General features: G+C 64.1%; 58 protein-coding genes and 1 pseudogene. 27 read left to right on the plus strand and 32 right to left on the minus strand.

What is annotated here, in order from left to right; genetic code table 11:
• The 7 genes from ACFC3J_RS08015 to ACFC3J_RS08045 all read right to left on the minus strand — a co-directional run.
• Positions 1-667: SDR family NAD(P)-dependent oxidoreductase (locus ACFC3J_RS08015; RefSeq protein ID WP_375195660.1), on the minus strand; the 667-nt coding region annotated here is incomplete at its 3' end.
• A gap of 5 nt (positions 668-672) precedes the next feature.
• The gene (locus ACFC3J_RS08020; RefSeq protein WP_375195661.1) at positions 673-1464 is read right to left on the minus strand and encodes an SDR family NAD(P)-dependent oxidoreductase; all 792 of its coding nucleotides are present in this window, start codon (positions 1462-1464) and stop codon (positions 673-675) included.
• Between the two features lie 32 nt (positions 1465-1496).
• The gene (locus tag ACFC3J_RS08025) at positions 1497-2570 is read right to left on the minus strand and encodes an alkene reductase (RefSeq protein WP_375195662.1); all 1074 of its coding nucleotides are present in this window, start codon (positions 2568-2570) and stop codon (positions 1497-1499) included.
• Complete coding sequence (locus ACFC3J_RS08030) at positions 2567-3067, minus strand: nuclear transport factor 2 family protein (protein ID WP_375195663.1); 501 nt, start codon at positions 3065-3067, stop codon at positions 2567-2569. Before ACFC3J_RS08030 ends, ACFC3J_RS08025 begins: the two co-directional genes overlap by 4 nt.
• Positions 3068-3072: 5 nt before the next feature.
• A complete protein-coding gene (locus tag ACFC3J_RS08035) occupies positions 3073-3702 on the minus strand; it encodes a nuclear transport factor 2 family protein (RefSeq protein WP_375195664.1) in 630 nt (209 codons plus the stop codon).
• 149 nt (positions 3703-3851) lie between these two features.
• Positions 3852-4622, minus strand: a complete 771-nt coding sequence (locus ACFC3J_RS08040; RefSeq protein ID WP_375195665.1) for an SDR family NAD(P)-dependent oxidoreductase — start codon at positions 4620-4622, stop codon at positions 3852-3854.
• A 29-nt stretch (positions 4623-4651) separates the two neighbouring features.
• Positions 4652-5725: a Rieske 2Fe-2S domain-containing protein gene (locus ACFC3J_RS08045; protein WP_375195666.1), complete on the minus strand. Its 1074-nt coding sequence runs from the start codon at positions 5723-5725 to the stop codon at positions 4652-4654.
• Between the two features lie 143 nt (positions 5726-5868).
• Here ACFC3J_RS08045 and ACFC3J_RS08050 point away from each other — a divergent pair, with 143 nt between their 5' ends.
• The gene (locus tag ACFC3J_RS08050) at positions 5869-6633 is read left to right on the plus strand and encodes a helix-turn-helix domain-containing protein (RefSeq protein ID WP_375195667.1); all 765 of its coding nucleotides are present in this window, start codon (positions 5869-5871) and stop codon (positions 6631-6633) included.
• Positions 6634-6662: 29 nt separating this feature from the next.
• Positions 6663-7430 carry an SDR family NAD(P)-dependent oxidoreductase gene (locus ACFC3J_RS08055; RefSeq protein ID WP_375195668.1) on the plus strand — a complete coding sequence of 256 codons (768 nt, stop codon included), beginning with the start codon at positions 6663-6665 and terminating at the stop codon, positions 7428-7430.
• A gap of 169 nt (positions 7431-7599) precedes the next feature.
• On the opposite strand, the gene ACFC3J_RS08060 is transcribed toward ACFC3J_RS08055, so the two are convergent.
• Positions 7600-8019, minus strand: coding sequence for a VOC family protein (locus ACFC3J_RS08060; RefSeq protein ID WP_375195669.1), 420 nt, complete (start codon positions 8017-8019; stop codon positions 7600-7602).
• A 51-nt stretch (positions 8020-8070) separates the two neighbouring features.
• Positions 8071-10053, minus strand: coding sequence for an NAD(P)/FAD-dependent oxidoreductase (locus ACFC3J_RS08065; protein WP_375195670.1), 1983 nt, complete (start codon positions 10051-10053; stop codon positions 8071-8073).
• A 129-nt stretch (positions 10054-10182) separates the two neighbouring features.
• Here ACFC3J_RS08065 and ACFC3J_RS08070 point away from each other — a divergent pair, with 129 nt between their 5' ends.
• Positions 10183-10797, plus strand: coding sequence for a TetR/AcrR family transcriptional regulator (locus tag ACFC3J_RS08070; RefSeq protein ID WP_375195671.1), 615 nt, complete (start codon positions 10183-10185; stop codon positions 10795-10797).
• Positions 10798-10837: 40 nt separating this feature from the next.
• Here the strand turns inward: ACFC3J_RS08070 and ACFC3J_RS08075 are convergent, their stop codons facing one another.
• On the minus strand, positions 10838-11599 hold the full coding sequence (locus tag ACFC3J_RS08075; RefSeq protein WP_375195672.1) for an SDR family NAD(P)-dependent oxidoreductase: 762 nt from the start codon (positions 11597-11599) through the stop codon (positions 10838-10840).
• Between the two features lie 86 nt (positions 11600-11685).
• Positions 11686-12870, minus strand: coding sequence for an acetyl-CoA C-acyltransferase (locus tag ACFC3J_RS08080; protein ID WP_375195673.1), 1185 nt, complete (start codon positions 12868-12870; stop codon positions 11686-11688).
• A 105-nt stretch (positions 12871-12975) separates the two neighbouring features.
• Between ACFC3J_RS08080 and ACFC3J_RS08085 the strand changes: the two genes are divergently transcribed.
• Positions 12976-13680 carry a TetR/AcrR family transcriptional regulator gene (locus ACFC3J_RS08085; protein ID WP_375195674.1) on the plus strand — a complete coding sequence of 235 codons (705 nt, stop codon included), beginning with the start codon at positions 12976-12978 and terminating at the stop codon, positions 13678-13680.
• A gap of 9 nt (positions 13681-13689) precedes the next feature.
• On the opposite strand, the gene ACFC3J_RS08090 is transcribed toward ACFC3J_RS08085, so the two are convergent.
• The 4 genes from ACFC3J_RS08090 to ACFC3J_RS08105 form a co-directional block, all read right to left on the minus strand.
• A complete protein-coding gene (locus tag ACFC3J_RS08090) occupies positions 13690-14358 on the minus strand; it encodes an SDR family NAD(P)-dependent oxidoreductase (protein ID WP_375195675.1) in 669 nt (222 codons plus the stop codon).
• A 264-nt stretch (positions 14359-14622) separates the two neighbouring features.
• Positions 14623-14922 (minus strand): putative quinol monooxygenase, encoded by a 300-nt coding sequence (locus tag ACFC3J_RS08095; RefSeq protein WP_375195676.1) that lies wholly within the window; start codon positions 14920-14922, stop codon positions 14623-14625.
• Between the two features lie 47 nt (positions 14923-14969).
• Positions 14970-15392: a nuclear transport factor 2 family protein gene (locus ACFC3J_RS08100; RefSeq protein WP_375195677.1), complete on the minus strand. Its 423-nt coding sequence runs from the start codon at positions 15390-15392 to the stop codon at positions 14970-14972.
• 77 nt (positions 15393-15469) lie between these two features.
• Positions 15470-16990 (minus strand): fatty acid--CoA ligase, encoded by a 1521-nt coding sequence (locus ACFC3J_RS08105; protein WP_375195678.1) that lies wholly within the window; start codon positions 16988-16990, stop codon positions 15470-15472.
• A gap of 169 nt (positions 16991-17159) precedes the next feature.
• On the opposite strand from ACFC3J_RS08105, the gene ACFC3J_RS08110 reads away from it, so the two are divergent.
• Together ACFC3J_RS08110 and ACFC3J_RS08115 are read left to right on the plus strand one after the other, a co-directional pair.
• Positions 17160-17921 (plus strand): SDR family NAD(P)-dependent oxidoreductase, encoded by a 762-nt coding sequence (locus ACFC3J_RS08110; protein ID WP_375195679.1) that lies wholly within the window; start codon positions 17160-17162, stop codon positions 17919-17921.
• A gap of 14 nt (positions 17922-17935) precedes the next feature.
• The gene (locus ACFC3J_RS08115; protein ID WP_375195680.1) at positions 17936-18700 is read left to right on the plus strand and encodes a ThuA domain-containing protein; all 765 of its coding nucleotides are present in this window, start codon (positions 17936-17938) and stop codon (positions 18698-18700) included.
• A 35-nt stretch (positions 18701-18735) separates the two neighbouring features.
• Here the strand turns inward: ACFC3J_RS08115 and ACFC3J_RS08120 are convergent, their stop codons facing one another.
• Genes ACFC3J_RS08120 through ACFC3J_RS08130 form a run of 3 tightly spaced genes read right to left on the minus strand, consistent with a single transcriptional unit; the run spans position 18736 to position 20601 of the window.
• Entirely contained in the window at positions 18736-19101 is a 366-nt protein-coding gene (locus tag ACFC3J_RS08120; protein WP_375195681.1) for a Rieske (2Fe-2S) protein, read from the minus strand.
• Between the two features lie 31 nt (positions 19102-19132).
• Positions 19133-19492 carry an EthD domain-containing protein gene (locus ACFC3J_RS08125; protein WP_375195682.1) on the minus strand — a complete coding sequence of 120 codons (360 nt, stop codon included), beginning with the start codon at positions 19490-19492 and terminating at the stop codon, positions 19133-19135.
• Between the two features lie 5 nt (positions 19493-19497).
• Positions 19498-20601, minus strand: coding sequence for an acyl-CoA dehydrogenase family protein (locus ACFC3J_RS08130; RefSeq protein WP_375195683.1), 1104 nt, complete (start codon positions 20599-20601; stop codon positions 19498-19500).
• Positions 20602-21021: 420 nt separating this feature from the next.
• On the opposite strand from ACFC3J_RS08130, the gene ACFC3J_RS08135 reads away from it, so the two are divergent.
• The 7 genes from ACFC3J_RS08135 (at position 21022) to ACFC3J_RS08165 (ending at position 28123) form a co-directional block, all read left to right on the plus strand.
• Positions 21022-21681, plus strand: coding sequence for a LuxR C-terminal-related transcriptional regulator (locus ACFC3J_RS08135; protein ID WP_375195684.1), 660 nt, complete (start codon positions 21022-21024; stop codon positions 21679-21681).
• A 166-nt stretch (positions 21682-21847) separates the two neighbouring features.
• Entirely contained in the window at positions 21848-22255 is a 408-nt protein-coding gene (locus ACFC3J_RS08140; protein WP_375195685.1) for a Zn-ribbon domain-containing OB-fold protein, read from the plus strand.
• A 3-nt stretch (positions 22256-22258) separates the two neighbouring features.
• The gene (locus ACFC3J_RS08145; RefSeq protein ID WP_375195686.1) at positions 22259-23404 is read left to right on the plus strand and encodes a thiolase family protein; all 1146 of its coding nucleotides are present in this window, start codon (positions 22259-22261) and stop codon (positions 23402-23404) included.
• Positions 23405-23409: 5 nt separating this feature from the next.
• Positions 23410-24618, plus strand: coding sequence for an acyl-CoA dehydrogenase family protein (locus ACFC3J_RS08150; RefSeq protein ID WP_375195687.1), 1209 nt, complete (start codon positions 23410-23412; stop codon positions 24616-24618).
• Positions 24619-24650: 32 nt separating this feature from the next.
• The gene (locus ACFC3J_RS08155; protein WP_375195688.1) at positions 24651-25613 is read left to right on the plus strand and encodes a thiamine pyrophosphate-dependent dehydrogenase E1 component subunit alpha; all 963 of its coding nucleotides are present in this window, start codon (positions 24651-24653) and stop codon (positions 25611-25613) included.
• 20 nt (positions 25614-25633) lie between these two features.
• Entirely contained in the window at positions 25634-26650 is a 1017-nt protein-coding gene (locus ACFC3J_RS08160; protein ID WP_375195689.1) for an alpha-ketoacid dehydrogenase subunit beta, read from the plus strand.
• A gap of 6 nt (positions 26651-26656) precedes the next feature.
• Positions 26657-28123, plus strand: a complete 1467-nt coding sequence (locus tag ACFC3J_RS08165) for a dihydrolipoamide acetyltransferase family protein (RefSeq protein ID WP_375195690.1) — start codon at positions 26657-26659, stop codon at positions 28121-28123.
• A 256-nt stretch (positions 28124-28379) separates the two neighbouring features.
• Here the strand turns inward: ACFC3J_RS08165 and ACFC3J_RS08170 are convergent.
• Positions 28380-28796 (minus strand): annotated as a pseudogene (locus ACFC3J_RS08170) (SDR family NAD(P)-dependent oxidoreductase); the annotation flags it as partial.
• A 72-nt stretch (positions 28797-28868) separates the two neighbouring features.
• Between ACFC3J_RS08170 and ACFC3J_RS08175 the strand changes: the two are divergent.
• Entirely contained in the window at positions 28869-29408 is a 540-nt protein-coding gene (locus tag ACFC3J_RS08175) for a hemerythrin domain-containing protein (RefSeq protein ID WP_375195691.1), read from the plus strand.
• A gap of 399 nt (positions 29409-29807) precedes the next feature.
• Here ACFC3J_RS08175 and ACFC3J_RS08180 read toward each other — a convergent pair whose 3' ends face one another.
• From ACFC3J_RS08180 to ACFC3J_RS08225, 10 genes are all read right to left on the minus strand, one after another.
• Entirely contained in the window at positions 29808-30266 is a 459-nt protein-coding gene (locus ACFC3J_RS08180) for a pyridoxamine 5'-phosphate oxidase family protein (RefSeq protein ID WP_375195692.1), read from the minus strand.
• Between the two features lie 163 nt (positions 30267-30429).
• Entirely contained in the window at positions 30430-30609 is a 180-nt protein-coding gene (locus tag ACFC3J_RS08185; protein ID WP_375195693.1) for a hypothetical protein, read from the minus strand.
• A gap of 30 nt (positions 30610-30639) precedes the next feature.
• A complete protein-coding gene (locus tag ACFC3J_RS08190) occupies positions 30640-30789 on the minus strand; it encodes a lmo0937 family membrane protein (RefSeq protein ID WP_375195694.1) in 150 nt (49 codons plus the stop codon).
• 356 nt (positions 30790-31145) lie between these two features.
• Positions 31146-31997, minus strand: coding sequence for an SDR family oxidoreductase (locus ACFC3J_RS08195; protein ID WP_375195695.1), 852 nt, complete (start codon positions 31995-31997; stop codon positions 31146-31148).
• A gap of 284 nt (positions 31998-32281) precedes the next feature.
• Entirely contained in the window at positions 32282-33226 is a 945-nt protein-coding gene (locus tag ACFC3J_RS08200; protein ID WP_375195696.1) for a cation transporter, read from the minus strand.
• Positions 33226-33669, minus strand: a complete 444-nt coding sequence (locus ACFC3J_RS08205; RefSeq protein ID WP_375195697.1) for a hypothetical protein — start codon at positions 33667-33669, stop codon at positions 33226-33228. Before ACFC3J_RS08205 ends, ACFC3J_RS08200 begins: the two co-directional genes overlap by 1 nt.
• A gap of 40 nt (positions 33670-33709) precedes the next feature.
• The gene (locus ACFC3J_RS08210; RefSeq protein WP_375195698.1) at positions 33710-34945 is read right to left on the minus strand and encodes an NAD(P)/FAD-dependent oxidoreductase; all 1236 of its coding nucleotides are present in this window, start codon (positions 34943-34945) and stop codon (positions 33710-33712) included.
• Complete coding sequence (locus ACFC3J_RS08215) at positions 34942-35841, minus strand: NAD(P)H-hydrate dehydratase (RefSeq protein ID WP_375195699.1); 900 nt, start codon at positions 35839-35841, stop codon at positions 34942-34944. Before ACFC3J_RS08215 ends, ACFC3J_RS08210 begins: the two co-directional genes overlap by 4 nt.
• Positions 35842-35849: 8 nt before the next feature.
• Complete coding sequence (locus tag ACFC3J_RS08220; protein WP_375195700.1) at positions 35850-36617, minus strand: histidine phosphatase family protein; 768 nt, start codon at positions 36615-36617, stop codon at positions 35850-35852.
• A 145-nt stretch (positions 36618-36762) separates the two neighbouring features.
• The gene (locus ACFC3J_RS08225; protein WP_375195701.1) at positions 36763-37020 is read right to left on the minus strand and encodes a hypothetical protein; all 258 of its coding nucleotides are present in this window, start codon (positions 37018-37020) and stop codon (positions 36763-36765) included.
• 153 nt (positions 37021-37173) lie between these two features.
• On the opposite strand from ACFC3J_RS08225, the gene ACFC3J_RS08230 reads away from it, so the two are divergent.
• Positions 37174-37683 (plus strand): hemerythrin domain-containing protein, encoded by a 510-nt coding sequence (locus ACFC3J_RS08230; RefSeq protein WP_375195716.1) that lies wholly within the window; start codon positions 37174-37176, stop codon positions 37681-37683.
• Between the two features lie 33 nt (positions 37684-37716).
• Here the strand turns inward: ACFC3J_RS08230 and ACFC3J_RS08235 are convergent, their stop codons facing one another.
• The gene (locus ACFC3J_RS08235; protein ID WP_375195717.1) at positions 37717-39474 is read right to left on the minus strand and encodes a sulfotransferase; all 1758 of its coding nucleotides are present in this window, start codon (positions 39472-39474) and stop codon (positions 37717-37719) included.
• Positions 39475-39581: 107 nt separating this feature from the next.
• Between ACFC3J_RS08235 and ACFC3J_RS08240 the strand changes: the two genes are divergently transcribed.
• The 10 genes from ACFC3J_RS08240 to ACFC3J_RS08285 all read left to right on the plus strand — a co-directional run bounded on the left by ACFC3J_RS08240 (position 39582) and on the right by ACFC3J_RS08285 (position 48681).
• Positions 39582-39806, plus strand: a complete 225-nt coding sequence (locus ACFC3J_RS08240; protein WP_375195702.1) for a hypothetical protein — start codon at positions 39582-39584, stop codon at positions 39804-39806.
• 31 nt (positions 39807-39837) lie between these two features.
• Positions 39838-40614 carry an exodeoxyribonuclease III gene (gene xth / locus ACFC3J_RS08245; protein ID WP_375195703.1) on the plus strand — a complete coding sequence of 259 codons (777 nt, stop codon included), beginning with the start codon at positions 39838-39840 and terminating at the stop codon, positions 40612-40614.
• A gap of 85 nt (positions 40615-40699) precedes the next feature.
• Positions 40700-41890 (plus strand): Na+/H+ antiporter NhaA, encoded by a 1191-nt coding sequence (gene nhaA, locus ACFC3J_RS08250; protein ID WP_375195704.1) that lies wholly within the window; start codon positions 40700-40702, stop codon positions 41888-41890.
• Between the two features lie 140 nt (positions 41891-42030).
• Positions 42031-43041, plus strand: a complete 1011-nt coding sequence (locus ACFC3J_RS08255) for a helix-turn-helix transcriptional regulator (protein WP_375195705.1) — start codon at positions 42031-42033, stop codon at positions 43039-43041.
• A gap of 208 nt (positions 43042-43249) precedes the next feature.
• Positions 43250-43918 carry a hypothetical protein gene (locus ACFC3J_RS08260; protein WP_375195706.1) on the plus strand — a complete coding sequence of 223 codons (669 nt, stop codon included), beginning with the start codon at positions 43250-43252 and terminating at the stop codon, positions 43916-43918.
• 74 nt (positions 43919-43992) lie between these two features.
• Positions 43993-44334: a hypothetical protein gene (locus tag ACFC3J_RS08265; RefSeq protein WP_375195707.1), complete on the plus strand. Its 342-nt coding sequence runs from the start codon at positions 43993-43995 to the stop codon at positions 44332-44334.
• Complete coding sequence (locus ACFC3J_RS08270) at positions 44315-45082, plus strand: C39 family peptidase (protein ID WP_375195708.1); 768 nt, start codon at positions 44315-44317, stop codon at positions 45080-45082. The genes ACFC3J_RS08265 and ACFC3J_RS08270 overlap by 20 nt, the downstream gene beginning before the upstream one ends.
• A gap of 14 nt (positions 45083-45096) precedes the next feature.
• The gene (locus ACFC3J_RS08275; protein WP_375195709.1) at positions 45097-45756 is read left to right on the plus strand and encodes a hypothetical protein; all 660 of its coding nucleotides are present in this window, start codon (positions 45097-45099) and stop codon (positions 45754-45756) included.
• Position 45757: 1 nt separating this feature from the next.
• Positions 45758-47062: a transporter gene (locus ACFC3J_RS08280; RefSeq protein WP_375195710.1), complete on the plus strand. Its 1305-nt coding sequence runs from the start codon at positions 45758-45760 to the stop codon at positions 47060-47062.
• A gap of 86 nt (positions 47063-47148) precedes the next feature.
• Positions 47149-48681 (plus strand): xylose ABC transporter, encoded by a 1533-nt coding sequence (locus ACFC3J_RS08285; RefSeq protein WP_375195711.1) that lies wholly within the window; start codon positions 47149-47151, stop codon positions 48679-48681.
• Between the two features lie 12 nt (positions 48682-48693).
• On the opposite strand, the gene ACFC3J_RS08290 is transcribed toward ACFC3J_RS08285, so the two are convergent.
• Positions 48694-49578: a LysR family transcriptional regulator gene (locus tag ACFC3J_RS08290; protein ID WP_375195712.1), complete on the minus strand. Its 885-nt coding sequence runs from the start codon at positions 49576-49578 to the stop codon at positions 48694-48696.
• A 99-nt stretch (positions 49579-49677) separates the two neighbouring features.
• Between ACFC3J_RS08290 and ACFC3J_RS08295 the strand changes: the two genes are divergently transcribed.
• Positions 49678-51177, plus strand: a complete 1500-nt coding sequence (locus tag ACFC3J_RS08295; RefSeq protein ID WP_375195713.1) for a CoA-acylating methylmalonate-semialdehyde dehydrogenase — start codon at positions 49678-49680, stop codon at positions 51175-51177.
• A gap of 231 nt (positions 51178-51408) precedes the next feature.
• Here the strand turns inward: ACFC3J_RS08295 and ACFC3J_RS08300 are convergent, their stop codons facing one another.
• On the minus strand, positions 51409-52164 hold the full coding sequence (locus tag ACFC3J_RS08300) for an SDR family NAD(P)-dependent oxidoreductase (protein WP_375195714.1): 756 nt from the start codon (positions 52162-52164) through the stop codon (positions 51409-51411).
• Between the two features lie 118 nt (positions 52165-52282).
• On the opposite strand from ACFC3J_RS08300, the gene ACFC3J_RS08305 reads away from it, so the two are divergent.
• Positions 52283-53182, plus strand: a complete 900-nt coding sequence (locus ACFC3J_RS08305; protein WP_375195715.1) for a LysR family transcriptional regulator — start codon at positions 52283-52285, stop codon at positions 53180-53182.
• Positions 53183-53292: the final 110 nt, after the last annotated feature.

Raw genomic sequence — 53292 nt, forward strand, 5'->3', positions numbered from 1 at the left:
TGGCCAGGCTCTGCTTCAGTTCTTCGGGCAGGCCGGCATAGATCGGCGTTTCCACCGCGCCGGGATTGATGGCGTTGACGCGAATGCCGCGCCCGGCCAGTTCCCGCGCCATCGCCCGCGTCATGCCGATCACCGCCGCCTTGGCCGCGCAATAGGGCACGGGACCAACGCCATTCACCGCCGATGTGGAGGCGATGTTGATGATCGACCCGCCGATCCCGTCCGCCGCCATCAGCCGCACGGCCGCCCGCGTGCAGCGGAAGGTGCCCGTCAGCGTCAGGTTGAGCACGGCGTCCCAACCCTCGTCCTCGCAATATATGGTCTGGTCGGCAAAGACCTTTTCGCCCGCCGCCTGCTGCGCCTGCGCGGCGTAATATTTGTCCATGCCGTCGCCCGGCGCCGATCCCCGCCCGGCATTGTTCACCAGAATGTCGACGCCGCCCATCGCTGCCTTGATGGCGGCAAAGGCCCTGTCCACCGAAGCGCTGTCCGTAACGTCGCAGGCAAGGCCGATATGCGGCGCGGGCAATACCGCCACCGCGCCATCACCATTGATGTCGAGCACCGCGACGGTCGCGCCCTCCGCCGCCAGCCGCCGGGCGATGGCCGCACCGATGCCCTGCGCGCCGCCGGTAACGACAGCGCGCTTGCCTTTCAGCCTTTCCATAAAGCTCAATCCTCGACTTCGGGGCGCCAGGCGACGCCGTTCACCTGCGCGCCGCCATCGGCAAACAGCGTGTTGCCGCTCATATAGCCGCCGCCTTCGCTCGCCAGGAAAACGGCGATAGGGCCAATATCCTTTTCCGCGTCGCCAAAGCGGCCAGCGGGCACCTGCTTCAGGATCGCCGCGGTCATCTCCGGATTGGCGGCAAAATAGTCCTTCGCCTGCGGGCTGACCGCCGATGGGCAGATGGTGTTGCAGGTGATGCCGAAAGGACCCCATTCCACCGCGGCGGTGCGGGTCAGGGCGCGCATCGCTTCCTTGCTGGCGTTATAGGCCACGGTGAACATATGGGCGTTCACCCCGTTCAGCGACCCCATGTTGATGACGCGGCCATAGCCCTGCGCCTTCATGATCGGGAACGCCGCCCGCATCGCCCAGAAGACGGCATAATAGTTGAGGGCGAAGGAACCTTCCATCTCCTCGTCCGTGTGCTTTTCCAACCGCTTGGGGAAGCTGGCGCCTGCGTTGTTGACGAGGATGTCGAGGCGGCCGAAACGCTCATGCGCCTGCTCGACCATCGCTTCGACCTCAGCACGGTTTGTCACGTCCGTCTTGATGAAGAAGGCATCGACACCATAGGTGTCGCGCAGATATTTCGCCTCTTCCTCACCCTGATCGGCCTTGCGCTGGGCGATGGCGACGTTCGCGCCCGCCTGCGCCAGAGCGCGGGCAACGCCCTGGCCCACACCCTGTCCGCCTCCGGTCACGAGCGCGGTGCGCCCTTCCAGCAGCTTCACCATCTCTCTCTCCTTGGATATTGGCGCTGGCCCGCTCAGGCGCCCAGCATGGGATAATCGGTATAGCCTTTGCGATCGTCGCCCTCGCCCGTGTAGAAATTGGCGCGATTGCCCTTGGCCAGCGCGGCCCCGGTGCGGAAGCGCTCCACCAGATCGGGATTGGCGATGTAGAGATAGCCGAAGGACACGGCCTCCGCCTTGCCTTCCGCCAGCACGGCCTTTGCCTTCTCGAAGGTCAGGCCGCCATTCTCGATGACCGCGCCGTTCCAGTGCTGCCGCACCAGATCCAGCGCATCCTGTCCGTCGAGAGGAATGTGGATCAGGTGGCAGTAAGCGAGGCCAAGGCCATTTACGGCCTTCAGCAGCGCTGCATAGGTTTCATGCGGGTTGGCATCGTCCATGCCGTTGAACCTGACGCCGGGGCAGATGCGGAACCCCACGCGGCCCGGCCCGACTGCCGCCGCCAGTGCCGACAGCGTTTCCACGACGAAGCGGATGCGGTTCTGGACTGGCCCGCCATAAGCGTCGGTGCGCTGGTTGCTGTTCGACGAGAGGAACTGCATCGGCAGGTAACCGCTGGCGCAGTGCAGTTCCACCCCGTCCATCCCCGCGCGGATCGCGTTGCGCGCCGCTGCGACATATTCGGCGATGACGTCCGGTATCTCGCTCGCGGCGAGGGCGCGGGGCATGACGGTATCGACCGGCACGCCGTCGGGGCCGGGGATCTTGTCGGCGCAGGGGATTGCGGACGGAGCGACGGTGTCGGCGCCTGCATCCTTGTTCGCCTGCACGGCGGCGCGCCCGACATGCATGAGTTGCATGACGATCCGCCCGCCTTCGCCATGCACGGCGTCGGCCACCTTGCGCCAGCCTTCGACCTGCGCATCGCTATGGATACCCGGCGTGCGCCAGTAACCCTTGCCCGTGGGCGAGGGCTGCGTCCCTTCGGTGACGATCAGCCCCGCGCCGGCGCGCTGGCGATAATATTCGACCATGATGTCGGTCGGCTCATCGCCCGGCCCGGCCCGATCGCGGGTCATCGGCGCCATGACGATGCGGTTGGCAAGCATGATGTCGCCCAGCGTTACGGGGGAGAATATGTCAGTCATGGAACGAACCTTGGGGGTTGACCGGCCTTGGCGAAGGCCGCTGCGATATAGGTGGGGTAGTCCTGACCGGTGAGCGCGCTCCACCGCGCCCATGCGGCCAGATCCGTCATCTGCTGCCAGCGAACGATGCGGCCATCGGCGTCGAAATGCCAGCGATCCGCCAGCCAGACCGGATCGAGCGCTCCATCTGGCCCCGTGCCTTCGAACTTCGCAAAGGACAGAACGGTGTCGCCGCTGCCGGCCACATCCAGTTCGGTCACCCGCCAGTCAGGGATCGCGGCCCAATAATAGTCCGCTTCGATCTGGAGGAAGAAAGGATCGTCAGCGACGTCATGCGGCTCAACGGGCAGGACGTGCCCGCCGATTTCCGCCACCGCGCCCGGCGCCCAGACCAGCATCCCGCGGGGCGGAACCGGCATGCGACGGGTTTTCCACGCCTCCAAATAGCCGCCAAACATGCTCTGCACGGCGGCCACGTTGCGCTCGGTGACGGTCACGACGCTCAGCTCCGCACGCGGGGCTTGGGCAATGGCGCGCCACGGCGCATCGTCTCGATGAATTTCTCCAGCGGCGCGGGCGGCTCGACCGGGCCGTCATGGGGCTGACCCTGCCGCTCCCAATAGCTTTTCCAACTGGGGAACAGGTCATGGAAGCTGCCATGATAGGGCGGCACTCCGGGCCAGCGCATCTTCCGGTCGCCGATGGGCGGCTTGTTGAGGTCGGTCGCATACCAGTAAAGCGGCAGACGGCGGCGGAAATACCAGCGTCGCTCGATCCGTTCATACTGATCGAAATACATCATCTGCATGATGACCCATTCCGCGCCGCACTCATGTTCATTCTTGGAATAGACGACGCCCTGCGCATGGTCGGGATCGTCGAAGTCGATGATGTGCCCACCGATATGATGCGACGTGCCGTCAAACTGCATCGAATGGGTTTCGTCGAACCAGTCGCGCAGCGCCTTGCGTCCGGACTTGCCGCCGCCCACGCGCACATCTTCGGGGAACAGGCTCACCCAGGCATCGGAATCGCGCATGTCGAGCGCGAGAGCATATTTCGCCGGCAACTGGCGGATCGCGTCCAGCGATTCCAGCCGGTCGATACGAGCCATCAGGCTTTCGTCGCCCATTCTCTCATCCTTCTCCTTGGGGCCTTCTGTTTCGCCCGGAAAAGCGTCCTGAGGAATGTCGGAATAGCTCAAAGGCCATGACAAAAAGGCTCATACCGTCAGGCCGAGCTTGCAGGGGAGAGGACGTCAGATCCTCCCCCCAAGCCGCATTACACACCGAAACCGCCGGCCACGGACAACGTCTGGCCGGTCACGTAATTGGCATCATCGGAGGCCAGGAACACGGCGGCCTTGCCGATGTCCTCGGCCTTGCCCCAACGCTTGATGGGCAGCAGCTTCTTGACCTCCCGCTCCCAATTCTCATCGAAATAGCCCTGTTCCTGACCGACCTTGAACTGTCCGGCGTCGATCACGCCCACCAGCACGGAATTGGCACGGATTTCGTGCACACCCTCCTCCTTGGCGATACCCTTGACGAGGGACTCATTGCACGCCTTCGGGGCGACCGACAGGCCGTCCAGATGCGGCCACCAATCGTGACCGCCCGATCCCAGATGAACGAAAGATCCGCCGCCCTGTGCGCGAAAATGCGGAATGGCGATCCGCGCCGCATAATAGAATCCGAAGGCCTCGATCTCCATGGACGCGCGGAACTGTTCCAGCGTCCAGTCGGCAATGTTGACTTGCGCGACGATCGGTCCCGCCCCCCACACGATGCTGTGAACGCGGCCATGAGCTTCGACGGCGGCGGCAAAGCCTGCCTCCAGTTCCTCATATTGGCGGGCGTCGGCCTGATGGATGCTGGCCTTGCGGCCCATGGCACGGATTTCCTCGGCGGTGGCCTCAGCGCTGTCCCGCTTGGACCGATAGAAGATCGCCACATCGGTCCCGGCCCTGGCGAACTCCAGCGCGACGCCCTTGCCGATGCCCCCGCTGCCGCCAAAGACGGCGACGGCGCCTTCAGGAAATTGCCTGCTCATTCTATTCCTTCCTATGCTGTATCGTTTGTTCATTCGGCCGCGTCAGCCAGATTGGGCGCGGGCGCCATGCCCGCCGTATGATGCACGCCATTGGCGCGGGCCTGATACTCCGCCGCTCGGGCGCGGGGATTGTAGAATTGCCGATACCAGGCTCGGCTTCGGTGAAACGGCCCATCAGTGGGCAGGCGCAGAATGGTGATGGCCGGCCCTTTGGTCTTCCAGATCGCAAAATCCTGCGAAAAGGCCGCCAGTCCAGCCTGATGATATTGGGCGCGCAGTTCCACATCGTCAGGTCCCGGCGGCAGATGGCGCGCCCTGGTAATGATGCCATGCCAGACCTGCGTCACGCCATCCTCTTTAGGGGTATGGCAGATGATCTGCACCGCATCCGTTTCCCCTGAATAGCGGGCGATCAGGATTCCCGGCCCCGTATAGAAGGCATCGACGTCCAGAATGCCTTCCTCGCTGGTCATGGTTTCGTGCCCGCCACCCGACACCTGTCTGCCCACGACACCGTCGAAGACGGAGTCGAAATAGGCCAGTTTCTGTCCATGGATCGGACCAAAGTGGCGGGTGTCGACCAGATTGTCGAGTATCTCCTGCGGGTGGACAGGCAATGTTCCCAGATCGTCATAGTCGCCGCAAATCCATTGCGGATCGTCCCATTCCGGCAGGTCGGGAAGCGCGTGGTCCGGCAGGCCCTCCTCGGGATCGTGCCACGCAAAGACACAGCCGAACCGTTCCTCGACGGGATAGGCGCGAACTTTCGCAGCCGCGGGAATGGCGCCATCGAAATAGGGAATATGATCGCAGCGGCCATCAGGGCCGAAGCGCCAGCTATGATAGGGGCAGCGGATGGAATCGCCCTCGATCCTGTGCGCCGCGGCACCCGAAGTCTGCTCGGCGGCAAGATGGGCCTGCATGTGGGGGCAATAGGCGCCCATCAGCACGATGCGGCCTGATTCGCCGCGATAGATCACCAGATCCTTTCCGAACAGGCGGAGCGACAGGGGTGCGTCCTTTACATCGCTGGCCCGCGCCACCATCAGCCAGCCACGCGGAAACGTAAATTCGCCCAGAGTATAATCCGCCGTCCCTGCCATCGTCCATCTCCCGCGGCGCGCTGGCACCGTTCCAAATTTTCTTCGCGGAAGATGTCTTCGGGCTGGTCGGCTGGCAACCGGGTTGTGCGCATATCTATCATTTAATAATATTATCCTATCATTTTATGAAAGGATGCGAAAAAATGGCAAGGACGCGAAGGCCCGGCATAGCTACCGTCCTTTCCGAACTGAGGCGGGAACTCAAAGCGCGTGGACTGCGCGTGATCCGTCTCGCGGAGGAGTTGGATGTGGCGGAACCTACCGTCTGGAGATGGCTGCGCGGTGACGGATTGACGCTCGACCGTCTGGATGAAATCTGCGCGATCGCGGATATCGACCTGCGCGATCTGCTCGGCCGCGGCGACGACGAACGGCTGGAACATTTCACGCTGGCGCAGGAGCGGGTTCTTGCAGCCGATCGCGCGCTCGCGCTCGTTTTCTTCGTTATCCTGCACGGGGCGCAACGGCGCGACATTGAGCGGGAATTCGGTTTGCCCGGCGAGCGGCTGGACACGCACCTCGACCGTCTGAAACGGCTGGGCCTGATCGATAGCGCGCCGCGAGGGCGCATCCGCCCCAAGCTACGCCGATCGGTCCGATGGCGCCGCGGCGGTCCTCTGTCGATCGCGTTCGAACGAACGGTAAAACCGCTTTTTCTGTCGATGGACTTTGGATCGCCCGATGCCCTTTACGTGTCCGACATGGTGCCAATGAGCGAGAGCGGACGCGCCCGCGTCCATGCCCTGTTCGAAGCGCTGCGGGAGGACATCCACCTGATCGGAGAACAGGAGCAGGCGGCTCGTCTGGAAGGACAGGAATGGAGCGGCGTGCTGATGATGGTGCGGCCGCTTGATATTGGCGAAATGACATCCGAGTGGCGAGGCAAAAATCCCGCGTCTTCCTCCTGAGGGAAACAATCAAGAAGAAAGGAAATATTGTGGCGACATTTCCAGAAGGATGTGCCCTTCTGTTCGGCGGCAGCGGCGGAATTGGCAGTGGAATCTCCAAAGTCTTTGCGCAGGCCGGGTGCGACATCGCCATCACCTACCGGAACAATGCTGATCGCGCGGAACAGGTCGCCGCGGAGGCCCGGAAAGCAGGGCGCATGGCGACAATCCATGCTGCGGATGTGACTAGGGCCGGCGACATCGACGCAGTCGTGGAAGATGTCATCGCAGCGCACGGCCGTATTCACACGGTGATCTGGGCGGCGGGACCGCTCGTCAACCAGCGCTACCTCTCATCCACACCAATGGAAGAATGGCGCCACGCCTTCGATGTGGAAGTCCACGGCTTCCTCTGCGTAGTTCAGCGGATCATTCCGCACATGCGGGATCTGGGCGGCGGCAGCTTCGTGACGCTCGGATCGGCCGGTCATGACTGGTGGCCTGCCCGCGACGGCATGTCGGTGGCAGTCAAGGCTTCGAATGAACAACTGGTGCAGGGCATCGCCAAGGAGGAAGGACGCCATCGCATCCGCGCCAATTCCGTCCTGGTCGGCGTCATCGATGCCGGCCAACTCCATGAACTGACGCGGCTCGGGCAGATCGACCAGCGCTGGATCGACAACAGCCATCGCCTGCTCTGCCTCAAACGCTGGGGCACGGCCGAGGAGATTGGCCATGCGTGCCTGTTCTTTGCGTCCAATGAGGCCGGATACGTCACCGGACAGCGCATTTCCGTCTCCGGCGGCTTCGGGGTATGAAGGCTGGCGCAGCTAGAGGGCTGCGCCAATCCCTTTCAGGCATCCTCATCCAGAGCATCAGGCGGAATGCTGGCTGAATCATCCATATCGCAGGCTTTCGCGAACACACCGGCCGTGCACCGGGGGGAAATTCTCAGCAAGGGAATTCTGAGGTTCCCCAGGTCAGAAGTCAGTCCAGCATCTGAATCACCTCGTTAACATGCCCTTCGGGATCTACGATGAAGGCTACCCGCAGTCCGAAAGCAGCAATTTCCCGAATGGGATCAGGCACGCTTCCGCCGGCAGCCAAGGCCCGGTCGACCGTCGCTTCCAGATCGTGCGAAAGGAAGCCCTGCACGGCTTCCCCTGCAACGGGGCCGGTGGAGTCCAGATATTTGATCAGCGTCAGCGCAGGCCCACCCGGATAAGCCGGACAATAGGTGATTTCGTCAATTTCCCGGCCCAGCATCACATCCCTATGCCGGTTGTGCGGGACCACACCCAACACTTCCTCATAGAATTTCGCCATGGCATCAAGATCATGCACAAATGTCTTACCGAAAATATAGGACATTCCATGATTGGATGCGGGAGCAATCTGATCGGCCATAGTCTTCCCATTTTTCAATTAATGTTTGGCGCCACTGGATCAGGGGCGGTATCAGATCGTCAGCATGGTCATTTCGCGTGACGGCATCGGCGCTGATCCTTCCTCCCGGGTCACGATGAAATCCTCTTCACGGGGCGTGCGCAGATCGTGCCAAATACGAGAATTGTGGCGCGGAATGGCCAGAATGACCTTCTTCGATCCGTCGTCGCCCCTGTCGCGATAATAGCCATGTGCGCTGCCGCATTGGACCCAGGCGGTTCTGGCGAGATCGGCGTCGACATCATCGACAAAGGCCCTGGTTGCCTGCGCCGACACATCGATGGAGGACAGGTGATCGTCGACCATCCATTGCAGCAGTTCGATGATGTAGTGGACCTGCTGCTCGCTCACCACGGCATGGTTTGCGACGAGATAGCTATAAGGCGCGCCCATGAACACGAAGTTGGGAAAGCCGGTGATGAGCAAGCCCTCATAGGAAAAGGGATGCGGATCGAAAGCGTCCTTGAGTGTCCTGCCGCCCTTGCCGCGGATGTCGAACTGGCGGCCGAAATGCAGATTATAGCCGGTGGAAAGGAGCAGAACGTCGCATTCGATCCGGGTTCCATCAGACAGAATCACGGCCTGTTCGTCCGCTTCAGCCAGTTCGCCCCGAACGATGCTGACATTGGGTTTCTTCAACGCGTCGTAAAAGCCGCAATCGAGGATCGGCCGTTTGGCAAAGACCGGGAAATGGGGCGTCAACAATTCGACCATATTCGGGTCGTCGGGAAAATGGCTTTTCAGATAGGCTTCCGCATAGAGCCGCATGCCGTCGTTAATCGGACCAAAGCCGCCGGTCCGCCTCGCATATTCCTCATCCTTCATCACCATGCCATGCATGTCGCCCATCTGGCTTTCCAGGCTTTGCAGCCGCTTCCAGTTCGCGACGAAGGGAATATGCTCCATCGCCCAGCGTTCCAGCGCAGCTACGGGCGCATGGGCCTGAGGATTGGGAATGATGTGCTCAGGCTGGCGCTGGACGATGACCAATTCGCCAACGGTGTCCGCAATGGCGGTCGCGACCTGAACGCCCGAACAGCCCGTGCCGACCAGCACGACCTTCTTGCCCTTGAGGTCGACGCCGTGATCCCATGCGGCCGAATGAACGACAGGCCCCTTGAACCTGTCCAGGTTCCTGACATGCGGGTAATTGGGATTGTTGTTCGGTCCCACCGCCATGATGAGCATATGGCATTCATGGGTTTCCGGTCTGCCGTCGCGCACGGCTTTCACGATCCACATCTTGCGCTTCTCGTCCCATTCGGCGCCCTCCACCCATGTACCGAACCGGATGTGCTCGCGCAGATTATATTTCTGGGCGACCCGCTCGAGATAGGAGAGGAATTCGGGTCCTCGCGGATAAAATTGCGTCCAGGAGGCATTGGGCTCGAAAGAATAGGAATAGACGCGGCTGGGCGTATCGACCGCCGCGCCCGGATAGGTGTTGGTCAACCAGTTGCCGCCGACCTTGTCCAGCGCTTCGAGTATGGTGTAATCGAAACCGGCCTGCTGAAGCTTGACCGCGGCGTTGATGCCCATCATGCCGGCGCCGACCACGATGACCCTGAAATCCGCAGGCGGCACTTCTTTCGCCTGTCGCCTGCGCGTGTCGGTGGTGAAGCCGGCATGTTGAAACGCGACCTCGACCGACATTTCCGGCAGATCCCTGCCCAGCAGCAGCCGGGACATTTTGCGGAACATCGGCATGTCGATGTGGGGCATGACCGGGGGCCTGCCGGACTTGACCGCATCCCGCAGCGCATTCCGTATCTCTTTCGCGACGACTGGGTCGATCGGCTCCCGGACTTGATGTGCATCGATGTCCCGAAAGGCTTCGACGACGGATTCCTGCTTTCCTTCAAGGACGTCCCAATAGCGATGCAGCAATGTGCGGTCCCCGTTGATCTGAATCAACGCCATCAGCGCCATGATCGGATCGAGCGCCTCGATGGCGGCGTCGAGTTCGGGCGCTTTCGCCTTTCCCGCAAGGGACATGTGAAATCCTCCATCCAATGGTCGGGCTGTTGCCGACTCATGGTCATTAATTACAGTTATACGTGTAATTAGTCAAATGCGGCTGCATGGCCTTGCTTTTGCTGCCTTGCTGGGCAAACGATGACGAATATGACCGAGCGGGGTTTGAAGAGGCGGGCCGGGCGTCCGAGTGCGGAAGAGTCCGAACAGAAGCGGCAATTTCTGATTGTCACCGCGCTGGAGGAATTTGCGCGGGCGGGCTTTCATGCCGCTTCGCTGCGCGACATTGCCGACAAGGCGCAGGTTTCGAGCCGCACCCTCTATAATCATTTTCCCGACAAGCTGGCCCTGTTCGAAGCCTGCCTGGAATATTCCGGGCGCCAGATCCAGCCCGACCTGCCCGACCTGCACGGCGATCTTCATTCGCGGCTCGTGGCCTATGCGACGGAAATGCAGCGGCAGCTATTTTCGCCGCTCAGCCTGCAAATCGCCCGGCTGATATACCGGGAAGGCAGCGAGTTCGACGAAGTGCGGCAGATCGCCCGGCTCCAGTTCGAGCGCTATCAGGTCACGCCGGTGACCGCCATCCTGGCCAGCGAAGGAATCGCCGCCGAACGGTGCCATAGCTATGCCACGCAGTTCGTCGCCATGGCCTTCGGCGAATGGCAGCGCCGCCTGCTGTTCGGCGCAGGACCCATGACCGAACCGGAAATGGCCGCGCATGCCGAGCTGGTCACGGGAATATTCCTGAAGGGGATAGGCTGACGCTCAGGGCCAGATTCAGGCCCTCAGCGCCGGCCGCCCTTCAGCGCGGCGCCATGCGGATCGCGCCGTCGAGGCGGATGACCTCTCCGTTCAGCATCGGATTGCGGATGATGGATTCGACCAGCTGCGCATATTCGGCGGGCTTGCCCAGACGGCTGGGATGCGGGACCTGCGCACCCAGCGCATCCTGCACATTCTGGGGAAAAGCCTCCAGCATCGGGGTCAGGAAGATGCCCGGCGCGATCGTCATCACGCGGATCTTGTGCTGGGCCAGGTCGCGCGCCACCGGCAGCGTCATGCCCACCACGCCGCCTTTCGACGCGCTATAGGCGGCCTGCCCGATCTGCCCGTCATAGGCGGCGACCGACGCGGTGTTGACGATGACGCCGCGTTCGCCGTCCCTGTCATCCGCCGCCGCCAGACGGGCGGCGAATTTGGAAATGACGTTGAACGTGCCGATCAGATTGACCTCGATCGTCTTGCGATAGATGTCGAGCGGATGGGGCGCATTTTCCTTGCCCACGGTCTTTACGGCCGGGGCGATGCCTGCACAGTTGACCAGAAGGCGCGCAACCCCATGCGCGGCCTCCGCCGCATCAAGCCCTGCCGCGACGCTGGCATCGTCCGCGACGTTGACGCTGACGAAGACGCCGCCGATTTCAGCCGCGCTCGCCCGGCCCGCCTCTTCACTGAGATCGAAGATCGCGACCTTCGCGCCGGCGTCTGCCAGCATCTTCGCCGTGGCCTTGCCCAGCCCCGACGCCCCGCCGGTCACGATGGCGGCTACCCCTTTGATGTCCATATTCTGCCTTGCTCCTGTCAGAGTCCGTTTTAGAAATCGCGGAAGAGCGATTTCCCAGGCGCCGATAGGCGCATTCTCAAAAAATCTCAGACCAGTTCGATCGCCATAGCCGTCGCTTCGCCGCCGCCGATGCAGAGACTGGCGACGCCGCGCCGGAGGCCGCGATTTTCCAGCGCGGCGATCAGCGTCGCCAAAATCCGCGCGCCCGACGCGCCGATGGGGTGGCCCAACGCCGTCGCGCCGCCATTGACGTTCAGCTTGTCGGCAGGAATGTTCAGCTCCTTCGCCGCGATCATCGCAACCACGGCAAAGGCTTCGTTGACTTCGAACAGATCGACATCCTCCACCGACCATCCGGCCCTTTCCAGAGCCTTGCGCATGGCGGGAACCGGCGCGGTGGTGAATTTGGCAGGCTCATGCGCGTGCGCGGCGGTCGCGACGACCTTCGCGACGATGGGCAGACCCAGCCGTTCCGCCACGCTCCGACGCGTCATGACCAGCGCCGCCGCCCCGTCCGATATGGAGGAGGCATTGGCCGCCGTGATCGTGCCGTCCTTCGCGAAGGCGGGCCTGAGTGCCGGGATCTTGTCCGGGCGCGCCTTGCCGGGCTGCTCGTCGGTGTCGATGACGGTTTCGCCGCCCCGGCCCGTTACAGTGACCGGGGTGATTTCGCGGGCGAAGGCACCGCTCGCGATCGCCTGGTTGGCGCGGGCGAGCGAGCGGATCGCATAATCATCCTGATCGGCGCGGCTGAACTGATAGTCGCGCACCGCTTCCTCGGCAAAGACGCCCATCGCCTTGCCCGGCTCATAGGCATCCTCCAGCCCGTCCATCATCATCGTGTCGATGATCCGGTCATGGCCGATCCGCGCGCCCGCGCGATGCTTGGGCAGGGCATAGGGGGCGTTGGTCATGCTTTCCATCCCGCCCGCGATCACCACATCGGCCGTCCCGGCGGCCAGCGCCTCATGCGCCATGATCGCCGCCTGCATGCCCGATCCGCACATCTTGTTCACCGTCGTCGCTTCGGTGTTGAGGCCCAGCCCCGCGCCCAGCGCCGCCTGCCGTGCCGGGGCCTGCCCCAGTCCGGCGGGCAGGACGCAGCCCATATAGATGCGGTCGACCGCATCCGCGGCGATCCCGGCGCGTTCCACGGCGGCCTTCACCGCCGCCGCGCCCAGATCGGTGGCCCTGAGCGGCGAGAGAGCGCCCTGAAAACCGCCCATGGGGGTCCGGGCATAGCCCGCAATGACGACAGGATCATTCTGCATCGCTGGTTCCTCCGGAGCGCGTAAACCCGCTCGTCTATCCTATACTGATGAGTAGATTGCTTATACCTGCGTTTCTTGTCAATAGGGGAGCGTAAGGAGTTTTCATTGCCCAGCCCTGCCTCCATCCGGCCCGACGCGTCCAACCCGCCCTCCCCGTTCCGGAGTCGCGAGGAGAAAATCAGGGAACGGGCGGAAAAGCGCGAAGCCGTGCTGCGGGCGGCGGTCCGCATGTTCAATGCGCGGGGCTTTCATGCAACGTCGCTGGATGACGTCGCCGCCTCGCTGGGGATCAGCAAGCCGACCATCTACCATTATCTGGGCAATAAGGAGCAGGTGTTGATCGAATGCGTGACGCGGGGGCTAAAGCCGCTGCGGATCGCAGCCGAGCAGGCGCAAAGCGAGGAAGGTCGGGGGCTGGAGCCGCTGCGTATGGCGGCCGAGGCGGCGAAGGACGAGCCGGGCAGCGGCCTTGACCGGCTGCGGCGGTTCCTGCTGCATTATGCGCAGATCAACATGGATGATTTTGGACGCTGCGTCGTGCGCACCGGGGACGAAGCGCTCTCGCCAGAGGCCGCCGCCCAGTTCCGGGCGCGCAAGCGGGACATCGATCTGGCGCTGCGCGGACTGATCGAGGCGGGCATTGCCGACGGATCGATCGCGCCGGTCGATGTGCAGATGGCCGCCTTCACGCTGGCGGGCGCGCTCAACTGGCCTGCGCGCTGGCATGATCCGGCCGGACCGAAACCGGCGGACGAAATTGCGGCCTCGCTGGTAGAGATCGTCACCGGCGGGCTGGCGCCGCGCCGGTGATTCCCGTGCTTACACGCGCCCGGTCACAGGGATCAGCGCGCCGGTGATCGGGGCCGCCGACGGGGAAAGCAGAAAGGCGATGACCTCCGCCAGCTGCCCCGCCGACACCCAGCGCGAAAAGTCGGCGTCGGGCATGTCGCTGCGGTTGGCGGGCGTGTCCAGGACGCTCGGCAGCACCGCGTTCACCCGCACGCCCTCATCCTTGAGTTCCTCCGCCAGCGCTTCGGTCAGCCGGGCGACGCCTGCCTTGGACGCTGCATAGGCGCCCATGCCTGCGGCGGCCTTGACCGCGGCAGCCGCGCCGATGTTGACGACGGCGCCGCCCTTGACGCGCAACAGCGGCATCAGGGCGCGGGTCGCGATCAGCGCCGTGCGGACGTTCATCTGGTAAAGCCGGTCCCATGTCGCGACCGCACCGTCGCTCACCGTTTCCCAGGCAAAGCCCCCGGCAATGTTGACCAGCGCGTCCAGCCCGCCCAACTCCTGTTCGATCCGCCCGGCGGCCTGCGCCATGGCAGCCTCGTCGGCAAGGTCGACGCCGCTCAGGGCCAGCGCCAGCCCGTCCTGCGGCACCTGTCCCAGATCGATGCCGACGACCTGCCATCCTGCCGCGCCCAGCCGCGCCGCCGTCTCGCGCCCCAAGGCGCCCGCCGCTCCGGTTACCGCCACAATAGCCATGATCCGACTCCCCTGTTTTCCATGTCTGTCGTCATGGCCTTAGAGCGATTTCGGACCGGAAGGAACGGACGTTCATCGCGGACGGTCATCTGGCGAGCCCGGATCGGAAGGCAGTGTAGCCCTTTCGCGACAAGGGCGAAGGCCAGTCCCCCGGCACGGGAGGGCATTTCCATCCAAGAAGGCCCGGATCGCGCGCGCAATCCGGGCCTCCCCGCCGCCGGCACGGTTATGGAGAGATCGAAGCCGGCGGTTTCCCGACAGCGATCAGGCGCCGAATTTCTGCGTTTCGCTGACCATGTGCACCGATACGTCGTTGCTATATTGGCCCTCGAAATCCGAGAGCAGACTGACGATCGCAGGCTGCGCGAGATGCACGGTCAGCGCATCCATGTCGCGCCACGCCTCCATCGCCATGATCGTTCCCTTTTGCTCGTCCTCCACACCCATATGGTAGAAGATACAGCCATCTTCCGCCCGGGAGGGTTCGCACAGGGCCTTCAGACGGGCGTAAAGGCGCGGCAGGGTTTCAGGGTCGGTATGGATGAGGCCGGTCACGACGATCATGGGCCAATATCTCCTGCTGGAACGATGGGGCTTGGGCGCGACCGCGATCAGGTCTGATGGATGATCCCGAAAATGCGTTCCTTGAACTGCCACTGGCCGTCGCGCTTCACGAGCCTGTCGTTGTAGCAGGCGCGGGCGCGCTTATCCCGGCCGCTTTCGGGGTCGGTATAGACTTCGGAAAAATAGGTTCGGGCCTCCGCCGTGTCGCCATCGACGCGGATCATGCCGGGCATGGCGATGAAGGAAAGTTCGGGATAGGCGGGCATCGCGCTCGCCCAAAGCTCCATCACCCTGTCGCGTCCCGACACGATGCCCAGTTCCGGATAGTGGGACAGGTCCCAATGGCCGTCCTCGGCCCAGAGGCTGGTCATCAACTCCCGATCGTGCCGGTTCACTGCGTCGGCATAGCTTTCCATCAATTCGCGGATGGCGATGCGGTCTTCCAGCGGTCCTGAATAGTTGCGGCTCACGCGCCTCTCCTTTCTCTTCTCGTTGACAGGCAGGCTAAGCGGCTTCGCGTTGCTCCAATACTCCTGAAAATCGCAGGTCAGCGATATTGTTCGCGCAGCAGGCGACGCAGCACCTTGCCGGACGGATTGCGCGGCAGCGCTTCGCAGAAGGCGATCGACTTGGGCGCCTTGTAGGCGGCGATCCGCTCACGCGCCCATGCGATGATGGCGACGGGATCGGGCTGGCGGCCCTCCACCGGCACGACGATCGCCTTCACCGCTTCGCCCCATTTGGGGTCGGGTACGCCGATCACCGCGACGTCATGGACGTCGGGGTGGCTGAACAGCGCATTTTCGACCTCGGCCGGATAGACATTCTCGCCGCCGGTGATGATCATGTCCTTGATCCGGTCGGCAAGATAGACATAGCCGTCCGCGTCCATCCGCCCGGCGTCCCCGGTGCGCAGCCAGCCATCGGCATCGATCGTCTCGGCGGTCGCCTCCGGCCGGTTATAATAGCCGGTCATGGTGGCGTCGGAGCGGATCGCGATCTCGCCCACCTCGCCGCGCGCCAGTTCCGCGCCGTCGGGGCCGAGAATGCGGATCTCGACGCCCGGCAGGGGCAGGCCGACGCTGCCCATGCGGGGGTTGCCGTCCACATCATGATCCTGCGGCGGCAGGCCGGTAATCGTGCCCGCCGTCTCGGTCATCCCGTACATTTGCGCAAAGCCGCAGCCGAACACGCCGATCGCCTGCCGCAACAGGTCGAGCGGAATGGCGGAGCCGCCATAGCAGATGGTCTCCAGAAAGCTGAAATCCGTATCCGCCGCCTTGGGATCGTCGCATACGATCCGCAGCGCGGTGGGCACGATCATCAGCTTGGTGATGCGATAGCGCACGAGCAGGTCCAGCACCTGATGCGGGTCGAAGTCGCGCACCACAATGGCCTTCGCGCCATGCTGGAGCGCCCATAGCCCCCAGCCCGATCCGCTGATGTGGAAGATCGGCATGGCGACCAGCGCCACATCCTCCGCGCTCCAGCGATACCAGTCGGGCAGCGCCTCCGCCGGAACCGCGTCCCGCAGCGCGAGCAGGCTGCGGTTGGTCAGCATCGCGCCCTTGGGATTGCCGGTCGTGCCGGAGGTGTAGAGTTGCAGCACCACATCCTCATAGCCGCCGTCGGCCTGCGGATCGCCCTCGGCCTGCCGGTCGCGCCACTGCGCGAACAGTTCGCCCTCCCCCGCCTCGGTCAGCAGCACCGGGCAGCCGGGCGCGGGATCGAGCCGCGCCAGAAATTCGGGATCGGCCACCAGCAGCACGGGGCTGCAATCATGCAGGATATAGGCGACCTCCGGCGGGGCGAGCCGCCAGTTGATCGGCACCAGCACCATTCCTGCGCGGATCGCGCCCATCCAATATTCGAAATAAACGTCCCGATTCTTGCCGAGATAGGCGACCCGCGCGCCGGGCTGAAGACCCATCGCCGCCAGGCCGTTGGCGATGCGGCTGGCGCGGCGGTCCAACTCGCCATAGCTGGTTTCCAACCCCTCAAAGACCAGCGCGACGGCGCTGCTCCGCCGGGCGCCATGGTCCCGCACATATCCGCCGATCGTCTTCATGCGAAGCAATGCCTCCTCTTCCTCTTCCCCTCCTTAAGGCTTCATGTCGGTTTCGGCCCCTCTCAATTTCCATGGTTTGACGCTTATACTGGCGAAATCGTCAGTGCCCTCCCGTGACAGGGCGATTATGCTGCCGGGCGACAAACGGTTTTACGGTCGGGAGAGTGCAATGGATCTGGGACTGAAGGGCAGGAAGGCGATCCTGATCGGCGCCAATGCCAGCGTCGGACGCCACGCGGCGGAGGTTCTGGCGCAGGAGGGCTGTGATGTCGCCCTGTGCGGCCGCACGCAGGAAAAGGTCGACCGGGTGGTCGAGACGGTCAGGGGATTCGACGTGCAGGCCTTCGGCAAGGCGGTGGACGCCAGCGACGCGGTCGCCCTGCCGGCCTTCATCGAGGAGGCGGCGGATGCGCTGGGCGGATGCGATATCTTCATTTCCTTCGTCTCCACCAATCTGGGCGTCGACAGCGACGAAGGATGGCAGGCCGTGATGAACGCCGACATCCTGCCCCTTTCGCGGGGCATCCGGGCGGCGCTTCCCTTCCTGCAACAGTCCGATGCGGGGTCGATCGTCACCCTGTCCTCGACCGGCGCGGTGGAGGATTTCATGGGGCCACAGCCCTATAATGCGCTGAAGGCTGCGGTCATCAACTACAGCAATGCGCTGGCGCAGAAACATGCGGCGGAGGGTATACGCGTCAACTGCCTGATCCCCGGTCCCATTTATACCGATGACGGTCCATGGGCCGCGATCAAGGCCAATATGACGGAATTTTACGACAGCATCCTCTCGCAAATTCCCATGGGCCGCATGTGCACCGGCGAAGAGATCGGCCGCGCCATCGCCTTCGTCGCATCGCCCGCCTGCCGCTTCATGACCGGGGCCAGCCTGGTCGTCGACGGCGGCCTGACCAAGCGGGTGCAGTTCTGACCGGAGAGCATGGAATGAGCGAGGAAAGACCGGCGCGCATCAACTGCGTCCTGATCGCGGGCGGGCTGTATCACGATTTCGATTTCGCCCGGCTGGAGTTGCTGAAACTGCTCGGCGAAGACCCCCGCGTGCGCACCCGCGTTTTTGAGGATTATGCGAATATCGACGCGATCCGCGAGGCGGATTTCCTGATCACCTACACCTGCGACGTCATCCCGCCGCTGGAGGTGCAGGAGGCGTTGCGCGACTGGGTGAAGGATGGCGGGCGCTGGTATGCGCTGCATGGCACCAATTCGGTGCTGCGCCTGTTCGACAACGGCCTTTACGGCAGCCCGCGCTGGGCGCCGCTGATGATGGAGACGCTGGGGACGCAGTTCATCGCCCATCCGCCGATCGCGCCCTATAAGGTGACGGTCGCCGATCCCGATCATCCGCTGACGCAGGGGGTGGAGCCGTTCGAGACGACGGACGAACTCTATCTGATGGAGCGGCATGGCGACCTGCACGTCCTGCTGGAAACCGAATTCGAGGGCGAAGCCACCGGCTTTGACGAGCATGTCTGGGCGCACGACCGGCATCCGGTGCTCTATATCAAGCCGCAGGGCGCGGGCGCCGTGCTCTACAATACGCTGGGCCATTGCCGGGGCCATTATGACATGCAGCCGGCGCTGGACTGGTGGCCGCAGGTCGACCGCTGCGCCTGGGACCTGCCGGTCTTTTACGACCTGCTGCGCCGGGGTATTGCATGGGCGAAGGACAGGAAAAAGGGCGGAGAATAAACCCCGCCCCTCTTTGCCCGACGCTGACCTTCCCCTCAACCCAGCGGCGTCACCGGCAGATGTTCCGCGCCGGGCGCTTCATCGGGCACCGCCACCTCGATCCAGCCTTCCCCATCTTCGCGCAGGTCGAAGCGCATCAATGGCTTGTAATCCGCGCCGCCCATGCATTCGCCATTTTCCAGCCTGAACCGGGCGCCGTGCAGCGGGCACATGATCGCGCCGCGCCGCACCCGCCCGTCGGGCGCGAAGCTCGCCGCCTGATGCGAGCAACGGTTGATGAGGGCATGCAACCTGCCCTCGTCCCGCACGATCAGCACCGGCCAGCCATTGACGATGAAGGCCTGCAACGACCGGTCGGCAATCTCCTCCGCCCTGGTCACCCGGTAGAAATTCTGCGACATTCCTGTTTCGATCCTGATTGAAGATGTCCGGTCAAGCATCACGCGATCCTAAACTGCTTTCGCATTCCTCGACGGTGAAAGACAAGATGGCGGTTCGGTCGAACAGCCGCTCCTCGTCCTCCGCGATTTCCTGCGCCACCGCCGGTTCGGCCAGCGCGGCAAGGCAACGGTCATGCGCGGCACGGTCGGCAAAGCCGATCTCCATCACCACGTCGAAATCGGGCATGGGCGCACCGGCATCGATCGGCGCGACATAACGGCGCACATAGCGCAGCGCATGGCCGGCCAGCACCCGCTCCCCGATCCGCCGGTGATGGCGTTCATAATGATCGCGAAAGGCCTCGACCGTCAGGCCGGGCCTTCGCTTCAGCAGGGTGACCCGCGTGAACATGGCCGTCAGGCCGCCGCCGTCAGCTGCACATAATGGCGCAGGTCCCAGTCGGCATCGCCCAGCAGCGCCGCCAGCAGCATCGTCCGCTTGAACGCCTGCCCCACCATCAGTTCCTCGGTCGTGCCGATGCCGCCATGCAACTGCACCGCCTCTTCCGCGATCTTCATCGCGCAGCCGCTGATATAGGCCTTGGCCCCGATGATCGCGGCATGCGCCTCCTCCGTGCCCGGATTCTGGGCTGCGGCGCGATAGAGTTGCGATCGGCTGAGTTCGACCATCGCATAGCCGTCGGCCAGACGATGCTGCACCGCCTGGAAGCGGCCGATCGGCTGGCCGAACTGCTGGCGCGTCTTCACATAATCGACCGTGGCGTCGAACATATGGCCCATCAGCCCGACCAGTTCGGCGATGATGGCAAGCCGCGCCTGATCGAGCACCCCCTCCAGCGCGTCCTGCCCCTTCGGCAGCAGCGCCGCGGGCGCATCGCTGAACTGGATGTCGCTGGCGATCGACCCGTCGACCAGCCGGTAGTCGGTCCGGGTCACGCCCTGCGCATCCGCATCGACCAGATAGATGCCGGGCACCCCATCCTCGTCGCAGGCGGTCACCAGCAACAGGTCCGCATAGCCGCCGCCCAACACGCAGCTCTTGGCGCCATCGACGCGAACCTGCCCGTCGCTGCCCGACGCCCGCGTCTGCGGCTTGGTCGCCAGAAAGCGCGCCCCCCGCTCCAGATGCGCCAGCGCGGGCAGGCTTTCGCCCGCGATGATGCGCCGCAGCAGTTCGGCCTTCACCGCATCCGTCGCGCCCCGCTCGATCAGCGAAGCGGCGGTCAGGATGACCGGCAGCACCGGCTCGGTCGCGACGCCCTTGCCCAGCGCCTCCGCGACGGTGATGAGTTCGACCGCGCCCCCGCCCAGCCCGCCATGCTCTTGCGCAAAGGGGAGGGCCAAAAGGCCGGTTTCCGCCAGTATCGCCCACCCCTGCCGCGAAAAGCCCCAGGGTTCGGCAATGTAGGAAAGGCGGCGGATCGGATCATAATGATCCGCGACGAACCTTTCGACCAGATCGCGCAGCAGCCGCTGCTCTTCGTTGAGATCGAAGTCCACGCTGACGTCCCCTACTCTCCATAGCCCGGTTCACGCCGCAGGCCGGCGTGCCGATCATGTTAAAGCATGACGACGGCGCTCCAGCCGACTGCCCTTTCCACTAGTTCGTCACCCAAAGCCGCGCGCGGGGCGGGGTTCCGGCCCCTGTCACTAGTCATAGGTTTTGAACGCTTGTCTAAGCATCCCGCGGGGCGTAGCCTTTCTCCCATGGAGAGATCAGACGACTCATTCGTCGCCTGCACGGATCATGTCGACCAACAGAGCGCAAGCCCGGTCGACCTTAGATCCCGCAGGCAGGGCACCATCTTCATCGCGTCGATCGACGATGTTCGACCTGCGGCTGAAGGCTTACGCGATCTTGCTAGGGAGCTTAGCAATTTCCGTGTCGCAGCCTGCGCCAACATCGCTTCGAAAACGCCGATGACCGATGCCGACGGGAACGCGCTGGCGTCCTGCATCTTCGGCTGGCCCGGATCGAAGGACCAGTGGTGGAAAAAGCCGCTGCTCGCGCTCAGTTCCCCCCTCACCTTCGCCTGCCGTTATGAAAGCGAGCCCTTCTGGGCCAATGCGGAGGGTATCCATACCCGCGCACCCAATCCCCTGCTCGACCAGATCGACATGTCGCATTTCTGCGATGAGGTGAATGCGGATTCCGTCATTGTCATTCCCGTCCATCTGCCCTTCGGCCAGATCGGCGTCGTCAGTTTCTCGCCGATCGATTCTGGCCGCAGCGACCTGTCGCGCGAGTTCGATCTTTACGCCGACATATTGGAATATCAGAGCCGCCGCTTCATCAACGGCTATTCCCGCGTCACCAGCCAGCGCCCCTGGATTCCGCGCAACTGCCGCCTGTCCAAGCGCGAGGTCGAATGTCTGCGCTGGGCGGCGCTGGGCAAGACCGACGTCGAGATCGCGATGATCCTTGGCCGCAGCTGCGCCACGGTGCGGTTCCACATCCACAATGCCGCGATCAAGCTGGAGGCGGTCAACCGCAGCCAGACGGTCTTCAAGGCGACCCAGCTCGGCTATCTGGGCAGCGTCGCCGCGGTCCCCTCCTGTCCCCAGCACCAGCACGCGTAAACAGGATTTGCCGGTGCACCTTGATGCCTCCGCCCGGCCACGGGCGGAGGTTTTTGCTTTGCGCCCGTCCCGTGGCGACCTCTTACTATTCCCAACCTATTCTTTCTTACAGAAGCCATGGCGCGCCACTCTTTCCATAGTCGGGTCAGACAAGGAAAGGCCGTTCATGGGTGAGGTCATCGACATTGCGGAAGGACTGTTCGTGGCAGAGCCTCAGCCGGCGCTGGTGGGCGGACGGCACAAGGCGACAGGACGCATCGTCTTTCCGTGCCCGACCGGCAACGGCGATTTTGAACCGGTCGTCCTGCCGCGCCGGGGCACGCTCTGGTCCTGGACGGTGCAGCGCTTTCGTCCCAAGACCCCGCCCTATGCGGGGCCGGAAGATTTCACCCCCTTTGCGCTCGGCTATGTCGAGCTGCCCGGCGCGGTGATCGTGGAGGCGCCCTTCACCGATGTCGCGTTCGAGGATCTGAGGATCGGCATGGAAATGGAAACCGTCCTCGTTCCGCTGAACGAAGATGCGCAGGGGCGCACGATCCGCACCTTCGCCTTCGCCCCGGTCAGGAAGGGCTGAGCCATGGCGGACGTCTTCATCGTCGGCATCGGCATCCACCCCTTCGGCCGCACCGATGGCCTGTCCGGGTTGCAGCAGGGCGCCTATGCGATCGGCAAGGCGCTGGAGGATGCGGGCCTTGGCTGGACCGACATGCAGTTCGGCTTCGGCGGCTCCGACAGCAGCGGCAATGCCGACACCGTCGTCAATGAAATGGGCCTGACCGGCATTCCGATCATCAACGTCCGCAATGGCTGCGCTACCGGCGGATCGTCGCTGATCGGGACGTGGCAGGGCGTGGCGTCGGGCCAATATGATCTGGGCGTCGCCTTCGGTTTCGACAAGCATCCGCGCGGCGCCTTCAACGCCATGCCCGCCGAATACAGCCTGCCCGACTGGTATGGCGCGGTGGGCATGATGGTGACGACGCAGTTTTTCGCCATGAAGCTGCAACGCTATATGGCGCATTATGGCATCAGCCATGAGGCGCTGGGCCGGGTCGCGCAGAAGGCATTCGACAATGGCGTCCATGCGCCCCACGCGTGGCGCCGGTCGCCGGTCGATCTGGACACGATCCTGACCAGCACGATGATCTCCGATCCGCTCACCAAATATATGTTCTGTTCGCCCGCCGAGGGCGGCGTTGCGCTGATCCTCGCCAGCGAGAAGAAGGCGCGGGAACTGGGGCGGGCGAATATCCGGATCAAGGCGGCGGTGACGCGCACCCGGCCGCCGGGGTCGTTCGAGGTCTTCTCCCCCAGCCTGTCGATCGAGCGCGGCGGGGCGCCGACCCTGCTCGCCTCCTCCGCCGCCTTTGCCATGGCCGGCATCGGGCCGGAGGATATCGACGTCGCCCAGCTTCAGGACACGGAGTCGGGCGCCGAGATCATGCACATGGCCGAAAACGGCTTCTGCAAGGATGGCGAGCAGGAAGAATGGCTGGCCGAAGGCTGGAGCCGGATCGGCGGGCGGCTGCCGGTCAACACCGATGGCGGCTGCCTTGCCTGCGGGGAGCCGATCGGCGCGTCCGGGCTGCGGCAGGTCTATGAAAATGTCGTGCAGCTTCGCGGCGCGGGCGGTGGGCGCCAGGTGCCCGGCAATCCCCGCACGGCCTATACCCATGTCTATGGAGCGCCGGGCATTTCGGGCGTCACCATTTTGGAACGATAAGAGAGATGGACCTGCATTTCACTCCAGAGGATGAAGCCTTCCGCCAGAGCGTCCGGGATTTTCTCGATACGCATCTGCCCCGGCACCTGCGCGAAGGCATGGCGGCGACGCCCGGCGTCTTCGTCGAACCCGATATCGGCCAGGAATGGCAGCGCATCCTGCATGAAAAGGGATGGCTCGCCTATAATTGGCCGGTGGACTGCGGCGGCACGGGATGGACCCCGGTGCAGCGCTATATTTTCGAGAAGGAATGCGCGCTGGCCGATGCGCCCAGCCTGCCGGTGCTGAGCCTCAAGCTGCTCGGCCCCGTCATCTGCCGCTTCGGCACGGCGGAGCAGAAAGCTCGCATATTGCCCCGGATTCTCGACGGCAGCGACTATTGGTGTCAGGGCTTTTCGGAACCCGGCTCCGGGTCCGACCTCGCCAGCCTGCGAACGCGGGCGGAGCGGCGCGGCGACCATTATGTCATCAACGGCCGCAAGCTGTGGACGACCCACGCCCATCATGCGAACAAGATCTTCTGTCTGGTGCGCACCGATCCGGCGGCCAAGGCCCAGCGCGGCATCAGCTTTCTGCTCGTGGACATGGACCAGCCCGGCGTCGAAGTGCGGCCGATCAGGGGGCTTGCCGGCGACCATGAGGTCAATGAAGTGTTTCTCGACGAGGTGATGACTCCCGTCGAAAATCTGGTGGGGGAGGAGGGCATGGGCTGGACCATCGCCAAATTCCTGCTCGAAAATGAGCGCGGCGGCGCCTGCCATGCGCCCAAGCTGCTGTCCGACATCCAGAAACTGCGCCGCAATGCCGCGCTGGAGCCGGATGGCGAAGGCGGCACCATGGCGGACGACGGCGCGTTCATGGCCGACCTCGCCCGGATCGAGCTGACCGCGCAGGCGCTGGAGATGACGGAGCTGCGCGTGCTGGCGGAAATCGCCAAGGGGCTGCCGCCCGGCCCGCAAACCTCGCTGTCGAAGATGATCGCCTCCACTCTGCGCCAGCAGGTCGACGGCATGGCGGTGCGGCTCTACGGCTATGCCGGACTGGAGCTGGAGCCACGACGACCGCTTTATGGCGAGGCCGCGCCCGCGCCGATCCACGGCAAGGCCGCGCAGCTGGCGGCGCCCCGTTATCTCAACAGTCTCGCCTGGACCATCTTCGGTGGTACGAACGAAGTCCAGCGCACCATCATCGCCAAGACGGTATTGGGTCTCTGACCCCCATAAAACAGGAAAGTACGGAGAGAGACATGCAACTCAGCCGCGAAGCGCTGATCCGGGCTTATCGCCAGATGAAGACCATCCGTATGTTCGAGGAACGCCTGCACGACGAGATCGCACTGGGCGAGATTGCGGGTTTCACTCACCTCTATGCCGGGCAGGAAGCCTGCGCCGTGGGCGTGTGCGAGCATCTGGGGCCGAAGGATTACATCATCTCCACCCATCGCGGTCATGGCCATTGCATCGCAAAGGGCTGCGATGTGATCGACATGATGAAGGAAATTTACGGGTCACGGGACGGGCTGTGCAAGGGCAAGGGCGGCTCCATGCACATTGCTGATATCGGCGTGGGCATGCTGGGCGCGAACGGCATCGTGGGCGCGGGCGCGCCGATCGCGGTCGGCGCAGGGATCACGGCCAGGAGCAACGGCACCGTCTCCATCGCCTTTTCGGGCGACGGCGCGTGCAATCAGGGTACGACCTTCGAGGCGATGAACATGGCGGTGGTGTTGAAGCTGCCCGTCATCTTCGTGTTCGAGAATAATCATTATTCCGAACATACCGGCGAGGCCTATGCCGTCGGCGCGGAAAGCATGACCGCCCGTTCCGCCGCCTTCGGCATGAAGGCGATCAAGGCGAACGGCATCGACTTCTTCTCGGTCTATGAGGCGATGCGCGAGCTGATCGATTATTGCAAGGCGGGCAACGGCCCGGCCTCCATCGAACTCGACTGCGAGCGTTTCTATGGCCATTTCGAGGGCGATCCGCAGCGCTATCGCGGCCCCGGCGAGCTGGACCGCATTCGCGAGGAACGCGACTGCCTCAAGACCTTCCGCGGCAAGGTGACCGAAGCGAAGCTGCTCGACGGCGCGGAACTGGACAAGGTGGATGCCGAGGTCGCCGACCTTATCGACCGCGCGGTGGCGGAGGCCAAGAGCGCGGCCCGGCCGACCGCCGCCGACGTCGTTGAAGACGTCTACATCAACTACTGACGCCTGGGGGATCGACTATCATGGCCATGAAAATGATCCGCGACGTCATTCGCGACACGATCGACGCGGAAATGGCGCGCGACGACAGCCTGATCATGCTGGGAGAGGATATTGTCGGCGGCAACGGGTCCGCCGGCGGTCCCGAAGCGATCGGCGGCATCTGGGGCACGTCCGGAGGCCTCTGGGCCAAATATGGCGGCGACCGCGTCATCGACACGCCGATCTCGGAAAGCGCCATCATCGGCGCGGCGGCGGGCGCGGCATTGACCGGCAAGCGCGCCATCGCCGAAATCATGTTCGCCGACTTCATCGGCGTCTGCATGGACCAGATCTGGAATCAGGTCGCCAAGTTCCGCTACATGTTCGGCGGCAAGTCGCGCTGTCCCATCACCATCCGCATGCCATACGGCGCGGGCTTCAACGCCGCGCCGCAGCATAGCCAGGCGATCCACCAGCTCGTCACCGCCATGCCGGGCCTGAAGGTCGTGATGCCGACCACGCCCGCCGATGCCAAGGGGCTGCTGACGCAGGCGATCCGCGACGATGATCCGGTGATCTTCCTTGAGCACAAGGCGCTTTACGGCGTGAAGGGCGAAGTGCCGGACGAGGATTATGTCATCCCCTTCGGCCATGCCCGGCAGGTGACACAGGGCGACGACCTCACCATCCTCGCCACCGGCATGATGGTGGGCTTTGCCGAAAAGGCGGCCGCCGATCTGGCGCAGGACGGCATCGGCTGCGATCTGCTCGACCTGCGCACCACCAGCCCGCTCGACGAGGAAGCGATCCTCGACAGCGTGGAGCGCACCGGGCGTCTGCTGATCGTCGACGAAGCGCCGCCGCGCTGCTCGCTCGCCACCGATCTGTCCGCGCTGGTCGCGCAAAAGGCCTTCGCCTCGCTCAGAAGCCCGATCGAGATGGTGACGGCGCCGCATAGTCCGGTGCCCTTCGCCCGCGAACTTGAAACCGCCTATCTGCCCTCGCCCGACAAGATCGTGGCGGCGGCGGTGAAGCTCATGTCCTACCGGCGGGGATAAGCAATCATGGCCAATCTGCGCGCATTCGCCATGCCCAAATGGGGCATAGAAATGACCGAGGGCGTGGTCGCCGAATGGATGGTCGCCGAAGGGGTGCCGTTCAGGAAGGGCGATCTGCTCGCGCTCATCGAAACCGACAAGATCACCAATGAGGTCGAAGCCGAGGCAGACGGCATGTTCCCGCGCCTGCTTGCGGAAAAGGGCGGCACCTATCAGGTTGGCGAGCTGATCGCCGTGCTGGCCGGGCCGGACGACAGCCCCAGCGCCGAGGACGTGGACGCCTTCGTCGCCGGGTTCAGGCCCGCCGAAACGAAGGTGGCGTCAAGGGCCGGGGCGGCCCCGCCTCCCCCGCCTGCGCCTGCTGCTGCACCCAGGGCGGAGACGGCGGCTCCGGCGAAGATTACCGCCATCGCCGCCGACGCGAACATCAGCCCCGCCGCCCGCGCCTTTGCCGAGGAACAGGGCGTCGACATTTCCGGGATCGCCGGGTCGGGACCTAATGGCCGCATCACCTTCCAGGACGTGCAGCAGGCCAGCCTGCCCCCGGTTAGCGTCGGCGGCGGCGCGCCGGTCGATCTGACGCCCATCGGCAACAGCCTGAACGGGGTCTTCGCCAGCCCGCTGGCGCGGCGGCTCGCCGTCCAGCATGGCGTGGATCTGGGCGGCATGACCGGCTCCGGTCCCAAGGGTCGCATCTGCAAGGCCGATGTGCTGGCTAAAGTGAAACCGGCGGAAGTCCCCGCCCCCTCCCCTGCCCCCACGCCGCCGCCCACCTTCGCCCGCCCGGCCGCCGGCGCGGCAGAGGTCGTCAAAATGTCCCCGATGCGCAAGGCCATCGCCAGGGCGCTGTCGCATAGCAAATCGACCATCCCGCATTTCTATCTGCGGTCGAAGGTGCGGATCGATGCGATCCTTGGCCTGCGCGCGCAGGCCAAGGCGGCGACGGGCGAAGCGCCCAGCATCAACGACTATATCGTGCGCGCCTGCGCGCTGGCGCTGGTGCGGCATCCCGACGTCAACGTGCAGGTCCATGGCGAGGAGATTCATCGCTTCGGCAGTGCCGACGTTGCCGTCGCGGTCGCCACCGACAAGGGACTGATCACCCCGATCGTGAAGGGCGCGGACCGGCTGTCGGTCGCCGCCATCTCCCGCGAGGTGAAGACGCTTGCGGAAAAGGCGCGCACCGGCAAGCTCCAGCCCGAGGAATTTCAGGGCGGCAGCTTTTCTGTCAGCAATCTCGGCATGTTCGGCATCGATCAGTTCGACGCGATCATCAACCCGCCCCAGGGCGCGATACTGGCGGTCGGCGCCGGCACCCGCCAGCCGGTGGAGATCGGCAATGCGCTGGCCTTCGCGACGATCGTGGAAATGTCGCTGTCCTGCGATCATCGCGCCATCGACGGCGCGGTCGGCGCCGACTTCATGCGGACGCTGAAGGCGCTGATCGAGGACCCGGCACTGCTGACAGGGTGATTGGCGTTCCGGCCCTCGGTTGGCCCCGGCTTTACCGGAAAGGCGCCCCGCGGACCCAGCTGCCGGAACGGGGGTGAGGAAAACCCATGGGAGCCGCTGCGGCCCGAACTGATAGCGGAGGTCGCCCACGATCAGGTGACGGGCGGGCGTTTCCTGCGCTGCCGATCCCACAAGGCGCCGGGCCAATGCGGATGCGACCAGCTTCATGGCGAATTGCGGCCGTCGGAGCTGGCGCAACTGATGCCGCGCGGAAAGTTCAGTCCCGGCGCGGGTCCGCGCTGCCCGGCTCGGCCATCCTGCGATGCTGTTCCGCCAGCACCGATGCCGGCGTGACGTTCGCGACGGCCTGCTGGATCTTGTTCTTCCATCCCGATACGATCGAAGCCTTGCCGCTCATCACCGCGGCATAGCCATCCTTCGCCACATCGGCCGGATCGCTCTTGTGAGGATCGGCCCCCACCTTCGTATCGCCCCTATGGGCGCGTTCGAAAAATTCCGTCTCGACGGGACCGGGCATCAGCGTCGTCAGCGTCACCCCTTTCGCCTCCTTGATCTCTTTGCGGAGCGCGTCGGTGAAATTGTCGACGAACGCCTCGGTCCCGTTATAGACCGCGTTGAACGTGCCCGGCATGAAACCGGCGATCGACCCCGTCACCAATATCCTGCCGCCGTCCCATGACGCGACGGCCTCCGGAACGCCTGCGCTCCTGCCTCGTTGACGAAGAAATTCATTGGAGAAAACACCATGGGACATTCACATATGCCCTCGTTGAGAGGCGCCGGGATCGGTGCCGGGATCGCCCTGCTGGGCATGGTCGGCCGCAAGCTGGCGGTGCAGGCACCCACTGCGCTGGCGGGCGATTGGGACAAGGCGCTGGCGGCGGAACATAAGGCCGCGTTGGCCCTGTTCGACCGGTTGCGGGACAGCGAAGCCAGCGGACGGCGCTCGCTCTTGCTGATCCAGCTCAAACATGCTCTGGGCAAACATGCGCTGGAGGAAGAAAATGCCATCTACCCCGCAATGCGCGAGGCAGGCATGAAAGCGGAAGCGGACGCGCTCAACAGCGATCATGGTTATGTAAAGCAATATCTCTACGAACTGACGGATCTGGTGAAGGATGCCGTCGCCTTCCGCGCAAAGCTCTCCGCTTTCCGCACCGACATAGAGCAGCACATGGCGCAGGAGGAGAATGAGCTTTTCCCGAAGCTCAAGGCGGCGCTTAACCCCCACGCCACTGCCCGGCTTACGCGCCGGATGAATCAGGAAGGGCTGAAGCTCGCCTGACGGCAGCGAGGAGGAAACATGATGCAGGATCGGGGCCGGAGCATATGGGGAGTGCCGACGCTCCGGACGCAAGCCCCCAATATCGTCAGAAAGCCAGCCCGAAGGCGCGGCCCGGCACCCAAGCAACGCGCCTGATCGGGCTTCGACCCTGCCCCGCTGAGCAGCGGCGCCATCGCCTCTAATTCCAATCCGCGCACGATGACGTGCCGTGCCGAGGAGGAGGACAGTGGCGTCTGGCCGGAAGGCGCGGATGAAAAGGAACGCAAAAGAAAGGAACGGCCACGGACACTGCTCCCGTCGGGAACAGAATCCGCGCCGCTATAGGGTGTGGATGCACGCCGCTCGTCGCGAGCCTCCGCGCCGTTCCTTTAGCGGGGACGGCTTCTCAATGGCCCGGCGTTACCTCGCTACCGCGCCTGCAGGCGAAAGCGTCAATTCGCCTTCTTCCTCGCCGTTCCAATAATGCACGCGCTCGCCGCTGACCTTTATCAGAACCAGCCCCGGCGTGTCGATGCCGTCCGGCCACCAGCGTTCCAGACCCTTGGTCCAATGATCGGCGAAGCTGGTCCTGTCCCGGATGATGACGGCTCGCCCTTCGACCGCGAGAAAGAAGGGTCGCATCCCGAGCAGACCGGACTTGCCCTGATAGCTCAGATTGACGCGGGCATCGGCCTCGATATCCTCCACCATCAGCGTCGTGTCGTCGGCAAAGAACCATGCGTCACCGTCATAGTCTACTTCGCGATTATTGCTCATGGGACGCGCGCCGATCGCGCCGCCCTTCGTATGCGTAGCGAGCATCGCGAAATCAATATCCCTCATCATCTCCGAAATATCTGAGATCGTCATCGTCATCATTCAGCTCCTTCTCGACTGTTTTCTTCAAACGCCTGAAGGCGGCAATCGATCACGGATGATCGCTCTTCTGAAAATAATTCATAATATATGGATTTAGAGAGTCTCGTTAATTCGAGACGCGGTTTCTGCATCCGACATCATCAGTAAGATATTTGTACGACTCCTAGGAAGGAAGCCCCATTCTGGCGCGACGTCTGTCCACCATTTCGGCGAGTTCCGCTTCACGCGTCCACGCCTGCGCGGCTGCATATTCGATCACGCGCACATTGGGCAGCGACGTCGCATCGGCCCGCGACTGGTGAAACGCGGCCTGAGCCCGGCAAAATTTCGGTGAATGATCCATGATATTTCCTGTGTTTAGGGCTTTGCCGGGCTAGGGGACGCGCCGTCCGCTGACCAACTGAAAGACGATCACGATCACGGCCAGCACCAGCAGCAGGTGAATGAGGCTGCCACCTACGGGCACGATGAACGCCCCTAGCGCCCATAGCACCAGAATGATGAGAAGGATGGTCCACAACATATTTCGGCCTCCTGTGATCCCGAACGATTGAGCCGCCCTGCTTTGCCTTGCCGCCGCGTAATCGGATCAGCCATGAAGAAAGAAAGCCGGCCCGCTCGAAATAATGGCGCGAACCGCGCCAAGTCCTTCCAGTAAATGATCGAACGTTCCTATAGTTCCGCTTCTTCAACAAAATGCGCGTAGCAGGTTTTCGCGCAGGATATGACGTTGATCAATGAGGCGCGATCAACGAAAGAAGAAAAGCCAGATCAGCAAAACCCGCGGCAGGGGTACACCAAGAAGCCAGAGCAGACAGCTTCGTCCCATGGAAACATCCTTTTTCCTCGGACGTAATTGCGGACAGCCGGAACCGGCGATCAACCGTTGACGACCGTTCCGCCATTGGGATGCAGCACCTGACCGGACATGTAGCTGGAATCCTCGCAAGCGAGGAACAGGAAGGATGGCGCGACCTCATTGGGCTGTCCTGGCCGTCCCATGGGGGTATTTTCCCCGAAATGCTCCAGCTTTTCGGGGGTGGCGCCCCCGCTCGGATTGAGTGGGGTCCAGATCGGTCCCGGCGCCACCGCGTTCACCCTGATCCCTTCACTGACGAGATTTTCGGACAGCGACCGTGTGAAGGCGGTAATCGCGCCCTTGGTGCTGGAATAATCCAGCAGTTCCTTCGAACCCTGATACATGGTGACCGATGTGCAGTTGACGATCGCCGCGCCGCGCTTCAGGTGCGGCCGGACGGCCTGCGTCAAAAAGAACATGGCGAAGATGTTGGTCTGGAAGGTACGGCGCAGCTGCTCCTCGCTAATGTCGGCAATGTCCTTGTCGGGATGCTGCTCCCCGGCATTGTTGACCAGAATGTCGACGCCGCCCAACTGCTCGACAACCTGCGCGACAGCGCGTTCGCAAAAATCGCGCTCGCCCAGATCGCCCGCGATGGTCAGGGCGCGCTGCCCCTCCGCCCGGACGATCGCAGCCGTCTTTTCCGCATCATCATGCTCGCAGAGATAGAGGATCGCGACGTCCGCGCCCTCCCGCGCATAGAGAGCGGCTACCGCCCGACCGATGCCGCTGTCCGCGCCGGTGACGATGGCAACCTTCCCGGCCAGCCGGCCGGATCCAGGGTAGCGCGGTTCCCATTCGGGACTGGGATTCAGCCTGCTCTCATGACCGGGCAGCCCGTCCTCATTTATCATGCCCTGCGTTTGCGCCATGGCAAAATCTCCTCTCGCCGAACGACAACTCCTCTCCTGCTCAGGAGTTCTCTGGCAAAAGGAGATAAAAGATGGATTGCGTCGGGATTGCGACGACCATCGTGCGGGCACGGCGGGATTGCGCCATGTGACGGGGCGAAGTCGCGCGGCCCATCTGAAGGAAAATATCGTCCTCATGGCGTTCCCAACGCCCATCCAGGCCCAACGCCTATCCGCGAACGGCCGTCGCCAAGTTCATCGCTCGGCGCTGACCGGCTGCTCCTCCATGGACAGGGCACCCTGAATCAGCCGCGGCCATCCTGATCCCGCCCCTGTGCAGGCGGGATGAAACTGACCTGTGCCAGCCGCCATGCCCGCTCATCCTCGCCCGGCCAGTAATCGCGCGGGTGGCGACAGAGTTGCGGCGCATGGGTGTCGTGCACCTCGGCCCGGATCAGCCGCCCCGTCTCGCGCAGCCGCACCGTGGCGCCGGGAAAATTCTGAAGCAGTTTTTTCCCCACCTGCTGGGCGTCTTCGGACAGGTCGGCGCTGGACAGGGCGCGCGGGGCGCCATCGACCAGTTCCGCAGTGGAGGATCGCAACGCCTTGATCCCGTCGTTCAGCACGTCGATAGAGATAATCGCGGCAGCGACCGAGTCCGCCCACCACCAGCCAAGTCCAAGGCCGATGACGCCCGCCAGCCCCGCCGCGCCGGTCAGCCAGTTGGCCTTGTTCATCAGCGCGTCGGTATGCAGCAGCTTGTCGTTCAGCTTTTCCGCCAACGGCAACTCCCTGCGGCCGATGATCATGGGTGGAACCAGCGAGTAAAGCTGGGCGGCGAGCATCAGCCAGCCGAGCCAGATTTCCTGTCCGAACAACAGGACGGAACCCACCGTGGCATGTTCGGCCGCCCACAGGGCCGTCAGCGCATTGCAGAGCAGCAGAGCCCCCACAGCCGTCAGCGCCACCGCCGCGACGAAGAAACCAAGGCCATTGACGCGCTCAAAGCCGAAGGGAAACCGCTCCGACCGGCTGAGCCTGCGCTCCATATGCGCAGCGATCAGGAACATGATCGGGGGCACCAGCCCCAGACTGTCCTCGATCCAGGCGGTCTTCATCGTCTCGCTCCGGCCCAGAACAAGACCCATCGCGCCGATGACGGTGATCGTCCAGAAGATATTCCAATATTCCAGCCGGATGGCCTGGCGCATGGGGCGCTCAAGCTCGCGCGGCAGGCTGTCTTCGCTCATTACTTGCCCGCCCCCCGCGCGATGGCGCGGCTGGCGCTCTCGACCGTCATGATCCAGCGGTTTTCGCCATTGCGCATCGCGGCCTTCAACTCGATGGGGTCGTCGCCCGCTCCGGCCGGGCGCAGGGGCGGCCCGAATGCAACCTCCGTCTTCCAGGGACTATTCTTGCGGAAACGGCCAAGCGCAAGGTCGAGGCGGCCGTCATCCAGTTGCTGGAGCAGGGCCTCGCCTGACCCCTGCTGCCAGCTGGCGCGGGCGCCCGTTCGCCGTTGCAGGAGCGCGATCAGGGCCTTTACCTCCCTGTCCTGCGCCAGACCGGCTTCGAACAGTCCGACCGTAAAGACCTTCCGTTCAGCGATGCGCGCTGATGTGTCCGCCGGATCGCGGGGCAGGGCATCGCAGGCCGACAGCAGGCAAAGCGCAAGAATGGCCGGATATTTCATTGCGAACCTTCAACATTCCGAATCTGCCGGAAGTTCCCGGTCAGCCGAACCGATAGGGATCAAAGCAGATCGCATCCGGATCGGACGAGCCGAACAACTCCCCTTCCAGCAACTCCGCAGCGAGCGCCGCGAAGGCGATGCCATTGCCGCCATAGCCTGCCGCCAGCCAGACATGCGGCATGAGCGAAGACCGGCCAATGGCGGGCAGCCCGTCCGGCGAAGTGCCGAAGGTGGCGGCCCATTGGCGGTCGATGACGATCGGGCCTTGGCCCAGCAGACGCTCCAGCTTGGCAGCGATGGTTCCGGCTCTGGCCTCGATCATCGCGTCGCGGGCTTTTTCGTCGGACTGGCCGACATCTTCCCCACCCGCGATGATCCGCCCCTCGCGATTGGTCCGCACATAGAGATAGGGATCGGAAGCCTCCCAGATCATCGCATTTTCCCGCCAGAGCGGCGCCGTTACAGGCGGCGTTGCGATGACGAAGGTCGACATCAGGCCGAATGCAGGAGGAAGGAACAGGCGCGGCCGTTCATAGCCGGTCGCCAGAATGACATTTCGCGCATGGACCGTCCGGCCGTCGGCCGTTGCCAGCAGAACGCCCTCGCCATCGGGTTCAAGCGCCGCGATATCGACCGGATAGCTGATCGTCGCGCCCCGGCTGGCTGCGCGATCAAGCAATGCATGCGTCAGGCGCACCGGATCGACTTCGAAGCCGCCTTCGGAAAGGATGGCGGCCCTTGCACTGATGCCAAACCGCTCGGCTACGGCCGCGCCGTCATGGAACCGCGACGGCAGGCCATGCCGCCGATGCATGACCGCCTCTTCGGACAGAGCCCGCTCGTCCAGCAGACTGCCCGCCAGATACAGGGTCGGCCGGTCCGCCCTGTCGCCCTCGATCCCCTGCCCGTCCAGACGATCGGCCAGTCCGCGCACGGCGGCAAAGACGCGTTTCCAGCGTCGCGCCGCTTCCGCTTCGCCATGGGTCCGGGCGAGATGGATCATCGGCACATCCATCGCCCACATGATTTCGGCGGTGGAGGCCGCCGTGCTGCCGCAACCCGGCGGCCTGCGATCGAACAGCGCGACCTGAGCTGTCCGGGCGCTCAGACGCTCGGCAAGGATCGCGCCCATGATTCCGGCCCCCAAAATGGCGACGTCCACCCTGCGGCGGGGCAACGGATCGGCGGGGCGCTGGCGCCAGTCCTCTGCGCGCCACGGCACCGTTCCGGCGCGCAGGTCGCGCGCTTCGCTGAGGCCAGGATGCGATTCCTTCATTCCTGCGCCGCCCCGGCCGGATCGTTCAGTATCTGCGGAATGAGCGGCAGAAGCTCGCGGGCCAGAAAGCCGACGCCACCGGCGCGCCTTTCCAGCCTGCGCCCCGCCTGACCATGAACCCATGCCGCCCAGGCCGCCGCATCGCGGGGCGAAGCGCCTCGAGCAGCCAGTCCGCCGACTATGCCCGCCAGCACGTCGCCCGAGCCGCCCGTCGCAAGGCCGACGCATCCGCCCTCATGGCGCAGCAGGCCCTTCGCCGGATCGGCAATCACGCTCGCGTTGCCCTTCAACAGCACGATCGCCTGAAAACGCGATGCGATATCCTGCGCGACCGCCGCAGGATCGGCAGCCACGGCTTCCTGCGTCATGCCCGCCAGTATCGCCATTTCGCCATGATGGGGGGTCAGGATGACCCGCCGCTGGTGGCGGGCAATGACAGCCTGCAAATCGGCGGCGGCGGTCAGGGCGGCGGCATCGAGGATGATGGCTACCGGCGCCTTCACGCCGGACAGAACCGCCGCGACCAGCTCGTCGGTTTGCGAACTCACGCTCATTCCCGGTCCCAATATCAGCGCGTCGCAACGCGGCGCGCCGTCTATCAGGAGTCCGGCGGCTCCGGCTGCTATCTCTCCATCCTCCTGCGCAGGGAGCGCGATCATCGCGGCTTCAGGAACCAGAACGCCCAGCGGCAGGGCAGCGGAGCGCACCGTCGCCATCTGCAGCTTCCCCGCGCCCGCCCGAAGCGTAGCCTCCCCGGTCAGCCGCAGGGCGCCGGGCACGAACTCCGCGCCGCCGGCTACCAACACCCGGCCCCGCCCATTTTTGTCCGACGCCTCGTCCATGGGCGGCAAAGGATGCCGCGCAAGCCATGCCGCATCGAGTATCCTGCCGCTCATGCCTCCGTTCATCCCCTGGCTCCCGCAATCGCGTCGGGCGCTCTGGTAACAGGCGTAGCCCCCTCTTCCATCGGCGCGGTGACATTGTAACGCGTCAGGACCAGCCCGCCATCACGCCCGGCGCCGGGGTCGAAACGATAATCGGTGATCGCACAATTGGCGACGTCGCCGGCGCGATCGATCGCCAGAATATCGGCCTCTGTCATGCCCTCGATAATGTAGCGCAGGCATAGCACCACCACCTGATGGGTGAAGATCATCACCCGGCGGCCCGCATAGTGCAGCGCTATGGTATCCATCACCGACCGCAGCCGCAGAATGACGTCGCACCAGCTCTCGCCGCCCGGTGCGCGATGGTAGAATTTGCCCAGAACACGGCGGAACTCTGCCTGTTGCGGTTCCAGCCTATGGATGCCGGTGACGGTCAGGCCATCCAATATGCCAAATTCCTTTTCCCGCAGGCGCTCATCGAAGCAGATCGGCTCGTCCGGCCGGCCCCCCCCCGAAGCCCGGAACAGCTCCGCCGTCTGACAGGCGCGCCTGTAGGGAGAGGACAGCAATATTTCCGGGCGGCTCCCCTCTTTCTCGCTGGCGAACCAGTGGCCCAGAGCCGTGGCCTGCCTGCGGCCAAGATCGCTGAGCGGAACGTCGGCGTCCCGTTCGTCGAGGGGAATCCGGTCGATCGCCGCCTGGTCGGCGGCATCGCGCGCGACATTTCCCGCGCTCTGCCCATGTCTGACAATGATAAGCTGCCGGGGCCAGTGTATCGACGGCATAGCGTCCCTTTCCATCCTGTCTTCACAACAGCCGGCAAAGATGATCGATCCATCGGGATGCGGTTTCACCGCTTCGAAAGCTGATCTCCATCAATATGATTTTTACGGAACGGCCGACCCGTCAGACTGTTGAACCGATGCACTCCTATGGTGCATTTCGAGAGGATCTCAGAACATGACGGATCAAAATCAGGGCAACCCTCAGGGTGGCCAACAGCAGGGCGACTATGACGGCCAGCGCGGCGGTCAGCAGAACCAACAGGATGCAGGGCGCGCCCAGCAGGGCGGACAGCCGAACCAGCAGCCGGGTCAGCAGAATCAGGAAGATCAACAGCGCCGGCAGCAGGGCGGCGGCCAGCAGGAACGGCGCGACGACGATCAGGGCCAGCAGCGCTGACCTCATTCAATGTGGATAGCCGTCCTGGAGCGATTTCCAGTCAGATGACATCATCTGACAATTAGGAAATCGCGGTAAGGCGCAAGATGCAGCGACCGATCTGATCCTGTCAGATCGGTCGCTAGCGCGGCTTTTATCAATTCACGCCGGGAGATAATGATGGCTAATCAGTTCACCGATGCAATCGCCCTGTTGAAAGCGGATCATCGGAAGGTCGAAGACCTTTTCGAAAAATTTGAAAAGACGGGTGCAACGGCCCGGAAACAGGCGATCGCGCACGAAATATGTGTCGAACTGAAGATTCACACCATGATCGAGGAAGAGATTTTCTATCCCGCCTTCCGCGGAAAAATCGAAGAAGACGTACTCGACGAAGCCTATGTCGAGCATGACGGCGCGAAGGTGCTGATCAACGACATTGAGGCCGGGTCGCCTGAAGATGCCTTTTACGACGCGAAGGTGAAGGTGCTTTCGGAAGAGATCAAGCACCATGTCCATGAAGAGGAAATGCCCTCTGAAGGCATGTTCGCGCAGTGCCGGAGAGCGGACGTGGATTTGGTCATGCTGCGCGACCAGATGCTGGCGCGCAAGGAGGAGCTGATCGCTCGCGCCAAATCGGACGGTTTGCCCCCTGCCAAACCCGCTGCGGTCAATCTGGCAGCGGCCTGACCGGGGCCGATTGGCCCTGCTTGCCGGAGGCGCTCACGGCGCGTCAGGGTAGCGCTCCAGCACCGGGCCAAGGGCCGCGATCAGGGGCTGGAGCTGCGCCTCGACCGCGCGCCATTGCCCTTGACCGTCGCGATTGATCGGGCGGCGAACCTGTTCGCTGCTCGCGGTGCGCACGGCGCGGCGGCTTTCATGGAAGTTCAGGCACGCATCCTCGAACGGGAGTTCCAGGGCAGCGAGCAACGCCCGGACCTCGCGTTCCGGATCGTCCAGCAATCGCTCATGAATGACGCGATGGATGCGGCCGGGCGACACCGCATCGAAATGCGCCATCAGCCTGACATAATCGCGATAATAGCGGCCAATGTCGGCCAGATCATAGCTGAACGCCTGCCCCCGCGCAAAATGCTGACGGAAATTGGAATAGCCGCAATCAAGCGGATGGCGCCGCGCATCAATGATCCGCGCCTGGGGCAGGATCAGCTGGATCAATCCGACATGGAGCCAGTTGTTGGGCAGCTTGTCGATGAAATAGGGCCGTCCTTCGCGCCGGTACATTCGCGTGCGCTCGACATAGGCTTCGCCCAGTGCGCGCAACCGGGCGGCACCGGCATCGTGGAGCAGATCGGGCCAGCGCCCCTCCTGCCGCAATTGCGAAACCAGCGCAGGCAGGTCGGGCAGTTCCATCGTTCCTTCCACCTGGCTGTGGCAGGCGAGAATCTGTTCGATGAGCGTAGACCCGGCACGCGGCAGGCCGACGATGAAGATCGGGTCAGGGGCCGGGCAGCCGCTTTTCCCATGCGCGGATAAAAAATCGGCGGTGAACAGCCGGATCGCGGCATCGACTTGCCGGCCGGTGCGGTCGGCCTCATAGGGTAGCACGATGCGGCGCAGGCGGTTGCCCTCCGCATAATGGCCGAACGCGGCATGCGGATCATCCTGATCGCCCAGCGCCTTGCCCAGCGCGAAATGCAGATGAAAACGGTCCTCGGCGCTCGCCTGACGGTCGGAAAGGGCGCCTTCCATCGCCGCGATATCGGCAGCATCAAATTCAGCCGTCTTCAGATTGGCGATGCTCCACCAGGCTTCACCGAAGGCAGGCCGGAGCGCCGTCGCGCGACGATAGGCAGTCACGCTGTCGGCCATGCGGCCCACGGTTTTGAGCGCATGGCCATAGCTCATCCAGATTTTCGGCTGGCCCGCCGCCTGCTTCAGAATTTTTTCGTAAAGGAGGATGGCTTCGTCAAAATCGCCCAGCCGCCCCAGCACCGCCGCGCGCAGATTGGCGTGAGCGGGATTGGCCTGATCCTGAAGCTGGTCAAGCTGCGCCAGCGCCTCCGCCGTCTTGTTCTGGCGATGAAGGGCCGTGGCCAGATTGGCGCGGGCGGCGGTAAAGGCCGGGGCGAGCTCCAGAGCGCGGCGAAGCAGACTTTCCGCATCGGCATTGCGTCCCAGCCGACCGGCCAGTTCGGCCAGCATGCGGATCGCCGCGACATCGAACGGATTGTCCCTGAGGCGGCCGCGCAGGATCGGCTCGGCCAGATCCAGCCGGTTTTCGAGCAGCGCGACGGCAGCCTCCTGCAACGCCGCATCCTTCGCCGATACGTCGATGGCCGCGATTTCGTGGCGTTCAGCCTCCATATCCCGCTTCAGGACGCGCAGGGCACGCGCCGCCAGGCGATGCGCTTCCGCGTCAAGGGGGTCATCGCGCAGCAGATCCGAACAGCGTTCCAGCGCCAGCGCGGCATGCTGCGACAGTTGTTGCCGGATGGAATGATGGATTTCGCCCCGCATGACGCCCTTGATGTCAAGCCCCACATGCCTTGGCAAGCGTCAGTCACGGCGCCCCGATCCGGAACCGGCCGCCGCCATGCATGTTGTCCTTCCGAAAGGAGATGCTGATGCACAAGGAAGAGGAGGACGGCAAGGTCGTCACCCACATGTCCCGGGAAGAGGTTCGCAGTGGCGCATCGCCCCACATCGTCCGCTATGTGCTGGCGATCAGCCTCATTCTGGTTGTCATTGCCTTTGCGGCGGTGCTGGCGACCGGCTTCTTCGACACCAGCAGAACCGGCGCGGACGAATCGCATATGGCGAATGCGGCGGAGGCCAATGGCAGCCAATGAGGGAATCGGCACCGGCCCATGGCGCCATTCCATGAAAATCGCGACCTATAATGTGAATGGGGTCAATGGCCGCCTGCCGGTGCTGCTTCGCTGGCTGGAAATGGCGGAACCCGATATCGTCTGTCTTCAGGAGCTGAAGGTACCGCAGGATCGCTTTCCTCAGGCAGCCATCCGCGACGCCGGCTATGACGCCATCTGGCATGGCCAGAGCCGATGGAACGGCGTGGCCATCCTGAGCCGCATCGGGCATATTCATGAAACCCGCCGCGGGTTGCCGGGCGAACCGGACGACCAGCAAAGCCGCTATATCGAAGCGGCCGTCGGCGGGGTCCTTGTCGCGTGTCTGTATCTGCCCAACGGCAACCCCCGACCGGGGCCGAAGTTCGATTTCAAGCTGCGGTGGCTGCACCGGCTATACGCGCATCTGGCGGGTCTGGTCGCGCTTGATGCGCCGGTCGTCATCGCCGGGGACTTCAACGTCATTCCCACCGATTTCGACGTCTATGCTCCGGAACGCTGGCGCGAAGACGCGCTGTTCGCGCCCGAAGCGCGGGCTGGCTGGCAGCATCTGCTCGATCAGGGCTGGAGCGACGCAATCCGCTGCCTTCATCCGCACGAGACGGTCTACAGCTTCTGGAAATATTGGCGTGGCGCTTTCGAACGCAACGCCGGTTTGCGAATCGACCATGTGCTGGTCAACCCGGCGGCCCTGTCCCGGCTGGTGGAAGCGGAAGTGGACACCGCGCCCCGCGCCTGGGAGAGGACCAGCGATCATGCTCCGCTCTGGGTGCGCCTGTCGCCCGCCTAGAGCGCGCATGGACCATGGCGCCGTCCCGACATTTCCGATAACCGTCTGGCTGGCCGGGAAAAAGGCTTTGCGCTATGCCCGGTCCATGGATGGTTCGAAACTTGTCACCCGCCCATTTTCCATGATGCGGGCCTTTCTCGGCACGGAAGCTGCTGGCGGCTTCGTGCTGATCGCAGCGGCCGTGACAGCCATGGCGGTGGCGAACTCTCCCCTTTCGAGCGCCTATTTCGGAACATTGCATGAGAAATGGGGCGGCCTCAGCCTGCTACACTGGGTCAATGACGGCCTGATGGCGCTGTTTTTCCTGATCGTCGGCCTCGAGATCAAGCGCGAAGCCATCGACGGGCAACTGGCGCGCTGGTCCGATCGTCTGTTGCCGGGCCTTGCCGCCGCCGCGGGGGTGGCCGTGCCCGCCCTGATCTACGCAGCGATCAATCGGCACGACCCCGCCAATCTTCGCGGCTGGGCCATACCGACCGCTACGGACATCGCCTTTGCGCTGGGGATATTGGCCCTGCTGGGGAAGCGGGTTCCGACCTCGCTGAAGATATTCCTGACCGCCGTTGCGATCATCGACGATCTGATCGCCGTCCTCATCATCGCACTTTTCTACACGGATGAGATCAATCTGCTGGCCCTTGGCGGCGCGGGTCTGGGGCTTGCGCTGCTGGTCATCGTCAACCGGCGCGGGGTCATGGCGCTCTGGCCCTACCTGCTGATCGGCGCCGGCGTGTGGCTTTGCGTCCTCCAGTCCGGCATTCACGCCACTCTGGCGGGGGTGGCCGTGGCGATGACCGTCCCGCTGACGCGCACGCCGGGCAGACCGGACGCTGCCACCTCTCCCCTCTACCGACTTGAACATGGCCTGCATCCCTGGGTCGCCTATGCGATCGTACCTGCTTTCGGCTTTGCGAATGCAGGCGTGCAGCTGGCGGGGTTTTCGCCCGGCGACCTTTTCCAGCCCGTGCCGCTCGGGGTCGTCCTCGGCCTGTTTCTGGGCAAGCAGCTGGGTATTTTTGCAGCCGTGCGCCTTCTGGTCGGTTGCGGGCTGGCGGAGCGGCCCCGCGATTCCAGTTGGTCGCAAATCTATGGCGTGGCGCTCTTGTGCGGCATCGGCTTTACTATGAGTCTTTTCATTGGCGGACTCGCCTTCGGTGACGGGACCCTGCAGAATGACGCAGCCAAGATCGGCATTCTGCTTGGCTCCACCATCGCTGCGCTGGCCGGATTTGCCGTGTTGCGCTTCGCGCGCAAGGGAAAGACGAGCGGGCACTGACCGACGGCCCCTCGTCCCTTCCGTCTCTAAGGCTACGCCGCAAAAGTCAGCCATTAGCCGAATGAACCCTGCATTTTGAGCGGCCCCGCGCATATTTTGCGCTGCTCCCGGCACCGGCTGGTCGATTGGAGGGGTGAATCGTGGATCAGATTGCGGCCACGCATCGCAATGGCGGGCAGATCGAGCCGCTGTTGAGGCTGGTCACCGATCGGCTGGACGCACCGATGGGGATGGTGACGCTGCATGGCGGGGAAAGCCGTCCGCCCCATATCCTCGCAGCCCTCAACATGCCCGACAGCCTGAGGGCGGCCATAACATCGTCGATCGATGACGATCTGGGCGCACAACGGAACGACAACGGAATCGAATGGCCCAGGGCAGCCTTGTGCGACGGCACCGGGCTGGCGCGCCTGTCCTTTTCCTGCCGCACAGCGCCGTCGCACGCTATCGTGCTGACGGCGTGCCGTGCCGGCCAAGACCCGAACGGCTGGGACGAAAACCTCCGCACGCAGCTCAGCGACTGGGTCGACCCGTTCCTCGCGCTGCTCTGCCAGGCCGAACGGGAGGCGGCGCAGCGCGAACTGCTGGCGCGAGCCATCGACCGCTGCGATTTCGGCCTTGTCCTGCTGGATTCGGACAGCGTGCCCTGGTTCACCAATGCGCGGGCGCAGCGCCTGCTGGATGCGGGGGACGGCATCCGACGCGCCGGTCATGCCATATCGGCCTCCGACTTCGACGATGCCGTGCGGCTACAAACCGCGATCCGGCACGATAACGGCTCCGGGGACAGGTTCCGTGTCCTGCTGCTGCATCGGGCACGCGCCCGCCCGCTGATCGCTGTCGTGACCTCTCTGGGCAGTCCGCCCGACCTGTTCAGCGAGCCGACGCTGGCGCTCTACATGATAGATCCCGACCGGGAATCGCGAGCCATGGTGGACGCGCTATGCCGGGCGCACGGCCTGACCGCGACGGAGGCGGCGCTGGCCGCGCATCTGGCCGAGGGCGCCACGGTGGAGGACGCCGCCAGCCGCATGCACATCCAGACGCAAACCGCCCGCGCCTATCTGAAGCAGGTCTTTGCCAAGACCGGCACGCATCGTCAGGCTGAACTGGTCCGCTCCATTCTGAGCGGCCTTGTCCATATCGGCTGATCCCTGATCGCGACATGAGCCGCCTCCCCATTTGAGGGTAGCGATTTTCCGCATTTGAGGAGAGCACAGGATCCCGTCTGGGGCTAAGCGCAGAGCCGCGACGGGGTTTATATAGCTTCCGTCACGATTTCGCCGCCCGGCCGAAAACTCCCGCTTCGGATCATCAGCGAAACTCCGTGGCCGCCCAAATTCGCATGGAGGAGATGTCATGAAGCGCTTCCTGTATATCGGCGTTGCGTTCGGCGCGCTGGCGCTGACAACGGCACCTGGTCTGGCCCAGACCGGCAATCAGTCGGACATCAGCGCCAATAACGGCGCGACGGTGACCTCGACGAATACGGCCAGCAACAGCACCACCGCGACCGACAGCTCCAGCTGGACGGACAGCTCGACCTGGACCGACAGTTCGAACAACAGCGATGCGAGCGGCGTGGGGTCCGCGAACAATGGCGGCACCGCCACCTACAGCTACACCAGCATGACCACGCCGACCAATCTGGCCGCGACGGTGTCAGGCGGCGAGGTCTATCTGACCAACTCGTCTTCGTCCGGTTCCGGCGGTTCGGGCGGGGGCGGCAGCTCCGGCGGTTCCGATTCCGGCGGTGACGGCGGCAATGGCGGCGCCACGAGCGGTGGCGCGGGCGGCGCGGGCGGTTCCAGCGGGACCGGCGGAGCAGGCGGAGCAGGCGGCGCGGGTGGCGCAGGCGGAGCCGGCGCCGGATCGCAACTGATGGGTTGGGATGCCACTTTCGACAATGGCGCCTTCTCGGGCTTCGCCGGCCTGAGCGCGATGAACGTCAATACCGGCTTCTACGCGTCGCAAAATGCCAGCGTGAATGTAAGCGCATCGATCGGCACGCTGACCCTGACGCCGTAAGGCGTACGCCGGCCGCCCTGTCCCCCTGGGGCGGCCGGCTTTGCTTCCGGCGCCGGAGTGAAGGGAGATCAGCCGTGAACCGCTTTACCGCGGCGACGCTTGGCGTCGCCTTCCTGCATATGGCCGTCCTGCCTGCGCATGCGCAAGCCGAACCAGCCGCCGCCCCCGTCCCTGACAGACTGTTGGCGCAGGCGCGCGGGATGGCCGACGTCCGGCTGGTCGAACAAAGCACCACCGTCTCGTCCACCAGCACGGTCGAGGGCAACAGCATCACCGGCGATTTCACCACGGGATTGGTCAACATCGGCACGGGCGCGCTCGACAATTTCAACGGGCTGGCGCTGTTCAACATCAACACCGGCAATAATGTCGCCATCAACAGCGCGATGACGGTCAATGTCGCGATTCAGCCCTGAAGCGATTTCAGGTCGGGCGACAGGTCCGACGACCCGGAAATCGCGGATAGTCAATGCTGCGGCGGCGACCGGCGCGGCGCTGGCGCTCGGCAGTTGCGGCCCTGCCGTCATCGACACCCCGGGACGCACCGTGCCGCTGGCGGCGGGCGATGTCGCCGTGCCCGTCCATAGCATGGCGGAGCGGCGCTTCCTGACCGTGGTGCACCAGCGCTATGACTTCAGCTGCGGTTCGGCCGCGCTCGCAACCCTGCTGCGCTTTCATTATGGCGAGGATGCCAGCGAACAGTCCGTGTTCATGGGCATGTGGCAGAATGGCGACCGCGCCCAGATCCGCAGGCTGGGCTTTTCGCTGCTCGATATGAAACGCTATCTGGGCGCGCGCGGCGTCCGGGCGGAAGGCTACGTCGTCACGCTGGAGGATGTCGCGCGCACCCGCGTTCCCGGCATCGCGCTGATCGACGTCCGGGGTTATCGCCACTTCGTCGTGGTCAAGGGCGTCGAGGACGGGCAGGTGCTGGTCGGCGACCCGTCGCTCGGCATCCGCCTGATCGACGTCAAAAGCTTCCGATCCATGTGGAACGGCATATTGTTCGCGCTGGTCGACGCGGTCGAGGACGGCAAGAAGAGCTTCGGTCGCGACTCCGAATGGGCGCTGGTGGCGCGCAGCCGCGCAACCCCGGCGATGGAGCCGGTCAGCATCCAGACGCTTGCGCTGGTCCGCGCGCCGCCCTTCCCGGTCGAAATGTAGCGAGGAGGGCGGCGATGCGTGCACTCACTCTTCTCCCCGGCATCATGGCGCTGCTTTCGCTTGCGCCGGCCCCGGCTCATGCCGAACCTTTCGCGCAGGCACCGATCGTGGCCGACACCCGGCTCGGCGATATCCGCGGCGGCTTCCTGCTGCCCAACGGGATGGACATCGGGCTGGGCGTCACGGTCGACACGCTGATCGACGGCCGCCTCGCGCTCAGCACCATGCTGAGCATTGACGATACATCGCATCTGACCGTTTATACCGGCGGCGACATGCGGCGGCAGGCAAGCGTGACCGGCATCCGGGTGTCGGGTCCGGACGGATCGTCCCTCGTCCGCATCACGCAGGGCGCCGGGCCGTCGCCGGTTAGCGGAGGGCAGCCCATCGCCCTCCTGCCCAATGGCGCGCCGGTCGCAACGCGGTGGGGCACGGTCCAGCTCAGCCAGTCTGACGCGCAATCGACCGTCCTCCTGACCGGCGACGGCATCGAATTGCGGCACATGATCGGGTCGGTCACCGGCGCGCTGGTCGCCAACACGGTCAGCGACCGGGTGATCGACACCATGGTTACGGTCGATCTGGACATCCGCCATTCGGCGATACCCACCAGCGCAATGATGCTCCGGCTCGACGCTTTACTGGCGGGCGCTGCGGCAAGAGGGGGATATTGAAATGCGGTGCAAGGGCTTTTGGCTGGGCGCATATGGTCTGATCGCCCTGTCGGGCGCGGCGCGGGCCGATCCCCTGCCGCCCGACCCGCCCGGCACCGATCTGCTGCTGTTGCGGCGCCAGATCGCGCAGGAACGCAGCGCGGTGGAGGCGCAGCAGCATGCGCTCGACGCGCAAAGGCAGCGCCTCAACCTGCTGGAGGATGCGCTGCTCGACCGGATGCGGGCCGAAGGCCTGCCGATGACCGCGCCGCTTCTGCCGATCGTGGAGGGCAGCCAGTTCGTCGGCAATCAGCCGCCCGCGCCTGAAGTCGGGATCAGGCCACCCGAGAGCGACACCACGCCGCGTGTCGCCGTGCTGGCCGATCAGGGCGGGATATTGTCGCGACCCCGTCGGCTGGTGATCGAACCGTCGGTCGAATATATCCGGTCGGACCGCAACCGCTTCGTCTTCCGCGGCATAGAAATTCCGCAATCGGTGCTGGTCGGCGTGTTCGACATCAACGAAAGCAGGCAGGACATACTGACCGCCGCCGCGACGGCGCGTCTGGGCCTTACCAACCGGCTGGAAATCTCGGCGCGGCTGCCCTGGGTCTATCGCCGGGATACCGCCGTGCTGGTGCCGCTGGTGCAGAACCCGCCGCAGTCGGGCGCAGGGACCATCGATACCTCCACCCATGGGTCGGGGCTGGGCGACATCGAGTTGCAGGCCCGTTACCAGTTGACCGACGGCCATAATGGCTGGCCCTATATGATTGCGGGGCTGCAACTGATCGCGCCGACCGGATCGGACCCCTTCGGCCTGCGCCGCGACGCTTTGGGCAATGCGGAAAAATCGGCGACCGGATCGGGGTTCTGGGGCATTCAGCCCAGCCTGACCCTGCTGATGCCCAGCGATCCTGCGACCCTGTTCGGCGTGCTGGGCTATACCCATAATTTCGGCCGCAACGTCGACACGCGGATCGGCGACGCCCAGATCGACCGGGTCGAACCGGGCGGCGCGCCCAATGCGACGATCGGCATCGGCCTCTCGCTCAACCCGCGACTGTCGATGAGTTTCGCCTATGCCCATAACTGGCAGTTCGCGACCAAAAGCCGGATCCGCCCGATCAGCATCATGAACGGCGTGGAGACGATGGGCGCGCCCATCACCAGCAAGACGCGCGACCTTCAGATCGGGCGCCTGCTGATGGGTATCAGCTATCGCGCGACCCAACGGACAACGCTCGACTGGATCGTCGAGGTCGGCGCCACGGATGACGCCGCCGATCTCCGCACGACCCTGCGGGTCCCCTTCGTCATCAAATGAGGGGATGCCCTATGCACCCCGCCAGGCCGGTCGCTCCCGCCATTTCCCTTGCATTCGGCAGCGCCCGTCTCAAATAGTCTGCATCCATGTTCGGTGCGGCCGTGAAATTCTGCTCCCTTGCTCTGGCGCTTGCCTTTCTTCCGGCCGCCAGGGCCGAAACCTATTACGTCAATTCCGTGACGGGCGACGACAGCCTCGACGGCGCTGCGGCGGATCGCGCCTGGCGCACGCTCGGGAGGGTCGGGAATTTTCCCCTGAAACCGGGCGATCATGTTCTGCTGGCGGCGGGATCGGTATGGCGGGAACCGCTTACCCTTACGCGATCGGGCACGAACGGCGCGCCCATCAGCGTCCGCGCTGCCGAAGGCGGCCCCCGGCCCCGCATCGATGCAGGCGGCATATCCCCTCATGCGGTGGCGATCATCAACGCCGATCATGTGACCGTCAGCGGGCTGGAACTGACCAATGACGGCCCGGAACCGGCTCCGCGGTTCGGCGTGCTGGTGTCGGCGCAGAACAGGGGCGTCACGCGCGGCATCCGCATCAGCGACCTTTACATTCATGATGTGCGCGGCACGAACGACCGCAAGGACAATGGCGGCATCGTCTTTCGGGCCATCGGGCAAAAGGTGCCCACGCGCTTTCAGGACTTGCTGATCGAACGCAACATCATCTGGCGGGCCGACCGATCGGGCATTGCCGGGATCAGCGACCGGGTGACGGCGCAGAACTGGTTTCCCAGCAGCGGCGTCGTCATCCGCGACAATTTTCTGGAGGATATTGGCGGCGACGGCATCGTGCCCAGGGGCACGGACGGGGCGCTGATCGAGCATAATATCGTGCGCCGTGCGGGCAGCCGGGCGCCCGGCTATACCGCCGCGATCTGGCAGTGGAGCACCGACAACAGCCTGATCCAGCTGAACGAAGCCGCCTTCACGCGCACGCGCTATGACGGTCAGGGGTTCGATTCCGACTTCAATTCCCGGCACACGACCTTTCTTTACAATTACAGCCATGACAATGCGGGCGGCTTTCTGCTGGTCTGTTCCCCCCGGCATGGGAAGGACAATCTCGGCAACAGGGGAACCGTCGCCCGCTTCAATGTCAGCCGCAATGACGGGACCCGGATATTCCAGCTGGCGGGCAATGTGTCCGATGTGCTGATCGAACGGAATGTCATCCATGTTGCCGAAGCCATGGATGTTCAGATGATCGTCGCCACGCAATGGGACGGCTGGGCGCGCAATGTCCGGTTCAAGCGCAATGTCTTCAGGGTCGCAGGCACCGCGCGTTATGGCAGCGAAACGGGACGCAGCGGGCCGGACTATCTGATCCGGGCGGGATTTCTGCCCGTCCGGTCGATCCGCTTCAAACGCAACAGCTATGCCGGCCGCCATGTGGATCTGCCGGACGACGGCGCCGGGCAAACGATCCTCCCCTATCTGGAACAGCCAGCCGACTGGGATGTGCCCGTCTTCGATCCGGCCCAGCCAGAAGGTTTCGCAGATTATCTTGCCCGCCACCGTAGCTGGATGCTCGCCATGCTGGAGCGCGAACTGGGACAGCCGGTTCAGCTGAAACGGCCCAGGCGGATCTCGATCTTCAACGGGCGGCGATAGGAAAATCGCTCGTCACAGCCGGTCGCGCATTGTCCGCATGACCTCATCCAGAAAATCCGCCGCGGCGCGCACCCGCGGCAGGCGTTGCAGATCGGCATGCATGACCAGCCAATAGCTGCGCCACACCTCCATCTGGCCGGGCATGATCGGCACCAGCCGATCGTCCTGCGCGGCGGCAAAGACATGCAGCACGCCCAGTCCCATGCCTGACGCGACCGCCGCATGCTGCGCGGCGCTGGAGCTGGCCCGAAAGGCGATGGTGGCGCCGGGCAATATCTGGTCGAGTGCGATCATCTCCGGAAATCCGGCCAGTTCCTCGATATAGGAAACGAAGATGTGACGGTTGAGGTCGGCACGGGACATGGGCACCCCCTCCCGCTCCAGATAGTCCTTCGCCCCATAGAGGCCGAGCCGGTAGTCGGCCAGCTTGCGGGTGACAAGCCGCCCCTTGGGCGGGGGCTTCAGCATGACGGCGATGTCCGCCTCGCGCTTCGACAGGCTGGCGGCGCGGCTCTCCGAGGCCAGTTCCAGCATCAGCCGGGGATGCCGCGTCCGCAGGGCGGCGGCGTGGGGCGCGACCATATGGCTGGCAAAGGCTTCCGGCGTCGCGAGCCGCACCGTGCCTTCCACCTCCCGGTCGCGGCCCGCAACGCTGGCGGCGGCGGCGAGCAATTCGGTCTCGATCCGCTCGGCATGGGCAACCAGCGCGAAGGCGGCGGGCGTGGGCGTGACCCCGCGCGGCGAACGGTCGAAAAGCCGGGCGCCCAGCGCATTCTCCAGACTGGTGATGCGGCGGGCGACAGTGCTATGATCCACCCCCACGCGCCGGGCGGCGGCCAGCATGTTGCCCTCCCGCAGCACGGCAAGGAAGAGGCGCAGTTCATCGGAATTGAGCATAGGCATTTCCGCACAACCAATGTGTCATCCTACAGGTATCGCTGCAAAGCCGGGCCGTCTATAGTTCGCCGGTATTTCGTCAGGAGAGGAAGCGAGAAAATGCGTTCCATCACCCATTTCATTCACGGCAAAGCAGCCCCGCTCGCCGGAGCGCGCTTGTCGGACGTCCTCAATCCCGCGACCGGAGCCGTGCAGGCGCAGGTCGAGCTGGCCAATTCGGCCCATCTGCAAAAGGCGATCGACAGCGCACGCGAGGCCCAGCCCGAATGGGCCGCGACGAACCCGCAGCGCCGCGCCCGCGTGATGTTCCGCTTCAAGGAACTGATCGAGCAGAATATGGACGAGCTCGCCCATCTGCTGTCGTCCGAACATGGCAAGGTGATCGCCGACGCCAGGGGCGATATCCAGCGCGGCCTTGAAGTCGTGGAATTCGCCTGCGGCATCCCGCATCTGCTGAAGGGTGAATATACCGAAGGCGCGGGTCCCGGCATCGACGTCTATTCGATGCGCCAGCCGCTGGGCATCGTGGCGGGCATCACCCCGTTCAACTTCCCGGCGATGATCCCACTGTGGATGAGCGCGATGGCGATCGCCTGCGGCAACGCCTTCATCCTCAAACCCTCGGAACGCGACCCATCCGTGCCGGTGCGCCTCGCCGAACTGGCACTGGAAGCCGGCCTGCCCGCGGGCATCCTGAACGTCGTCCATGGCGACAAGGAAATCGTCGACGCCATTCTCGACCATCCCGACATCAAGGCGGTCAGCTTCGTCGGTTCCTCCGACATCGCCAACTATGTCTATCAACGCGCCGCCGCGAACGGCAAGCGCGCCCAGTGCATGGGCGGCGCGAAGAATCACGGCATCATCCTGCCCGACGCCGACATGGATCAGGCGGTCGCGGACATTGTCGGCGCCGCCTATGGTTCGGCGGGCGAACGCTGCATGGCGCTGCCGGTGGTGGTGCCGGTCGGCGAAGCCACGGCCGACGCGTTCCGCGAGAAGCTGGTGAGCGCCATCGAAACGCTTCGCCCCGGCATCCCGACCGATCCCGACGCCCAATATGGTCCGCTCGTCACCGGCCAGCACAAGGCACGGGTCGAAAGCTATATCCAGATGGCGGCGGACGAAGGCGCGGAAATCGTCGTGGACGGTCGCGGCTTCTCGCTTCAGGGCTATGAGGAGGGCTATTATCTGGCCCCGACCCTGATCGACCGGGTCACGCCGGAAATGAAAAGCTACCAGGACGAAATCTTCGGCCCCGTGCTTCAGATCATGCGCGCCCAGAGCTTCGAGGAGGCGCTGAGCTATCCGACCAAGCATCAATATGGCAACGGCGTCGCCATCTTCACCCGCAACGGCGATGCCGCCCGCAAGTTCGCGACGCAGGTCGAGGTCGGCATGGTGGGCATCAACGTGCCGATCCCGGTGCCGGTCGCCTATCATAGTTTCGGCGGCTGGAAGCGTTCGGGCTTCGGCGATCTCGACCAATATGGCATGGACGGCGTGCGCTTCTACACCCGGACCAAGAAGATCACGCAGCGCTGGCCCACCGGCGGCGCGGTGATCGACCAGAGCTTCGTCATTCCGACGATGAAGTAATTCCTGTACGGGCAGCAGCCGGGGCCGTGATCGTGAAGCTCGACGAACTGATTACGCATCGGCTGCCGCCCTCCAAAGTCAATTTCGCCTTTAGCAACCTCGACAACCCGGTGGGTACGCGGATTTTGGCCATGCGGAAGCGGATATCTGCCGCATGTTCAAATGCCGCAACTCAAGGGGAGCGGCGATTCCCCGCCGCTCCGATGGCAGGCCTGCCGCATGCCAGCCTTGTCAGATCTGCGCCATCCCGCCATCCGCGAAAAGCTCGGCTCCGGCGATAAAGCTGGCATCGTCCGACGCGAGAAAGGCCACTGCCTTTGCGATTTCCGTCGGTTCAGCAACGCGGCCGAGCGGGACCTGAGCAGCCATATAGTCCACGAGGCCTTGCTGTGCGGCTGCATCAGTACCTGCCAGTTCGACGAGACCCGGCGTGCGGACCGGACCGGGGCTGATGACGTTGACGCGAATGCCGCGATCCTTGAGGTCGACGGTCCAACTGCGCGCCAGATTGCGCACCGCCGCCTTGGAGGCGCTGTAGATGCTGAACGCGGCTGTGCCCTGAATGGAGACGGTCGATCCGGTCAGCACCACGGCCGCCCCGTCCCGCAGCAGCGGCAGCGCCTTCTGTACGGTGAAGATCAGGCCTTTCACGTTGCGGCCAAAGATATCCTCATAATGCTCTTCCGTGATCGCGCCCAGTGGCAGCATCGAGCCGCCGCCCGCGTTGGCGAACAGAATGTCGATCTGACCGTGCTTTTGCTGAACCGTGTCATAGAGCCGGTCGATGTCGGCCAGCTTCGACATGTCGGCCTGCACGCCCGTCACATCCCCGCCGATGCTCTTCACCGCCTCAGCCAGTTCAGTATCGCGACGTCCGGAAATATAGACCGTCGCACCTTCCTCGGCGAAATGCCGCGCCGAAGCGAGGCCGATGCCGCTGGTGCCGCCGGTGACCACCACCACTTTTCCTTCGAATTTCCTGCTCATCTTCTGTCTCCTGTGCCTTTCGTTCCGTGGCAATGCCTGCCACATCAGAAGAGATATTTTCGGAACTATCCTTGCAGTAGACGGTCATTATGGCACTCATTGTCTCATGAATGGAACGATGCGCGATCTCAACGACTATGCCCTTTACGTCGAAGTCGTGAACTGCGGCAGTTTTGCGGCCGCCGGCCGCATCCTGCGGAGTTCCAAGTCCACCATCAGCCGCCGGATCGCTCTGTTGGAGGAGCGGCTGGGCGTCCGGCTGATCGAACGGTCGACGCGCCGTTTCCGGGTTACGGAAGTGGGTCGGTCCTTTTATGAACGCTGCAGGGCCATCGTCCTCGACGCCGAACAGGCGGAGGCGGTCGTGGCGGAGGCGAAGGCGGAACCACATGGCCTTGTCCGGTTCAGTTGCCCCACGGGCCTGCTTGCCTCCCTGTACGATGCCCTGCCGCTCTTTCTGGCGCGCTATCCCAAAGTTCGGCTTCAGCTATTGGCCGTGGACCGGCCGGTGGACCTGATCGGGGAACGTATCGATGTGGCGCTGCGCGTGCGGACAGACCTCGTTACGGATGCAGCCCTCACGATGCGGACACTGGGCTATTCGAAGCGCATTCTTGTGGCGTCGCCCCATCTTCTGAACCACTGTACCGGCTCGCCTGTCGATCGCCTTGCCCACCTACCCACGCTGAGTTCATCGGACGATCAGGGAGCGATAGAATGGGACCTCACCGGCCCCGACGGCACCACCATCTGTGTTCGGCATGAGCCGAGAATGACGTGCGGCGATTTTCAAGCGCTGAAGACTGCGGCAGTCGCGGGACTGGGCGTCGCCCTCTTGCCAGACCATGTTTGCCAGCCGGAAATGGTCGACGGGCGGCTGGTGCGCGTTTTTCCCGAATGGCATACCAGCGTGGGCATCGTCCATGTCGTCTTCACCACGCGGCGCGGCCTTCCTCCTGCGGTGCGCGCCTTCATCGATCATCTGGCCGCCAGCCTGCGGCTTGCATCGGACAGCTGATTGGAAGAACGATCCTTTCCGGCGCACTGCCTATTTTGCCGCGCCATCAGCGCAACGATCATGATCTGGAGCGATCGGTTTTCGAGGCTGCTTTTGGGCTGCGCTTTCCC

The sequence above is a fragment of the Sphingobium sp. genome (assembly GCF_041987595.1).
Lineage (GTDB): Bacteria > Pseudomonadota > Alphaproteobacteria > Sphingomonadales > Sphingomonadaceae > Sphingobium.

What these genes read in the sequence shown, in the direction of transcription:
- ACFC3J_RS08020 (WP_375195661.1), bottom strand. Translation starts at nt 1,464, where the DNA reads ATGGTGAAGCTGCTGGAAGGGCGCACCGCGCTCGTGACCGGAGGCGGA.
- ACFC3J_RS08025 (WP_375195662.1), bottom strand. Translation starts at nt 2,570, where the DNA reads ATGACTGACATATTCTCCCCCGTAACGCTGGGCGACATCATGCTTGCC.
- ACFC3J_RS08035 (WP_375195664.1), bottom strand. Translation starts at nt 3,702, where the DNA reads ATGGGCGACGAAAGCCTGATGGCTCGTATCGACCGGCTGGAATCGCTG.
- ACFC3J_RS08040 (WP_375195665.1), bottom strand. Translation starts at nt 4,622, where the DNA reads ATGAGCAGGCAATTTCCTGAAGGCGCCGTCGCCGTCTTTGGCGGCAGC.
- ACFC3J_RS08045 (WP_375195666.1), bottom strand. Translation starts at nt 5,725, where the DNA reads ATGGCAGGGACGGCGGATTATACTCTGGGCGAATTTACGTTTCCGCGT.
- ACFC3J_RS08050 (WP_375195667.1), top strand. Translation starts at nt 5,869, where the DNA reads ATGGCAAGGACGCGAAGGCCCGGCATAGCTACCGTCCTTTCCGAACTG.
- ACFC3J_RS08060 (WP_375195669.1), bottom strand. Translation starts at nt 8,019, where the DNA reads ATGGCCGATCAGATTGCTCCCGCATCCAATCATGGAATGTCCTATATT.
- ACFC3J_RS08065 (WP_375195670.1), bottom strand. Translation starts at nt 10,053, where the DNA reads ATGTCCCTTGCGGGAAAGGCGAAAGCGCCCGAACTCGACGCCGCCATC.
- ACFC3J_RS08070 (WP_375195671.1), top strand. Translation starts at nt 10,183, where the DNA reads ATGACCGAGCGGGGTTTGAAGAGGCGGGCCGGGCGTCCGAGTGCGGAA.
- ACFC3J_RS08075 (WP_375195672.1), bottom strand. Translation starts at nt 11,599, where the DNA reads ATGGACATCAAAGGGGTAGCCGCCATCGTGACCGGCGGGGCGTCGGGG.
- ACFC3J_RS08080 (WP_375195673.1), bottom strand. Translation starts at nt 12,870, where the DNA reads ATGCAGAATGATCCTGTCGTCATTGCGGGCTATGCCCGGACCCCCATG.
- ACFC3J_RS08090 (WP_375195675.1), bottom strand. Translation starts at nt 14,358, where the DNA reads ATGGCTATTGTGGCGGTAACCGGAGCGGCGGGCGCCTTGGGGCGCGAG.
- ACFC3J_RS08095 (WP_375195676.1), bottom strand. Translation starts at nt 14,922, where the DNA reads ATGATCGTCGTGACCGGCCTCATCCATACCGACCCTGAAACCCTGCCG.
- ACFC3J_RS08105 (WP_375195678.1), bottom strand. Translation starts at nt 16,990, where the DNA reads ATGAAGACGATCGGCGGATATGTGCGGGACCATGGCGCCCGGCGGAGC.
- ACFC3J_RS08110 (WP_375195679.1), top strand. Translation starts at nt 17,160, where the DNA reads ATGGATCTGGGACTGAAGGGCAGGAAGGCGATCCTGATCGGCGCCAAT.
- ACFC3J_RS08115 (WP_375195680.1), top strand. Translation starts at nt 17,936, where the DNA reads ATGAGCGAGGAAAGACCGGCGCGCATCAACTGCGTCCTGATCGCGGGC.
- ACFC3J_RS08120 (WP_375195681.1), bottom strand. Translation starts at nt 19,101, where the DNA reads ATGTCGCAGAATTTCTACCGGGTGACCAGGGCGGAGGAGATTGCCGAC.
- ACFC3J_RS08125 (WP_375195682.1), bottom strand. Translation starts at nt 19,492, where the DNA reads ATGTTCACGCGGGTCACCCTGCTGAAGCGAAGGCCCGGCCTGACGGTC.
- ACFC3J_RS08135 (WP_375195684.1), top strand. Translation starts at nt 21,022, where the DNA reads ATGACCGATGCCGACGGGAACGCGCTGGCGTCCTGCATCTTCGGCTGG.
- ACFC3J_RS08140 (WP_375195685.1), top strand. Translation starts at nt 21,848, where the DNA reads ATGGGTGAGGTCATCGACATTGCGGAAGGACTGTTCGTGGCAGAGCCT.
- ACFC3J_RS08145 (WP_375195686.1), top strand. Translation starts at nt 22,259, where the DNA reads ATGGCGGACGTCTTCATCGTCGGCATCGGCATCCACCCCTTCGGCCGC.
- ACFC3J_RS08150 (WP_375195687.1), top strand. Translation starts at nt 23,410, where the DNA reads ATGGACCTGCATTTCACTCCAGAGGATGAAGCCTTCCGCCAGAGCGTC.
- ACFC3J_RS08155 (WP_375195688.1), top strand. Translation starts at nt 24,651, where the DNA reads ATGCAACTCAGCCGCGAAGCGCTGATCCGGGCTTATCGCCAGATGAAG.
- ACFC3J_RS08160 (WP_375195689.1), top strand. Translation starts at nt 25,634, where the DNA reads ATGGCCATGAAAATGATCCGCGACGTCATTCGCGACACGATCGACGCG.
- ACFC3J_RS08165 (WP_375195690.1), top strand. Translation starts at nt 26,657, where the DNA reads ATGGCCAATCTGCGCGCATTCGCCATGCCCAAATGGGGCATAGAAATG.
- ACFC3J_RS08175 (WP_375195691.1), top strand. Translation starts at nt 28,869, where the DNA reads ATGGGACATTCACATATGCCCTCGTTGAGAGGCGCCGGGATCGGTGCC.
- ACFC3J_RS08180 (WP_375195692.1), bottom strand. Translation starts at nt 30,266, where the DNA reads ATGATGACGATGACGATCTCAGATATTTCGGAGATGATGAGGGATATT.
- ACFC3J_RS08185 (WP_375195693.1), bottom strand. Translation starts at nt 30,609, where the DNA reads ATGGATCATTCACCGAAATTTTGCCGGGCTCAGGCCGCGTTTCACCAG.
- ACFC3J_RS08190 (WP_375195694.1), bottom strand. Translation starts at nt 30,789, where the DNA reads ATGTTGTGGACCATCCTTCTCATCATTCTGGTGCTATGGGCGCTAGGG.
- ACFC3J_RS08195 (WP_375195695.1), bottom strand. Translation starts at nt 31,997, where the DNA reads ATGGCGCAAACGCAGGGCATGATAAATGAGGACGGGCTGCCCGGTCAT.
- ACFC3J_RS08200 (WP_375195696.1), bottom strand. Translation starts at nt 33,226, where the DNA reads ATGAGCGAAGACAGCCTGCCGCGCGAGCTTGAGCGCCCCATGCGCCAG.
- ACFC3J_RS08205 (WP_375195697.1), bottom strand. Translation starts at nt 33,669, where the DNA reads ATGAAATATCCGGCCATTCTTGCGCTTTGCCTGCTGTCGGCCTGCGAT.
- ACFC3J_RS08210 (WP_375195698.1), bottom strand. Translation starts at nt 34,945, where the DNA reads ATGAAGGAATCGCATCCTGGCCTCAGCGAAGCGCGCGACCTGCGCGCC.
- ACFC3J_RS08215 (WP_375195699.1), bottom strand. Translation starts at nt 35,841, where the DNA reads ATGAGCGGCAGGATACTCGATGCGGCATGGCTTGCGCGGCATCCTTTG.
- ACFC3J_RS08220 (WP_375195700.1), bottom strand. Translation starts at nt 36,617, where the DNA reads ATGCCGTCGATACACTGGCCCCGGCAGCTTATCATTGTCAGACATGGG.
- ACFC3J_RS08225 (WP_375195701.1), bottom strand. Translation starts at nt 37,020, where the DNA reads ATGAGGTCAGCGCTGCTGGCCCTGATCGTCGTCGCGCCGTTCCTGCTG.
- ACFC3J_RS08230 (WP_375195716.1), top strand. Translation starts at nt 37,174, where the DNA reads ATGGCTAATCAGTTCACCGATGCAATCGCCCTGTTGAAAGCGGATCAT.
- ACFC3J_RS08235 (WP_375195717.1), bottom strand. Translation starts at nt 39,474, where the DNA reads ATGCGGGGCGAAATCCATCATTCCATCCGGCAACAACTGTCGCAGCAT.
- ACFC3J_RS08240 (WP_375195702.1), top strand. Translation starts at nt 39,582, where the DNA reads ATGCACAAGGAAGAGGAGGACGGCAAGGTCGTCACCCACATGTCCCGG.
- xth (WP_375195703.1), top strand. Translation starts at nt 39,838, where the DNA reads ATGAAAATCGCGACCTATAATGTGAATGGGGTCAATGGCCGCCTGCCG.
- nhaA (WP_375195704.1), top strand. Translation starts at nt 40,700, where the DNA reads ATGGATGGTTCGAAACTTGTCACCCGCCCATTTTCCATGATGCGGGCC.
- ACFC3J_RS08260 (WP_375195706.1), top strand. Translation starts at nt 43,250, where the DNA reads ATGAAGCGCTTCCTGTATATCGGCGTTGCGTTCGGCGCGCTGGCGCTG.
- ACFC3J_RS08270 (WP_375195708.1), top strand. Translation starts at nt 44,315, where the DNA reads ATGTCGCGATTCAGCCCTGAAGCGATTTCAGGTCGGGCGACAGGTCCG.
- ACFC3J_RS08275 (WP_375195709.1), top strand. Translation starts at nt 45,097, where the DNA reads ATGCGTGCACTCACTCTTCTCCCCGGCATCATGGCGCTGCTTTCGCTT.
- ACFC3J_RS08280 (WP_375195710.1), top strand. Translation starts at nt 45,758, where the DNA reads ATGCGGTGCAAGGGCTTTTGGCTGGGCGCATATGGTCTGATCGCCCTG.
- ACFC3J_RS08285 (WP_375195711.1), top strand. Translation starts at nt 47,149, where the DNA reads ATGTTCGGTGCGGCCGTGAAATTCTGCTCCCTTGCTCTGGCGCTTGCC.
- ACFC3J_RS08290 (WP_375195712.1), bottom strand. Translation starts at nt 49,578, where the DNA reads ATGCTCAATTCCGATGAACTGCGCCTCTTCCTTGCCGTGCTGCGGGAG.
- ACFC3J_RS08295 (WP_375195713.1), top strand. Translation starts at nt 49,678, where the DNA reads ATGCGTTCCATCACCCATTTCATTCACGGCAAAGCAGCCCCGCTCGCC.
- ACFC3J_RS08300 (WP_375195714.1), bottom strand. Translation starts at nt 52,164, where the DNA reads ATGAGCAGGAAATTCGAAGGAAAAGTGGTGGTGGTCACCGGCGGCACC.
- ACFC3J_RS08305 (WP_375195715.1), top strand. Translation starts at nt 52,283, where the DNA reads ATGCGCGATCTCAACGACTATGCCCTTTACGTCGAAGTCGTGAACTGC.